At 50.6% G+C, this 55,511-nt stretch carries 51 protein-coding genes and 2 pseudogenes; 38 read left to right on the top strand and 15 right to left on the bottom strand.

Translation table 11 applies throughout. The features are described from left to right. Positions 1-1,135: hypothetical protein (locus tag H6B15_RS10600; protein ID WP_204647957.1), on the top strand; the 1,135-nt coding region annotated here is incomplete at its 5' end. A gap of 88 nt (positions 1,136-1,223) precedes the next feature. Continuing rightward, the gene (locus H6B15_RS10595) at positions 1,224-1,784 is read left to right on the top strand and encodes a flavin reductase family protein (protein ID WP_204647956.1); all 561 of its coding nucleotides are present in this window, start codon (positions 1,224-1,226) and stop codon (positions 1,782-1,784) included. A gap of 56 nt (positions 1,785-1,840) precedes the next feature. On the opposite strand, the gene H6B15_RS10590 is transcribed toward H6B15_RS10595, so the two are convergent. After that, positions 1,841-2,563, bottom strand: coding sequence for an alpha/beta fold hydrolase (locus tag H6B15_RS10590; protein WP_204647955.1), 723 nt, complete (start codon positions 2,561-2,563; stop codon positions 1,841-1,843). Between the two features lie 207 nt (positions 2,564-2,770). Between H6B15_RS10590 and H6B15_RS10585 the strand changes: the two genes are divergently transcribed. From H6B15_RS10585 to H6B15_RS10540, 11 genes and pseudogenes are all read left to right on the top strand, one after another. Continuing rightward, positions 2,771-3,856 (top strand): helix-turn-helix domain-containing protein, encoded by a 1,086-nt coding sequence (locus H6B15_RS10585; RefSeq protein WP_204647954.1) that lies wholly within the window; start codon positions 2,771-2,773, stop codon positions 3,854-3,856. Between the two features lie 306 nt (positions 3,857-4,162). After that, on the top strand, positions 4,163-6,433 hold the full coding sequence (locus H6B15_RS10580; protein ID WP_204647953.1) for an N-6 DNA methylase: 2,271 nt from the start codon (positions 4,163-4,165) through the stop codon (positions 6,431-6,433). Beyond that, positions 6,433-7,797 carry a restriction endonuclease subunit S gene (locus H6B15_RS10575; protein ID WP_243424379.1) on the top strand — a complete coding sequence of 455 codons (1,365 nt, stop codon included), beginning with the start codon at positions 6,433-6,435 and terminating at the stop codon, positions 7,795-7,797. Before H6B15_RS10580 ends, H6B15_RS10575 begins: the two co-directional genes overlap by 1 nt. Before the next feature lie 74 nt (positions 7,798-7,871). Then, on the top strand, positions 7,872-8,285 hold the full coding sequence (locus tag H6B15_RS10570) for a hypothetical protein (RefSeq protein ID WP_204647951.1): 414 nt from the start codon (positions 7,872-7,874) through the stop codon (positions 8,283-8,285). A 187-nt stretch (positions 8,286-8,472) separates the two neighbouring features. Next, positions 8,473-9,291 carry a hypothetical protein gene (locus H6B15_RS10565; protein ID WP_204647950.1) on the top strand — a complete coding sequence of 273 codons (819 nt, stop codon included), beginning with the start codon at positions 8,473-8,475 and terminating at the stop codon, positions 9,289-9,291. Positions 9,292-9,543: 252 nt separating this feature from the next. After that, positions 9,544-10,194: a class I SAM-dependent methyltransferase gene (locus H6B15_RS10560; RefSeq protein ID WP_204647949.1), complete on the top strand. Its 651-nt coding sequence runs from the start codon at positions 9,544-9,546 to the stop codon at positions 10,192-10,194. 57 nt (positions 10,195-10,251) lie between these two features. Beyond that, complete coding sequence (locus H6B15_RS10555; protein ID WP_204647948.1) at positions 10,252-10,743, top strand: prolyl-tRNA synthetase associated domain-containing protein; 492 nt, start codon at positions 10,252-10,254, stop codon at positions 10,741-10,743. A gap of 40 nt (positions 10,744-10,783) precedes the next feature. Continuing rightward, positions 10,784-12,172, top strand: coding sequence for an AmmeMemoRadiSam system protein A (amrA, locus tag H6B15_RS10550; RefSeq protein ID WP_204647947.1), 1,389 nt, complete (start codon positions 10,784-10,786; stop codon positions 12,170-12,172). Beyond that, positions 12,169-12,993, top strand: a complete 825-nt coding sequence (gene amrS, locus H6B15_RS10545; protein WP_204647946.1) for an AmmeMemoRadiSam system radical SAM enzyme — start codon at positions 12,169-12,171, stop codon at positions 12,991-12,993. Before amrA ends, amrS begins: the two co-directional genes overlap by 4 nt. Before the next feature lie 112 nt (positions 12,994-13,105). Next, positions 13,106-13,444: pseudogene (locus H6B15_RS15800) on the top strand (sigma factor); the annotation flags it as partial. A gap of 65 nt (positions 13,445-13,509) precedes the next feature. Further along, positions 13,510-14,067 carry a helix-turn-helix domain-containing protein gene (locus H6B15_RS10540; RefSeq protein WP_243424374.1) on the top strand — a complete coding sequence of 186 codons (558 nt, stop codon included), beginning with the start codon at positions 13,510-13,512 and terminating at the stop codon, positions 14,065-14,067. A 233-nt stretch (positions 14,068-14,300) separates the two neighbouring features. Here the strand turns inward: H6B15_RS10540 and H6B15_RS10535 are convergent, their stop codons facing one another. From H6B15_RS10535 to H6B15_RS10510, 6 genes are all read right to left on the bottom strand, one after another. Next, positions 14,301-14,690, bottom strand: coding sequence for a rhodanese-like domain-containing protein (locus H6B15_RS10535; RefSeq protein WP_204647944.1), 390 nt, complete (start codon positions 14,688-14,690; stop codon positions 14,301-14,303). Continuing rightward, positions 14,687-15,223, bottom strand: a complete 537-nt coding sequence (locus tag H6B15_RS10530; protein WP_204647943.1) for a GDSL-type esterase/lipase family protein — start codon at positions 15,221-15,223, stop codon at positions 14,687-14,689. Before H6B15_RS10530 ends, H6B15_RS10535 begins: the two co-directional genes overlap by 4 nt. A 382-nt stretch (positions 15,224-15,605) precedes the next feature. Continuing rightward, positions 15,606-15,860, bottom strand: a complete 255-nt coding sequence (locus H6B15_RS10525; RefSeq protein ID WP_204647942.1) for a hypothetical protein — start codon at positions 15,858-15,860, stop codon at positions 15,606-15,608. 93 nt (positions 15,861-15,953) lie between these two features. Next, complete coding sequence (mobV, locus tag H6B15_RS10520) at positions 15,954-16,898, bottom strand: MobV family relaxase (RefSeq protein ID WP_204647941.1); 945 nt, start codon at positions 16,896-16,898, stop codon at positions 15,954-15,956. Between the two features lie 12 nt (positions 16,899-16,910). After that, entirely contained in the window at positions 16,911-17,150 is a 240-nt protein-coding gene (locus H6B15_RS10515; RefSeq protein ID WP_204647940.1) for a hypothetical protein, read from the bottom strand. 89 nt (positions 17,151-17,239) lie between these two features. Then, complete coding sequence (locus H6B15_RS10510) at positions 17,240-18,565, bottom strand: DNA primase family protein (RefSeq protein ID WP_204647939.1); 1,326 nt, start codon at positions 18,563-18,565, stop codon at positions 17,240-17,242. A gap of 203 nt (positions 18,566-18,768) precedes the next feature. Here H6B15_RS10510 and H6B15_RS10505 point away from each other — a divergent pair, with 203 nt between their 5' ends. From H6B15_RS10505 to H6B15_RS10395, 23 genes and pseudogenes are all read left to right on the top strand, one after another. Then, positions 18,769-19,638 (top strand): helix-turn-helix domain-containing protein, encoded by an 870-nt coding sequence (locus H6B15_RS10505; RefSeq protein ID WP_204647938.1) that lies wholly within the window; start codon positions 18,769-18,771, stop codon positions 19,636-19,638. After that, the gene (locus H6B15_RS10500; protein ID WP_204647937.1) at positions 19,610-20,254 is read left to right on the top strand and encodes a sigma-70 family RNA polymerase sigma factor; all 645 of its coding nucleotides are present in this window, start codon (positions 19,610-19,612) and stop codon (positions 20,252-20,254) included. The genes H6B15_RS10505 and H6B15_RS10500 overlap by 29 nt, the downstream gene beginning before the upstream one ends. Positions 20,255-21,062: 808 nt before the next feature. Continuing rightward, a complete protein-coding gene (locus H6B15_RS10495) occupies positions 21,063-22,172 on the top strand; it encodes a glycosyltransferase family 4 protein (protein ID WP_204647959.1) in 1,110 nt (369 codons plus the stop codon). A 117-nt stretch (positions 22,173-22,289) separates the two neighbouring features. After that, positions 22,290-23,420, top strand: a complete 1,131-nt coding sequence (locus H6B15_RS10490; RefSeq protein WP_345941974.1) for a glycosyltransferase family 1 protein — start codon at positions 22,290-22,292, stop codon at positions 23,418-23,420. Positions 23,421-23,690: 270 nt separating this feature from the next. Further along, a complete protein-coding gene (locus H6B15_RS10485) occupies positions 23,691-24,869 on the top strand; it encodes a glycosyltransferase (protein WP_204647936.1) in 1,179 nt (392 codons plus the stop codon). Positions 24,870-25,162: 293 nt separating this feature from the next. Further along, positions 25,163-25,426, top strand: a pseudogene (locus H6B15_RS15865) (acyltransferase); the annotation flags it as partial. Beyond that, complete coding sequence (locus H6B15_RS10475) at positions 25,426-26,583, top strand: hypothetical protein (protein WP_204647934.1); 1,158 nt, start codon at positions 25,426-25,428, stop codon at positions 26,581-26,583. The pseudogene H6B15_RS15865 and the gene H6B15_RS10475, both read left to right, overlap by 1 nt. Next, entirely contained in the window at positions 26,576-27,601 is a 1,026-nt protein-coding gene (locus tag H6B15_RS10470) for a glycosyltransferase family 2 protein (protein WP_204647933.1), read from the top strand. The genes H6B15_RS10475 and H6B15_RS10470 overlap by 8 nt, the downstream gene beginning before the upstream one ends. Before the next feature lie 56 nt (positions 27,602-27,657). After that, positions 27,658-28,815, top strand: a complete 1,158-nt coding sequence (locus H6B15_RS10465; protein ID WP_204647932.1) for a polysaccharide pyruvyl transferase family protein — start codon at positions 27,658-27,660, stop codon at positions 28,813-28,815. Positions 28,816-28,941: 126 nt separating this feature from the next. Further along, complete coding sequence (locus tag H6B15_RS10460) at positions 28,942-30,444, top strand: polysaccharide biosynthesis C-terminal domain-containing protein (protein ID WP_204647931.1); 1,503 nt, start codon at positions 28,942-28,944, stop codon at positions 30,442-30,444. Further along, positions 30,441-32,189, top strand: a complete 1,749-nt coding sequence (locus H6B15_RS10455) for a thiamine pyrophosphate-binding protein (protein ID WP_204647930.1) — start codon at positions 30,441-30,443, stop codon at positions 32,187-32,189. Before H6B15_RS10460 ends, H6B15_RS10455 begins: the two co-directional genes overlap by 4 nt. A gap of 1 nt (position 32,190) precedes the next feature. Beyond that, complete coding sequence (locus tag H6B15_RS10450) at positions 32,191-33,036, top strand: SDR family NAD(P)-dependent oxidoreductase (RefSeq protein WP_204647929.1); 846 nt, start codon at positions 32,191-32,193, stop codon at positions 33,034-33,036. Between the two features lie 751 nt (positions 33,037-33,787). Then, positions 33,788-34,411: a VanZ family protein gene (locus H6B15_RS10445; protein WP_204647928.1), complete on the top strand. Its 624-nt coding sequence runs from the start codon at positions 33,788-33,790 to the stop codon at positions 34,409-34,411. A gap of 544 nt (positions 34,412-34,955) precedes the next feature. Further along, positions 34,956-36,494 (top strand): IS21 family transposase, encoded by a 1,539-nt coding sequence (gene istA, locus H6B15_RS10440; protein ID WP_204647927.1) that lies wholly within the window; start codon positions 34,956-34,958, stop codon positions 36,492-36,494. Positions 36,495-36,496: 2 nt separating this feature from the next. Further along, the gene (locus H6B15_RS10435) at positions 36,497-36,934 is read left to right on the top strand and encodes an ATP-binding protein (RefSeq protein ID WP_243424373.1); all 438 of its coding nucleotides are present in this window, start codon (positions 36,497-36,499) and stop codon (positions 36,932-36,934) included. Positions 36,935-37,041: 107 nt separating this feature from the next. Continuing rightward, positions 37,042-38,592: an IS21 family transposase gene (gene istA, locus H6B15_RS10430; protein ID WP_204647926.1), complete on the top strand. Its 1,551-nt coding sequence runs from the start codon at positions 37,042-37,044 to the stop codon at positions 38,590-38,592. After that, positions 38,592-39,374, top strand: a complete 783-nt coding sequence (locus H6B15_RS10425) for an ATP-binding protein (protein ID WP_087182772.1) — start codon at positions 38,592-38,594, stop codon at positions 39,372-39,374. Before istA (H6B15_RS10430) ends, H6B15_RS10425 begins: the two co-directional genes overlap by 1 nt. 31 nt (positions 39,375-39,405) lie before the next feature. Then, positions 39,406-39,567: a hypothetical protein gene (locus tag H6B15_RS10420; protein ID WP_204647925.1), complete on the top strand. Its 162-nt coding sequence runs from the start codon at positions 39,406-39,408 to the stop codon at positions 39,565-39,567. 138 nt (positions 39,568-39,705) lie between these two features. Then, on the top strand, positions 39,706-39,903 hold the full coding sequence (locus H6B15_RS10415) for a hypothetical protein (protein WP_243424372.1): 198 nt from the start codon (positions 39,706-39,708) through the stop codon (positions 39,901-39,903). Between the two features lie 577 nt (positions 39,904-40,480). Further along, complete coding sequence (locus tag H6B15_RS10410; protein ID WP_204647924.1) at positions 40,481-42,301, top strand: recombinase family protein; 1,821 nt, start codon at positions 40,481-40,483, stop codon at positions 42,299-42,301. Between the two features lie 7 nt (positions 42,302-42,308). Beyond that, complete coding sequence (locus H6B15_RS10405; protein ID WP_204647923.1) at positions 42,309-42,668, top strand: sigma-70 family RNA polymerase sigma factor; 360 nt, start codon at positions 42,309-42,311, stop codon at positions 42,666-42,668. A gap of 127 nt (positions 42,669-42,795) precedes the next feature. Continuing rightward, positions 42,796-44,139, top strand: coding sequence for an alanine/glycine:cation symporter family protein (locus H6B15_RS10400; protein WP_204647922.1), 1,344 nt, complete (start codon positions 42,796-42,798; stop codon positions 44,137-44,139). A gap of 404 nt (positions 44,140-44,543) precedes the next feature. After that, positions 44,544-44,774 (top strand): helix-turn-helix transcriptional regulator, encoded by a 231-nt coding sequence (locus tag H6B15_RS10395; RefSeq protein ID WP_204647921.1) that lies wholly within the window; start codon positions 44,544-44,546, stop codon positions 44,772-44,774. Positions 44,775-45,289: 515 nt separating this feature from the next. On the opposite strand, the gene H6B15_RS10390 is transcribed toward H6B15_RS10395, so the two are convergent. The 7 genes from H6B15_RS10390 to gap form a co-directional block, all read right to left on the bottom strand. Beyond that, positions 45,290-45,922, bottom strand: a complete 633-nt coding sequence (locus H6B15_RS10390) for a recombinase family protein (protein ID WP_204647920.1) — start codon at positions 45,920-45,922, stop codon at positions 45,290-45,292. Positions 45,923-46,128: 206 nt separating this feature from the next. Next, on the bottom strand, positions 46,129-46,971 hold the full coding sequence (locus H6B15_RS10385; protein ID WP_204647919.1) for an Ltp family lipoprotein: 843 nt from the start codon (positions 46,969-46,971) through the stop codon (positions 46,129-46,131). Positions 46,972-47,094: 123 nt separating this feature from the next. Beyond that, a complete protein-coding gene (locus tag H6B15_RS10380) occupies positions 47,095-47,754 on the bottom strand; it encodes a zinc ribbon domain-containing protein (protein ID WP_204647918.1) in 660 nt (219 codons plus the stop codon). Positions 47,755-48,335: 581 nt separating this feature from the next. Next, positions 48,336-49,520 carry a hypothetical protein gene (locus tag H6B15_RS10375; protein WP_204647917.1) on the bottom strand — a complete coding sequence of 395 codons (1,185 nt, stop codon included), beginning with the start codon at positions 49,518-49,520 and terminating at the stop codon, positions 48,336-48,338. Positions 49,521-49,523: 3 nt separating this feature from the next. Continuing rightward, on the bottom strand, positions 49,524-50,189 hold the full coding sequence (locus H6B15_RS10370) for an HNH endonuclease (RefSeq protein ID WP_204647916.1): 666 nt from the start codon (positions 50,187-50,189) through the stop codon (positions 49,524-49,526). 243 nt (positions 50,190-50,432) lie between these two features. Continuing rightward, complete coding sequence (locus tag H6B15_RS10365; protein ID WP_204647915.1) at positions 50,433-51,338, bottom strand: tyrosine-type recombinase/integrase; 906 nt, start codon at positions 51,336-51,338, stop codon at positions 50,433-50,435. Between the two features lie 148 nt (positions 51,339-51,486). Further along, a complete protein-coding gene (gap, locus tag H6B15_RS10360) occupies positions 51,487-52,515 on the bottom strand; it encodes a type I glyceraldehyde-3-phosphate dehydrogenase (RefSeq protein WP_204647914.1) in 1,029 nt (342 codons plus the stop codon). Positions 52,516-52,867: 352 nt separating this feature from the next. Between gap and H6B15_RS10355 the strand changes: the two genes are divergently transcribed. Beyond that, complete coding sequence (locus H6B15_RS10355; protein ID WP_204647913.1) at positions 52,868-53,491, top strand: hypothetical protein; 624 nt, start codon at positions 52,868-52,870, stop codon at positions 53,489-53,491. On the opposite strand, the gene H6B15_RS10350 is transcribed toward H6B15_RS10355, so the two are convergent. Further along, positions 53,492-55,252, bottom strand: a complete 1,761-nt coding sequence (locus tag H6B15_RS10350; RefSeq protein ID WP_204647912.1) for a tetratricopeptide repeat protein — start codon at positions 55,250-55,252, stop codon at positions 53,492-53,494. A 30-nt stretch (positions 55,253-55,282) separates the two neighbouring features. Between H6B15_RS10350 and H6B15_RS10345 the strand changes: the two genes are divergently transcribed. Then, positions 55,283-55,511: hypothetical protein (locus tag H6B15_RS10345; protein ID WP_204647911.1), on the top strand; the 229-nt coding region annotated here is incomplete at its 3' end.

The raw sequence follows: 55,511 nt of genomic DNA, 5'->3' as shown, positions 1-55,511 counted from the left end.
GGAACGGTTCGGGGGCGGCGTGGGGCTGTGGGGGTTGTGTCTTCTGGCCTTCGCCCTGTTTGCGGTGGCCAAAGGCCCCGAAGCCGCCCTGGCCCTGTGCGCCTGCGCCGCGGCTGTGGTGATGACCGTGCTGTTCAGCAAAGCACGGGTGCTCCGGGCGCTGGCCTTTCCGGTGCTGCTGGGCGGGCTGTTCGCCCTGGTCTATTCCCTGCTGTACGCCGCCGGGACCGGCACCAGCATGCAGTTTTCGGTCTTTTCTTTGCGGGATACCCTGACCTACGCCCGCCTGGAGCCCCTGGCCGACCGCCTTTGCCGGCTGCTGCCCGGCACCGGGTATCTGTGGCTGGTGGGCATCGGGGTGGCCAACGTCTTTTTCTTCTGCCCCTTCCAGTTCTGTCTGTGGGCCCGGGGACTGCCCCGCGCCCTGCGCCATCTGCCCCGGCTGGACGTGGCCCGGCTGGCGCTGCATGCCGGGACCATCGGGGGATTTCTGGCCTATCACCTTTTCCGGCACGAAAGTTCCAGCCAGGTGTATTTCGGGCTGTTCGGTATGCTGTGCATGAGTATTCTGGCCGCCGGACAGCTGCCCCGGCTGCGCCGGGCCAAACACCCGCCCCTGCTCACCCTGGGGGCCGGATGCGTGGGGCTGGTCACCGCCCTGTGCATGGTTTTGGCCCTGGGCAGCAAGGGACTGGCCGTGCTTTCCACCCTGCCGGAGGTCGGGGCTTTCACCCCCGCCGCCGTCACCGCCTGCGATGAACAGGCCGGGCAATGGCTGCGGGACAACCTGCCCGCGGGGGCGGTGTTTCTGACCAACCGCACCAGCGGCCTGCCCGATCCTGACAACCAGGACGGCATTTCCAACGTGTACACCGCCTTTTCCGGCGCCCAATGCTATATGGAAGGCTGGACCTACGCCATGAGCAACATGGGCGTGCCCGCCGATGAGGTGGAACACCGCCGGGCGGTGGTGGCCGCGGTGTTTGACCCCGCCACCCCTGCCGACGAGCGGGAAGTTCTCTGCCGCCGCGAGGGCGTGACCTGCCTGGTGTGGGCCAAGCGCTGGCCGGGCCGTCTGCCCCCGGGCAAACATCCGGTGTTTGAGAACGCCGAGGTAGCCATATACTGGGTGTAATTTCTCTGCCCCAGGCTTTCCCCCTGTGGTACAATGGAGAAAAGGGGCCTTTGTGCCCCTTGGAACCGCAGAACAGGAGGTATGCACAATGCGGAAGAATTTCGGAGCCAAACCCTGGACCTATCCCCAGCCGGTTTTTATCATTGCCACCTATGAGGAGGACGGCACCCCCGACGCCATGAACGCGGCCTGGGGCGGCATCAGTGACGACACCCAGCTGTCCATCTGCCTGGGCGCCGGGCACAAGACCACCGCCAACATCCTGGCCCGCAAGGCCTTTACGGTCAGCATGGCCACCGCCGACCAGCTGGTTCCCTGCGACTATGTGGGCATTGCTTCGGGCAACACCGAACCCAACAAGCTGGAAAAGACCGGCTGGCACACCACCAAATCGGAATTTGTGGACGCCCCCCTCATTGACGAGCTGCCCATGGCGGTGGAATGCCGCCTGGTGAGCTATGATCCCGAAACCTGCCGCCTGGTGGGCGAGATCGTCAACGTCAGCGCCGACGAGGCGGTGCTGGACGCAGCCGGCAAAATCGACCCGGACAAGCTGCAACCCATCACCTTTGATCCCATCCACAACGCCTACCGCAAGCTGGGCGAAAAGGTGGGCAACGCCTTCCGGGATGGCGCCGCCCTGAAGTAATTCCAACCGCAAAAAGCCCCGTATCTTTCCCTGGGAAAGATACGGGGCTTTCGGTTTCAGGCGGCTTGCCGCTGCCGGATAAAGCTTTCAATGGCGTCCACCGTCTGGGTCTGCTGCTCTTCGGCGGAGATGGCGGCCGGTGCGTCCCCTTTCTGGGGGCCGTAGTTGCCGAACTGGGCGTGGTTGCCGCCCTGAATTTCCACCACGTTTTCGGTGTAGTCCAGTTTGTCCTCCACACTCTGGTTCAGCGAACCGTACACCGTCAGAGTATCGGCGGGGGGATAGTCGCCGTAAATGTAGGCGCCCAGCAGAATCAGGCCGTCCACCGCCTCCGGGTGGTCGGCGGCAAACTGGGAAGCCATGGCCCCGCCCATGGAATGCCCGGCGATATACCAGTGGCTGTACTGCGGGAAATCGGCCATCACATCCGTGGCGGCATCCGCATCAAAAATGGCCATGTGAAAGGGCATGTTCACCAGAATGCAGGTCACCCCGGTCTGCCGGATTTTGTCCAGCAACGGCAGGTAGGCGTTTCCTTCCACCTTGGCCCCGGGGTAAAAGATCAGGGCCGTATCCCCCGGCACCGACGGCGCCAAGATGGTCAGATTGTCCTGCACCGTGATGCCGCTGCCGTCGTTCATCACCGCCAGGGCCACGTCCTCGGCCCGGTAGTAGTCGGACACATACCACAAAAAGGCCCCCGCCAGCAGGGCCAGCACCGCCAGCACCACACCCAGCACCCGCAGGGCTCTGCGCTTGCCTGTCTTCTTCTCTTGCATTCACCATTCACCTGTGCTTTCCCTTGTATTTCTATCTGTAAGTATAGGAATTCTTGTTTCCGCCGTCAACCGCCCCACCTGAACACCGGTTACAAAAACCTGCCCGGCGCTTAACAACGCCTCTCTTGTGAGGGGGACGGATTGTGGGGTACAATACAGATACAGCCCCCGGGACGCTGAATCCAGACAAAGAGAGGTATTATCCTGATGGAAGCCATTTCCCGCACTCTGGGCGGCAACATCGCCGCCCTGCGCAAAGCCAGAGGTATGACCCAGGAACAGCTGGCTGCCCGGGTGGGCGTTTCCGCCCCGGCGGTGAGCAAATGGGAGACCGGCAGTTCCTGCCCGGACATCGCCCTGCTCTGCCCCCTGGCCCGGGCGCTGGACACCAACGTGGACACCCTGCTGCAATTTGAACAGACCCTTTCCGATGAAGAAGTCACCGCCCGGATGAACGCCCTGCTGGACCAGGCCCTGCACGGCGGCCCCGACACCCTGGCCGCGGTCCACAGGCAGCTGACCGACCTTCTGCACCAGTATCCCAACTGCACCTGCTTACAGTATAATGCCGCCGCGGCTTATGATTCCTTCCGGCTGTTTTTCCCCACCGCGGAACCGTCCCTGCAACAGGAATGGAAGGACCGCAAGCGCACTTTGCTGCGCCAGGTGCGGGACACCGGCAACGCCGCCTACTGGCAAGGAGCCACCATCAGCCTGGCCGCCATGGAAATGGCCGACGGTGACCCGGAACAGGGCGCCGCCCTGCTGAAGGAACTGCCCGAGCGAACGGGGGACCCATCCGGTCTGTGGCCCCTTTATTACCTGAAAACCGACCGGCCGGAGAAGGCCCTGGAACTGACCCAACAGCAGCTGTACCGGTCGGTGTGCCAGGTCATTTCCGCCCTGGTGACCATGACCAATCCCAAACTGCTGCCCGAAACAGCCAAGCGCCACAAGGTGTGTGCCGCTTACCGGGCGGTGACCCAGGCCTTCGGCCTGTCAGACATGAGTGACGGGCTGCTGCTGGAACTGTATCTGGAGCAGGGTGACACCGAACGGGCCGCCGCCTGCTTTGTACGGTATGTGGACAGCATACTGGCTCCCGTTCATCTGCCGGACCCCGACCTGTTTGCCCCGGGTCTTCCCGCCCGGCCCGCCGAAGCGCCCCAGGGCTCGGTGCGGGAGATGTACCGCCTGGCGGCACGGGAGCTGGCCCAGGACGAACGCTGCCGGCCGCTGTGGGATTTTCCTGCCTGCAAGGAGGCCCTGGAACGGCTGAAGGCCGAAGGGTAAGCGGCGGCTTGACAAACGCTGCCCCTTCTTAAAAAACCATTTTTCCCCGCAGGTCTGGAGTTTGCCAGGCCTGCGGGGGATTTTTGAGGTCTTTTCGTTGATGGATGCGACATCAGCAAGTGCGTGCAATGTTTGCGTCCATCATTGATATTTTTTTTTGTTTCTGGCATAATTTTAAGTAATTCATCATGATTTTGACAGGGCTGTCCCTGTACTTGCCCTTTGTACCCAGGAGAAAACGCGGCATTCCATCGTTTTTTGCTTTTCCGGTCAGGGCCACCATTACTTTTTGCGGAGGATTTCTTCATGAACTCGCTGGAAATCAGAAGAGAAAACGGGAAAATATTTTGTCCCCTGACAAAATCCTGGAACCTGGAAACACCGGAGGAAAGGGTACGACAAAATTACATCCGGAAACTGGTCGAGGATTACGGTTACGCCCTGGACCAGATGGCGCAGGAAGTAACGGTGAACAACTCTCACCGCGGGCAGGGAAAGGCCCGCGCCGACATTGTCATCTGGAAAACCCCGCAGGACAAGGATGAAGGCAAATCCGCTTTTATCGTGGTGGAATGCAAGGCCGAAAGTGTGCGAATCCGGGAAGAGGACTATTACCAGGGGTATAATTATGCCTCCTGGGCCGGCGCCAGTTTTTTTGTCACCACCAACGAGAAGGAAACCCGCTATTTTACGGTGGACAAACAGATGCTGCCCAAAAAGCTGGTGGAGGTTGTGGCCCTTCCCACGGCAGAAGAGGCCCAGGATGACCAGAAGGTCCGCGAACTGCTTACCAAAACCAAGACATTTACCCGGGACGAATTCACCCGAGTCCTTCGCGCCTGCCACAACATCATCCGTAACAACGACAAGCTTTCTCCCGAAGCCGCTTTTGATGAGATCAGCAAGATTCTGTTTATGAAAATCCGCTATGAGCGGGACCAAAACGGCGGCGAAGTCTTTACCCTGACAAAGTATCAACAGCTGGAAAAGGACTACGAAAAGTATGTCCGGCCGACCTTGAAAAATCAGGGGGTAGACCTGCCCTATATGCAGATCATGTTCAATCAAACCAAGGAGATGTTCAAGGACGACCATCTGTTTGACAAGGATGAATCGATCAAGATCCGCCAGAACAGCTTTGAGCAGATTCTTACAAAGCTTCAATCCTACAACCTGTCCGATACCCAGGACGATGTGAAAGGCATTGCCTTTGAACAGTTTTTGGGAACCACCTTCCGGGGCGAGCTGGGACAATTTTTTACGCCGCGCACCATTGTCAATTTCATGACCAACATACTGGACCCCAAAGAGGGCGAAACCATCTGCGACCCCACCTGCGGCAGCGGCGGTTTTTTGATCAAGGCCTTTGAATATGTGCGGGAACAGATTGAGGAAGACATCCGGGATGCCAAGATCCGGCTGCGGGCCGAACTGGAGGGCAACGGGTACGACACCCTTTCCGAAAAGGAACAGCTGGCCATCAACGAGCGTATCGAGGCCATGCAGGCAAAGCTGAACGCGGAACTGGACCCGAAGACCGAAAACGGCCGCCTGCACAATCTGTCCTGTAACTGCATTTACGGTACTGACGCCAACCCACGCATGGCGCGGACTTCCAAAATGAACATGATCATGCACGGTGACGGACACAGCGGGGTTCACCACCATGACGGCCTGCTGAACATCGACGGCATATTTGAAGAACGGTTTGACGTCATTCTCACCAATCCGCCCTTCGGTTCCCGCATTGACAAAAGCCTGAAGATCACAGAGGCCGACCGTTTTACCGATGAAAAGCTGATTGAACGCTACAAAGCCAAATACGGCAAGGCTTACGAAGAAGCACTGAACCAGGTAAACAAGCATATTGGGAAACCCTTGTTGGAGCTGTATGATTTAGGCACCATATCCGGCCTGACTGAAGTCCTTTTTATGGAACGTTGCCTGAAGCTGCTGAAAAAGGGCGGCCGCATGGGCATGGTGTTGCCGGAAGGTGTCCTGAACACTTCCAACATGCAAAAGATCCGGGAATACTTTGAGGGAAAAGCCAAACTCATCCTGATTTGCTCCATTCCCCAGGATGTGTTCATCGCAGCGGGCGCCACCGTAAAACCTAGCCTTGTTTTCTTCAGGCGTTTTACCGAGGAGGAGGAACAGCAGTATGCCAGAGCCAAGCAACAGGCCCTGGACACGGTCCGCCAGAAATACGTGGGGGACATCCACGCTCTGGAAGAGCAGATCCAGCAGGAAAAAGCCAAAAAGGACCGGGACAAATCCATTATTGCCGCCGCCAACAAAGAACTGCGGCATATTGAAAAGGTCATTGCGGAAGAAGCCAAACCGCTGCTGAAAGAATACTTTGACTATGAGATCCCTGTCGCCATTGTGGAAGACGCCGGCATTACTTCCACCGGCAGCGCTTCGGAAGGCAACCAGCTGCCCCAGCTGCAGCAGGAGTACCGGGATTACCGTGAAAAGCATCCGCTGTGGCAGACCTCACCGGTCCATATCAAGTACTCCCTCAATGCCGATTTTCAGGTTGTGCGAACCTGGAACAACAAGGAGACCATACTGTGATGACATCCGACAAATTGCTGAAATTTGTCCCCTTTTCCAAAACCAGTCAATGGAACGTAAAATACTTTTTTTCCACACAGCTCCATTCGGTATTTCCGCTAAGCGCCATCGGGGACAATACCATCCATATCACCGAAAAGACCAAGCTTTTCAATGAACCGGAACGGAAATTTTCCTTTCTGGGAATTTCCAACGAAACGGGTATGTTCGACGCCTACACCGAATACGGCAAAAACATCAACCAGCCCTACATCCGCGTGCAGGACGGGTGTCTGGCATATAACCCATACCGAATCAACGTAGGTTCCGTAGGTCTGAAGACCCCCGCGTTGAAGAATGAGTACATCAGCCCCGCCTATGTTGTCTTCCGCTGCCGACAGACCCTGTTGCCGGAATACCTGCTTCTGGTGCTCAAAAGTTCCTTCTTTCATTTCCTGATCAAGGAAAACACCACCGGATCGGTACGGCAGACCCTCTCCTATAAAAACCTGTCCAAAATCGAGATTCCCCTGCCGCCTTTGTCCGTGCAGGAGGAATTGGTCCGCCGCCATCAGGAAGCTTCGGCGCAGGCCCAGGAATGCGAATCCCGGGCCGCCGTCTTGGAAAAAGGCATCGAATCCCGACTTTTTGAAATACTGGCCATCCCTCCCACGGAAGAAAAAACACCGTCCGCCGCTCTTTTGGGAACGACCCGATTCCGAAATCTGATTGGCTGGGGCGCAAAGCTGAACAGCACCGCCGTAAAGCCCCAGGAACTATTCCGGTCCGCCCGGTATCCCAATGTTGCCATAGAATACTACTGCAAAATCAATCCCAGAACCACCATTCCCGACAAGATCCAGGAAGTTTCCTTTATCCCCATGGAATGTGTTTCGGACCGGTATGGAGAAATTTCCGAGCAGCGCCTGGGCCCGGCTTCCCAAAGCAAAGGGTATACCTTGTTCCAGGAGAACGACATTCTCTGGGCAAAAATCACCCCTTGCATGCAGAATGGCAAATGCGCCATCGCCAGGAACCTGCGCAACGGGTACGGATATGGATCAACGGAGTTTCACGTTTTCCGCACCAATGAAAAGGTGCTGCCGGAATATCTTTACTGCTTCCTGCGCTCCCACAAGCTGCGGCACACCGCCGTGGCCTACTTTACCGGTTCGGCCGGACAGCAGCGGGTGGGCACAGACTTTCTGTCCTTGCTGACCATTCCGTGGCTCCCCATATCCTCCGCCGATCCTTCAGAGCTGACCCAGCAATCCATCATGGAGGAAGTTTTCCGGACAAAGAAAAAAATCAAGGATCTGTATACCCGCGCCGAAGAACTGCGCAGGCAGGCAAAGGAAGAATTTGAAGAAGCGATTTCAGGGTGAAAACATATACGTTTCAGGGTATCTACGGCCGCAACTGCGGCAACGTGACACCCTACAATGGTCCCTCCAAGCGTTTGCAGGAGAAGGGCTTTGAGGTCAAAAACGGAATTGCCACACTGCGCGGATATGCAAAAATATCCGACCTTGCGGCCGCATCCCGCCCGAAATACGAAGAATACCAGCGTGCATTGAATCCCGAACACGTGGCCGACATCGCCCATTTTCTGGCCGATTGCAAAGCCGAAGCCAAGTTTTTGCCAGAAGTGATACTGTCCGTCAATACAAGTACCAACATAACCCTGAAGCCCTACACACACAAATCCTTTCAGCAGCTCTCCAAAACCGGCCAGGGCGCCATCCTGAATATGGAATACTATGAGCTGGAAGTGGAGGAAGGTGCCTTGACCCGAATCCGACGGCAACCACCGCCTGGAAGCCGGAAAGGAACTGGATTTTTATGTTCCCTTTTCCATCATCCTGTGGACTGAGCAAACCGCCGACGGAGAGGATACCCCGCCCGCCTTTTCCGCAGACAACACCGAAAGCGAAGCGTTCCTGTTCTATGTCCTGAACAACACCGCCAAAAAGCTGGAGGCGGAAGAGAACTTCAAGGGTCTGGTAAAGTCCAAAAAGTGGAGCGAGAAGGAACTGGCCCTGATCAACCGGCATCTGCCTTTGCTGAAACATTACAGCGAACAGTATGCCGCCCATTCCCTTGCACGCACGGAATATCTGTATGCGCCGCTTTCTCAGATCTGTGATGTGCTGCAGGAAATTACCTGTGATTATCCGGATCGGGAAACCTTTGACGCGCTGGTTGTCGATTCCATCACAATCGTAAAACAGGTGGACAAGTATCTATACATAAAATCTGAATTCGGACGTATCTTTTTCCAGCTTGCCTTCTATACAAGATACAAAAGCGACAACCTGGAAAGCGCCTGCCACACCTTGGAGGACCTGGACCGCTGGCTGAAACGTTACCAGTATACCGGTTCGGCCTTTACCAAAGTATCGGAACTGTTTGACGTGGGGTACAAGCATATCCACCTGGCACCCAAAACCATCTTTATGGCAATGCAATATAAAAGTGATCAGGCCGTACGCGATTATAACAATGCCCTCTCCCGCGCGGTAACCAGGCTCAATCAGTTATGCCCGGATGTCCCGCTGGAAGCCTATCCCATCATGACCGGCGAGGGGAGAAGCATCAACATCACACGAGATATCTACGAAAAGATTGATCGTTGTGCCGTGTTTCTTGCCGACACCACCGAAGCAAACCCCAATGTAATGTATGAGCTGGGAATCGCTTACAGCAAGAAAAAGCCCATTATTATGGTTCGGGAAAAAGAAAAAGCGAAAAAAGTTCCCTCCGATATCATCTCGGACTATTACTACACCTTCACCGGTGTGACCGAACTGGAAGAACTTTTCTTCAAACATATCAAAAAAATCATGGAGACAGATTACGGGGTTGTTTATAAAGAATAATTTTTGCCCTGTGTTCCGCTGATTCTTGATGTGCAAGCCCGCAGATCCGGCTGTAAGGACCGGCTCTGCGGGCTTTTGCCATGCGAAGAGATTCTCTTTCCCCTGCCCACCGGCACATCCGAAGGGTACGCTCTTTCTTTCCCGCTTGTGCCCCCTTGGCGGATGCGGTACAATAAAAACACAGGGCTTGTTCCTTCATCGGTCGGGCCCCGCCGCATTTGTCTTACGCCAAGCCCATTGGGAGGGATCTCCATGCTGGAAAAAATGAGTGACTTTTTCAACCGCCGTCTGGACGGGTACGAAGAACACCAGCTGCACGCCATCGAGCAGGCCGAAACCTTCTATCCCCTCACGGCGCAGTATCTGCCCGCAGGCCCCCACGCCCGGGTGCTGGACCTGGGCTGCGGCACCGGACTGGAACTGGGCTACTATTTTGCCCGGAATCCCACGGCGGAGGTTACCGGCATCGACCTGGCCGGAGAGATGCTGCAGGCACTGGAGCGCAAGTTTCCGGACAAAAACCTGACCCTTGTGCAGGGGTCCTATTTCACCCTTCCCTTCGGGGAAAACCGCTATGATGCGGCGGTCTCGGTGGAATCCCTGCACCACTTCACCCAGGCCGAAAAGATCCCGCTGTACCAAAAGGTATTCCGGGCGCTGGTTCCGGGCGGGTTTCTGATTCTGACCGACTACTTTGCCGATTCCGACGAGCAGGAAGCCTTCTTCCGCCGTGAGCTGCGGCGGCTGAAAGAGGAACAGGGCATCCGGGACGAGGAATTCTACCACTTCGACACCCCGCTGACCGTCCCCCACGAAACGGAAGCCCTGCAAAAAGCGGGATTTGCCAAGGTGGAGGATCTGGGGCAGTGGGCTGCCACCCACCTGCTGCGGGCGACAAAATGACCCCGGGCCCGTACCTCCGGGCACACCCTGACAGAAGATACCATCGGGAGGCGTTGTATGAACAAACAGGAAGTATACGATTTTCTGGAGAAAAATCACATTGAACACGAGATCACCGAGCACGCCGCCGTCTACAACATGGAGGAACTGGCCCAGGTACAGCTGCCCTACCCCGACCGGGATGCCAAGAACCTCTTTGTGCGGGACGACAAGCGGCGCAATTATTACCTGATCACCGTGCGGGGGGACAAGCGGGTGAATCTGAAGGATTTTCGCCGCAAACAGGGCACCAAGCCCCTGACTTTTGCTTCGCCGGAGGAGCTGGAGGAGATGCTGGGCCTGATTCCCGGGGCCGTGACCCCCTTCGGTCTGCTGAACGACGCCAGGTGCCGGGTGCATTTTTACATCGACCGAGATTTCTGGCAGGGTTCCGGCCTGATCGGGGTACATCCCAACGACAACACCGCCACCGTCTGGCTGAAAGCCGAAGACCTGGTCCGGCTGCTGCGGGACCACGGTACCGCCGTGGACATCGTGGCGCTGGACTGATTGCAAAACCTTGTTGCATCGCCGGAAAGGAGTGATCTGTATGCCGATGCTGGGTGCCGTCATCACCCCTCACCCGCCCGTTCTGCTGCCCGAGGTGGGCGGCGGACGGGAACGGGAAATATCCGCCACGGGGAAAGCCATGGCTGAAGCCGCCGCCGAGGTGGCCCGCTGGAACCCCGACGTGCTGATCGTCTCTTCCCCCCACACCATCCTGTACGGGGATTACTTCCACATCGCGCCAGGGGACGGCGCGGCGGGGTCCATGGCGGCCTTCGGGGCACCTCAGGTCCGCCTGGAGGTGCAGTATGACGCGCCCTTGCGGGAGGAGATCATCCGCCGGGCGGGGCAGGCCGGTCTGCAGGCCGGCACCCTGGGCCAGCGGGACCCCAGCCTGGACCACGGCGTGCTGATCCCGCTGTACTTTCTGCGCAAGGCCGGGGTGAACTGTCCCATCGTCCGCATGGGCCTGTCCGGCTTTTCAGCCCTGGAGCACTACCGGCTGGGCCGATGCGTGGCCGAAGGGGTGGCCGCCCTGGGCCGTCGGGCGGTCTTTGTGGCCAGCGGGGATCTTTCCCACAAGCTCCGGGCTGACGGCCCCTACGTTTTTGCCCCCGAAGGCCCCCGGTTTGACGAGGCCGTGACCAGAACCATGGCGTCGGGAAATTTCCTTGATTTTCTCACCATGGACCCGTCCTTCTGTGAGCGGGCTGCGGAATGTGGGCTGCGCTCCTTCCAGATGATGGCGGGGGCACTGGACGGGCTGGCGGTGCAGCCCCGGCTGCTGAGCCATGAAGGCACCTTCGGGGTGGGCTACGGCGTGGCCCTCTTCCCGGTCACCGGGCGGGACGACTCCCGCCGGTATGAAGCCGCCTGCGCGCAGATTCTTCGCGAACGCCTGGCCGCCCGCCGGGCCGGGGAGGACCCTTTTGTGCGGCTGGCCCGCCTGTCCCTGGAAACCTATATCCGGCAAGGGCATCCCTTGACAAAGCTGCCCGATAACCTGCCCGTCGGGTTGACCGGACAGGCTGCCGGGGCCTTTGTCTCGCTGCACAAGGACGGACGGCTGCGGGGGTGCATCGGGACCATTGCCCCCACCGAGAAAACCGTGGCCGAGGAGATCATACAAAACGCGGTGTCGGCCGGAACCCGGGATCCCCGTTTTCCGCCGGTGCGCGCCGACGAGCTGGACGACCTGACCTACAGCGTGGATGTGCTGGGCCGCCCCGAACCGGTGGACTCCCCCGCCCAACTGGATCCGAAGCAATACGGCGTTATTGTCAGTTACGGGCGCAAACGAGGGCTGCTGCTGCCCGATCTGGACGGGGTGGACACGGTGGCGGAACAGATCGACATTGCCCGGCGCAAGGGCGGCATCCGGGAGGATGACCCCTATACCTTGCAGCGGTTCAAGGTGGTGCGGCATCTATGAGTGTGACCTGTACCCTGTGTTTTCATCATTGCGTCCTGGAAGAAGGCCGGACCGGCCTGTGCCGGGCCCGGGCCAACCGGGACGGCGCCATTGTACCGCTGAACTACGGGCGGCTTACTGCCCTGGCCCTGGACCCCATCGAGAAAAAGCCGCTGCGCCGGTTCCATCCCGGCAGCGTGATTCTGTCGGCGGGCAGTTTCGGCTGCAACCTGCGCTGTTCTTTTTGCCAGAACGCCGAGATTGCCGCTGCCGGCACGGAAGCCTATACCCGGACCTGCACCCCCGAACAGCTGGTGCAGCAGGCCCTGGCGCTGCGGGAGAAGGGCAACATCGGGGTGGCCTACACCTACAACGAACCGTTGGTGGGGTACGAATATGTGCGGGACTGCGCCGCGCTGGTCCGCCGGGCGGGCATGGTCAACGTGCTGGTGACCAACGGCACCATCGAGGAAGCCCCCTGGCGGGCGCTGCTGCCCCTGCTGGACGGGGTGAACATCGACCTGAAAGGCTTTACCGAAGCCTGGTATCGGCGGCTGGGCGGCGACCTGGAGACGGTCAAGCGGTCCATCGCCCTGGCGGCGGAGCAATGCCATCTGGAGGTCACCACCCTGGTGGTCCCCGGGGAGAACGACAGCGACGAGGAGATGCGGGCTTTATCGGGCTGGCTGGCTTCGGTCAGCCCGGAAATTCCGCTGCATGTCTCCCGATTTTTTCCCCGGCACCGGATGCAGGACCGCCCGCCCACGCCGGTACAAACCGTATACCGCCTGGCCGGGATAGCCCGGGAACAGCTGCGGTACGTGTACACAGGCAACTGCTGACAACAACAGGGGCTTCCCCCTTACGGGAAGCCCCTGTTGTTTTTTGCTCAAGTCCCGATGGTCTTTTCTCCCCCTTTTTCGCATACACCTGCCTTGAAGGGGAGGTGGCACCATGTTTTCGGTTTTGTGGGTCTTTTTGCAGCAGGCCGCTGCGCATATCTGGTACGCGGCGCTTCATCTGGAAAGCGGCAGCTTTCCCCGGCCGCTCTCCCCTGCCCAGGAGCAGGCGGCCTTCGCCGCCATGGCAGTGGGCGACAAAGCTGCCCGGGACAGACTCATCAGCCACAATCTGCGGCTGGTGGCCCATGTGGTCAAGAAATACTACAGTACCCCGAGCGGCCAGGACGATCTGATCAGCATCGGCACCATCGGGCTGATCAAGGCGGTGGACACGTTTCGCCCCGAACGCAAGGTCCGGTTTGCCAGCTATGCCAGCCAGTGCATTGAAAATGCTATCCTCTCAAAAACGCCTGTTTGGGAATTCCGGCTGGAAAAGCAGAACGGATTTTCGGGACTTTGCCAAAATGGAAGGTCTTCGCCAAGCTCTCACCAGATTTCTACATACTCTGCCGCACCGACCACGGCAAGCCCCGCTTCGCGCCCCTGGCTGTGCACCGGTTCCGCCTCATCGCGCCACCCAACCTGCCCAAGGCCCAGCGTTTTACCCGGCAGTACCAAAGCTATGAGGAGATTGGCAGCGTCCCCGACCGGCTGCGGTGGTGCCGCCTGCATCTGGGCCTGCTGCAGCGGGAGGTGGCCGAGCGGGTGGGCGTTACCACGCCCTTTTACATCGACCTAGAGACCGGCGCCTGCGAGTATACCCCCGCCGCCGTTATGGACAGGCTGGCAGAGCTGTACGGCGTGCCGGTGACCGACCTGCTGGACGGGTACAACCGCTTTCTGTACGAGGGACAGGCCCGGCAGATTCTGGCCCTCCGCCAGCGGGCAGGTCTGAGCCGTGCCGCCTTTGCCCGCAAAACCGGCATCAGCGAAAGCTCCCTCCGCGCCTGGGAGACAGGGACAAAAAACATCAGCAAGAAGTGCTGGGAGCGGTACTTCCGGGAGCAGACGTAGCACAACAGAAAAAGCACCCCGGAGGGGACGGCCATTATAGCCAATCTCTCCGGGGTATTTTGTATGGTGGAAATCGCACGAAATTCCAGTTTGGGAAACGAATGGTATCAGGCGGAAGGTAGGGTGACAGGTTGGGGTGAGGAACGTAAATTCATCGGACTGCACGGTTGGCGCATTTTAGACTTTTTCCTTAAATGCAACCGAGGCTTCCCATGCGGAAAGCCCCGGTTGTTTTATTGTTCCACCTCATATGGCCAGGTGGTAATCCCGCCGAACTCGTAGATATTGGTATACCCCAACCCGGCCAGCGTCTTGGCTGCGGTTTTGCTGCGGTTTCCGCTGCGGCAGTAGACCAGAATGGTCGTGTCCTTGTCCGGGATGACCTCGGCGGCGGATTCCTCGGTGATGGTCCCCACCGGCAGCAACAGCGCGTCAGGAATGTGCCCGCTGTCGTATTCCTCCTGCTCACGCACATCCAGAATCAGTACATCCTGGGTGTCCATCATCTCCTTGGCTTCCTCCTGACTGATCTGCTGGTAGCTGCTTTCCCCGGAAGTCGCAGATGTGCCGCAGCCGGTCAACAGGGCAACAAGGACAAAAAACAAAGAGACAAGTCGTTTCATCGGCAAACCTCCTGTGCAAGGTTTTCGGCAAAGGCCCGGTGGCCCTGCCCGGTAAAATGTACGCCGTCATAGGCGAGCGTTACATGCCAGTTCCCCGCGTCGGCAAACTGAATGCCCAACTTCCCGGCCAGCTCATGGTAGTATTTAGCAAGCAGATGGGAAGATTCTATCAGAGATGAGTCGGTCACCCATTCACCTGGAGCCATAGGCGGTGGGGCAATCAGCAGGATGTGCTCTGGTGCCAGTGGCAGACTTTGCAGAAAGCGCTTCATCCGGTCCGCGGTCTTTTCCGGCGTGCAGCCCTGCAGCAGATCATTGGTGCCCAGCATGACGATCACAAGATCGGCATCCGCTGGCAAAGTGATCGGCCGCAGTGGAATACACCGGCCGTTTTCCCCAAGATTGACAACGTTCCAGCCAGTCTTTTGGGCCAGCAGGTCCACCCAGCGGCTGTCCGCCGGATACCGCCCGCCCAGCCAGGAACGTGGGTCGTATCCGTAGGTGTTGGAATCCCCAAAACAAACTACCTTCATGGCGGCGCTCCTTTCCTGTTGGGCCTATTATATCAGTTCCGGCGGACTTCCTCAATCGGAAGTCTGCGCAGCACAACAAAACCGCCCGCCCATTTTTCAGCAGGGCACTTTGTCTTCAGGGGCTTATACCCCTGCTGAAACAACGGATGTGCAGCCCGCAGGAAAGAACCTTCCCGCAGTGGTCCCACGCCACCCAAGGAAGATATGGTCTGCGACCAGTATCATGTGCATTTTTCTCTTATTATCGACATAACATCCCCTTTATGGGACCAACCGGCGCGTATAATGAAACTATAGAAACCAGCGTATGCGCCTTTCCGTCCCTTTCCCACAAACGCAAAAAGGGGCCCCGGAGAGCAACGCTCTCCGGGGCCCTGCTGTTTTACAGGCTCATCTCCTGGTGCTTTTTCCTGGGCTTCTGCCCCTGTTCGGCTTCGGGGGCTTTATACGTCCCCTTGGTAGTGTCGATGACCGCCTGCAGCAGCTCCAGCTTCTGCTTGATGGGGCAGTCCAGTTTGTTGATGGAACTGATGACAAAATCGGCGTGGACGTCCGCGACCCGCCGGGCCAGTTCCTGCCTGCCTTCCTCGGTCTTGGGGTAATGTACAATTACCTTGATGGGTGCGCTGGTTCTCATCTGGTCCACCTCCCGTTTTTTGTCATCTGGTGCATTCTATGGTGCAGTGCCTGTCTCATATGCGCCACGGCTTTGTTCCGGTTCGCTATGCTGTTACCTCTCTTTCTGTTGGCGGGATGTGTCAAACTGTCTGCGCAGTTCGGGCGGAATGCGCTCCAACTTGCGCAGCAGATTGGCGTAGTCGGCTTCCAGTCGGTATTCGTTCATTTTCTGTTTCCTCTGCGTTTCTTTGCTTTGGTCCAGTTCCTGTTTCAGCCGCTCCTTCTCGGCGGACAGACCCTGGATGGCCTTTTCGTACTTCTTGGTCTGGGTGAGAAAGTCCTCCATTTCGGGGAAAAATTTCCGCAGCGCCGTTTCCAGCTGGGCGGCCCGCTTTTTGGCGTTCCAGACGTTGGTATCGGCCAGCAGCTGCAAAATCTTATCCAGCTGGCGGTTCAGGTGGGTGGCCTGCTTGAAGATGCGGGGCGGAATGTGGGTGCGCCCGGTCTTGCTGGCACTCTCGCCGCGTTCCAGGTCCGGGTACTTTTTGACCATGTGCTCCCAGAAGGCGTCCTGCCATTGGGTCAGCTTCTGGCGGTTGCCCACGATCTCCTTGGCCGACAGCCGCCCGTCCGCCGTCAGCGGGACAAAAGAAAGGTGCATATGGGGCGTTTTCTCGTCCATATGCACCACGGCGGAAAGATAGGTGGCAGGGGCCTGGCGCTGGGCCAGAAAGGCCATGCACTCCTCAAAAAAGGCCCGTATTTCCCCCTTACTTTTGCCTTTGAAGAAGTCATGACTGGCGGTGAACAGCACCTCCACCACCCGGACGCTGTCGCTGCGGGTCCGGCAGCCCGCCTGGGTGATCTGCCGTTCGGCCTCGGCCCGGTACCTGCGTTCCGGCGTGACAAGGTGAAAGTTCTGCTTGCTGCGGGCGGTGTCCACATCCGGGTTGCTGGCGTAGGTTTCTTTGGTGCGCTCGTTGTGGGCTTCGATGCGGCTGATCTCCGGACCCTTGTACTTGGCAAAACGCAAAATGGCGTGTTGGGTCTTGTCCATTTACAGCCTCCTTCAGCCGTCCAGCCTGTACCCGGACTCATAGTCGAGAACACCCTTGGCCATCAGGCTGTCCACCAATTCTTCCAGCCGTTCAGCGGAGATGCTGCACAGCAGCGTCACATCTTCCTCGGTGGAATCGTCCGGCATACTGTAGAAAAAGCTCAGCAGGCCTTTCTCCTCCAATGTGAGAAGCGGGCTCCAGAGAATTTCGCGGGGCATGGCAAAATAGTGGGTAGGACGTTTGATCATCATGGTTTTCTCCTCCTTCTGAATGGTAAAGATGTGTACCAAGCGTACCGGGGGCCGTACACATGGTACGTTTGGTACGGATGCGGGAACACTCAATCCGGCGGCGTCACCAGCCCTTCAACGCCTGTGAATCCCCACACCCGTTTTCCGGCGGCGTTGCGCACGGTGTTGGTGTGGCTCAGGCTGTATACCCGCTCATGCTGGGACAGGTAATTGCTGAAACTTTTGGCCGATAACGGCTGGTAGGCATTGTCGGTACACCACAGCCGGTAGATGGCATAGAGCACCCGGGAGGTGATCTCGGCATCCGCCCGGCGCCGGATATAGCCGGTGGAAGCCATGAACTCCACCACGTTGTTGCTGTCCCGGACGGCGGACTCCCGGTTGGCCTGGGTGCGGGCGCTGACGGTGAAGCGGTAGCGGTTGGCCAGCAGCCGCCGCAGTCCTTCCACACACCAGAGGAAGATGCCTTCCGCCTCGGTGCAGAGGGCTTCGGCCAGATACGGGTCGTCCACCCGGTCGTCGGGGCGTTCCCGCACCGAGAGGATCAGCTGCCGCCGGAAGAAACCCTCGCTGCGGTCGTTGGCGGCCTTCATCACCCCGTTGCCGAAAGCCATGAACCGCACGAACATATTGCCCTGGTAGCTTTGCTTTCCTTTGCGCTCCAGGTCCATGGGCAGTTCAGCGGTGACGATGGCCTTGATGATGTGGGTCTGGGGCAGTGCTTCCAGTTTGATGTCATCGTCCACCATGACCAGCTTGTTTTCCAGGTCAGCCCGGGCAAAGGGGCTTGTCTCCACCTTGCTCAGACTGCCGGTGTTCATGGCCGTGCCGAACAGCGCCCGCATCACGGGGCCGATGCGGCTTTTGCCCTCGCCTCCACGTCCGATCAGAAACAGCATCCGCTGGGCTTTGGTAGTGGGGAGCAGGCAGTAGCCCATGTACTCCTGCAGGGTGGGAATATCCTCGTCGTAGAGCAGCTCCTCTACAAACCGCAGCCAGGCCTTGGGTTCCGGGGCATCGGGGTGATATTCTACCGGCAGCCGGTTCAGGCAGAATTCCTTGGCAGGCTCCAACCGCCCGTCCAAAAACAGCGTGCCGTTGGCCACATGGATGCGGTCGGTCTGCAGCGGCAGCCCGGGCGAATAACACTCCATCCGCAGCACATCCAGCAAAGTGGCCACCGCCTTGCCCACCCCGCTCACTGCATGTGCTTTCAATTCCTCATAGATCAGCCTGCGCACCACATCGTCCGGAATGGGCCCGTCCGCCGTGAAGAAGCGGCCGTGAATGCAGCACATGGGGTGCCGGGTCAGAAATTCCTCACAGAAGGCGATTTCGATCACCTTTTTGCCGTCAAACCATTTGGGCGAGTCGGAGTCTTCCGGCAGAGCCCGGGGCTCCGTGTCCTTGCACATGGAGGACACCTCCTTTTTCCGTTGTCTATACAAAGATACGGAAAAATCGGTGCGGACCGCCCAAATCCGGCATAAATGCAAAAAACAAGGTTCAGCAAAACAAAAAATTGCAAAAATGCAAAGGGAAGTGGCCAAAAATCGACATTTTTTGTCACGATATATAGAGGACTCTTTTTTATAATGAACGCAAGGAGGCGGTACATATGGAACAGACCTATCTGCCCGGTGATGCGCGGGAACGAATCATCGACCTGATGAAAGAGAAATCCATGACCCAACAGGAGCTGGCAGCCCGGACCGGGATGACGGTAGGGACTCTCAGCCGGTTCCTGTGCGGCAAAATCGATAAGCTCAGTGCGGACAATGTGATCTCCATTGCCCGAATCTTTCAGGTGTCCACCGATTTTCTGCTGGGGGAAAGCGATGACCGGGGCCGCATCAACTACGACATCGGGGAACTGGGACTCTCGGTGCAGGCAGCACGGAATCTGTACACGGGTCGGGTGGATTCCCGGGTGGTCAATCTGCTGCTGGAAAATTCCCGGTTCGGCCTTGTGACAGAACTGGCAGCGGAATACTTTTCCGGTGCCATCGCCGCAGGCTATGCAGCCCGCAACCAGGTGCTGTCCTCCGCCGTCAAAGAAATGGCGAAAGTACAAAAGTGGAGCAAACAGCGAAAGGCAGCCGCTTACCAGGCGGCACGCCGGGCCGAAATTTTGAAAATTCCTGTGAGTCAGCCAAACCTCAATGCCCTCCAGGAGCAGTTTTTGCTCAGCATCAAGGAAATCAAGCGGAACATGGTGGCCGAGACTGCTTCCCTCAAAATTGATCGGGCTGCGCTGCTGACCAAACAGACGGCAGAGGAGCTGTATGCCAAGCTGCGCAAGGGGCAGGACGCTGTGCAGACGCCCCTGCAGCCGGAAGAAGTGGCGGATGCCCTGGTGGATGTGCTGAAAGATCTTCCGCTCAAGGACCGGGCCGTGCTGGAACAGCTGCGGGCCGCCTTTATCGCCTTATTTGAAAATCTTGCGGTGGATACAGAACATGCAGAAACAACTGACCATGACGAATGAAGAACTGTGTGCTCTGGCCCGGGACGGACAGCGGTGGGCACGGGAGCAGCTGGTGGAAAACAACCTGCCTTTTGTGCGCAAGCTGGCCCATTCCATCTGGGGCAAAAATCCCGACTGGAGCAGGGCGTTGGGAATCGAGGAAGAGGACCTTTGTCAGGAGGGCTGCCTTGCACTGGACGGATGTGTGGACCGGTTTGAGGCGTCTTACGGCAATAAATTCCTGTCTTATGCAGCTCCCGCCATCCGCAACGCCATGCTGGATGTTGTCGCTGCGGCTCAAAGCCGTTTTGAGGGCCGCCATGCCAATGACTTGGTGTGGCTGGACAGTCTGCGGCAAGAAGATCAGCGACCGCTTTCCTACTTTGTTGCAGACCCCTACCAGCAGGACCCGGAACGGATTTATCTGCGGAAAGAAACCATCCGGGAGGTGCGCACCGCCCTGCAAAAATCCGGTGCCCGGCTGCGCACTTGGCTGTTTTTCCGGTTTGGTTTTACCGACGATAAGGAGCACTCCGTGGCGGAAACGGCACGGCATTTTCACCTGTCGGTCTCCCGCGGAAAAGCCACGGACAAGACGGCGTTGCAGACGGTGCGGCGGTACTATCTGAAGAAATGACGGAACGGAACCGCAGGGCATTCCCGAGGTATCGCTGCGGCGGAAACGAGGATTTTATATACCTTTGCCAGACAGCAGAAATGCCGGGAGGTGCGTCGCATAACGCGACGCACCTCCCGGCACCTTTTGTTGGTACATACAATTATGGTTGCGTGTCATGGATGGCATGAATGACTTGGAAGGCAGCAGCTGTCCGGCAAAGGTATAACACACTAGACTTTGCAAGCAAAGTCGTGTGCCAACAGGGCTGCTGCTCGCCCCTATTGGAAACCCAGAGCCGAAGGGACTTCCACTTGGGAAGCCCCTTCGGCCTGCCTGGTGGCTATCCATTTGAGAAAAATAGATGGGAAAGCCATGCCAGGCAGAGGGAGCGGTGGAAAGGCGGTGATGGGGTGGAACTGGGCGTACCCTCCCCAAAAGACAGCTTGCTACCCTGTTTGGAATCCCTTTAAGTAAAGCTTTTAGCGGTGTTGTACGGTGTATTTTTTCATCAACCCGATCTTCTATTTTTTGCGAGAGAAGGTCGCAAAACAACTGAAAAGAAGTGGGAAATAGCGTCGATTTTTTGAAAATCCGTACCTTGCATAGGTCCGCCGTAAATAATATAATTATAGTGATTTTTTGTAGGATTTTGGGGAATTGATTGTTCACATTATCTTGGACATAGATATGTAATAATTTCTTTTCCATTAAGGAATATAAAGGGAAGGAAGCTTGGTAAAAACAACGGAGTGTTTTTACGCAACCTTGATGTGGGAAGGAGAAGATTTTCTTTTTGAAAAAGGATAAAGAAAAATTACAGATAGCAATGCTTGGCCACAAGCGGATTCCATCCCGCGAGGGCGGCATTGAGATTGTGGTGGAGGAGTTGTCCACCAGAATGGCGGCTTTGGGCTATTCCGTTACTTGCTTTAATCGTGGAGGACACCATGTAAGTGGTAAGGAGTTCGATACTAGGAAGATAAGTCAGTATAAAGGGGTGCGCCTTATAACCGTTCCCACTTTGGACAAAAAGGGTCTTGCAGCTATGACCTCTAGTTTCTTTGCGGCATTGCAAGCCGCTTTTGGAAAGTACGATGTGGTACACTTCCATGCTGAGGGTCCTTGTGCGATGATTTGGCTTCCTAAGCTTTTTGGAAAGCGGTGTGTGGTAACCATTCATGGTTTGGACTGGCAGCGAGAAAAATGGCAGAATGGATTTGGCTCCAAGTATATCCATCTAGGTGAAAAGATGGCTGTCAAGTATGCGGATGAGATTATTGTGCTGAGCAAAGGCGTGCAGGAATACTTCCGGAAAACGTATGGCAGAGAGACTCTTTTTATCCCGAATGGCGTGAATCGGCCAGTGTTGCGCAAGGCAAATTTGATCAAAAATAAATTCGGGATTGATAAGGATGGATATCTTCTATTTTTGGGCCGCATTGTTCCAGAAAAAGGTCTTCGTTATTTGATTCAAGCCTATAAGGAATTACATACTGATAAAAAGTTAGTAATTGCTGGAGGCTCCTCGGATACTGACGATTTTATGCGGGAGATTCAAGCCCTTGCTGCCGGGAATGACAGGATTATCTTCACGGGATTTGTGGCCGGGCAGATGTTGGAAGAACTATACAGCAACGCCTATCTTTATTTGCTGCCTTCTGATTTGGAAGGAATGCCCCTCAGTTTGCTAGAGGCTATGAGTTACGGAAATTGCTGCGTGGTATCTGACATAGCGGAATGCGCAGAGGTGGTGGAGGATAAGGCTGTCACCTTCCAAAAGAGTAACGTGGAAGACCTGAAAGAAAAATTACAAAGGCTTTGCGACGACCCAGCAATGGTCCAAAAATATAAAGATGCAGCGGCAGATTTTATTTGCCATAAATATGAATGGGACGATATTACTCAAAGAATATTATCTCTTTACGAAAAATCCTAAAAAGTCTTTCATGTACTAAAATTTACATAGCTGGCGATTGGCGAAAGCAATAGAAGAAAAATTGGTCTCGCATAAGAAAATACAAATGATAAAAAGCGTATGCACGAAAAATAAGTAGTGTCTAGAGCATTGAAAATGGGGGAGGAACTCTTGATTAGGGTATTACAATGTGTTAATGATATGCATCGCGCAGGGCTGGAAACGATGCTTATGAATTATTATCGACATATTGATAGAAATAAAATCCAATTCGACTTCCTTACACATCGTCCATATCGAAGTGATTACGATGATGAAATCGAAGCACTGGGTGGAAGAATTTACTATGCACCGAGGCTGTATCCTCAGAATTTTCCTAAATATTTTAGATATATGAGGGATTTTTTTAAAGAACATCCAGAATACAAAATTGTACATTCTCACATTGATTCCATGAGTTTTTTGCCGTTACTTGCAGCAAAAAAGGCTGGTGTTCCCGTACGTATTGCCCATAGCCATAATACCTCCATCGATAGAGATATGAAGTACTTTCTTAAACAGTATTTTCGATTTCAAATACCAAAAGTGGCTAATTATTTTTGCGCTTGCGGAAAAGAAGCGGGAGAGTTTCTTTTTGGAAGTAAAAAATTTCAATATATACCAAATGCTATCGAAGTGGACAGATTCCTATATGATCCCAATGTGAGAGAAAAAAAGCGGAGGAATTTAGGATGGGATGGACACTATATTATCGGGCATGTTGGAAGATTATCGTATCAAAAAAATCACGATTATCTAGTCAAAATATTTAAGGAAATTAGTATGCAGGATGACAGTGCGTTGCTTGTACTTATTGGTGTCGGAGAAAAAGAAGAAGAAATTAGAAAATTGATAGAAAAATTAGGATTAACTAAAAGGGTTGTGATGTTGGGCAACCGAAGTGATGTGAATGAATTGTACCAGGCAATGGATGTTTTTGTTATGCCGTCTTTTTTTGAGGGAATACCGGTTGTTGGTATAGAGGCTCAGTTCGCTGGATTGCCATGTGTTTTCTCTGATAAAGTTCCTAAGCAAGTAAAATTTGCAGAGAATGTAAAATTCATTTCTCTCAAGGAATCAGAAAAAGAATGGGCTAGGAATATCATGGAGTACAAGGGATTTCATCGAAAGGCAGACCCAGAACTTGCGCTAAATAGCGAGTATAATATAAAAAATGCCTGTTTGTTGTTAGAAAATTATTATATGAGTTTTTATGGAGAAAAAACTTGAATAATATTGCTATTATCACATGACATGCAAGAGAAATCATGACTTTTTATTGTGTATAAAGCATTTCAGACTGATTGTGTTAAAAAAGTAAGTAAATGATTAGATGATTTTGGGCTCAATAATGAATTGATTAACAAGAAAAAATGGGCAAATTGTAATTCGGGTTATATAGTTTATCTAGTTAATACAGAACATGATTAGAAACCGTTTAATGGATTGAAGAATGAGTAAGCAATTCAGAGATAAGATTCGTAAAGCTTATCAGGTAGGGTGGCCACAGTAATTAGAATGTTTCGCTTTAGAAGGCGTTTCATACGGGTCAAATCATTAGAAAAACTAATAAGAGAGGACAAATCAATGGGGAGCGTTTTACACATTTTATCTGGCGGAACTGTTGGCGGTATAGAAGTTTTGTGCGAAGGGTATGCAAAGTACTCAAAAAATAAAAATGTCTTTGTTTTTTTATGGAATGATGGTGTAATCCGTCAAGAAATGGAAAACGAAGGGGCTGTTGCCATCTCGTTAAATGCATCAAAACGAGATTTCATAAGACCATTTTTGCGTTTGTGTTCTATATGCAAAGATTATCAAGTAAAGACTGTGGTTGTGCATCACTCGGCACCGATTGCACATCTATATTTAATGATGTTGAAGATCAAATATCCATATTTAAAAACTGTAGGATATGCGCACTCGCATGCCCATGATATGTGCCCGGCTGAAAAACGATTCCTTTGGATCAGAAAAAAAATTATATCATGCTCATTGAAATCCGCAACAAAAGTAATTGCAATTTCGAATTGTGTTAAAGACAGCTGCGAGGCTTACTTTGGGACACCAAAAAATAAAATTGAAGTTGTTTATAATGGTGTAGATGTGGCTCAGTTTGTGCCAACTATTGCACATCAGCAAACAGAAAAGTGTGCGGAGCTAATTTATGTCGGAAGGCTTATAGAACCTAAAGGCGTGCAGAACACATTAAAAGCACTGGCATTGCTTCCGAAAAATATAGAATATGAGTTTAAAATAGTAGGAGATGGCCCGTATCGAAATCAGTTGGAATCGTTAGTAAAGGAAAAAAATCTATCGAACGTTCATTTTTTGGGCGAACGTAGAGACGTTATTGAACTTCTACATTCTGCAGAATATTTTATCCATATCCCTGAATGGGAAGAAGGATTCGGTATAACAATCGTTGAAGCTATGGCCGCAGGGATGGTTTGTATTTGTGGAATGCATGGAGCGATACCTGAAATTATAACAACAGAGGAAAATGGATTCCTTGTACCCAATGATACTCAACAAATTGCGGACAGCTTAATAACAATATTTAACAAAAGCGATGAAGAAAAAAATATGATAAAAGAAAACGCAAGAAAACGGGCCCTAGACTTTTCAATTCAAACGTTTTCGGAGCGGTTAGATGCAATTTTACGGCCAGAGGAGTAGTTAAGATGAAAAGATTTCTTTTGATTTTAAGACTGTTATTGTTGGGAGATGGCGAAAAACGTGCAAAATATTTAAAAAAACATAATATTTTACATGCTATCGGGAACGATGTGCTTTATCAGCCGTTTAAAATTCCTAGTGAGCCATATCTTCTTTCCATTGGAAATAATGTAAATGTTAGTGCTAATGTCAATTTTATTACACATGATGTCATTCAAACAATGTTAAAAAGAAGCGGAAAGTATCAAGTTCGCGAAGAAAATCTTTTCTACATGGGCAAGATTGTGGTCCATGATAATGTGGTAATTGGATCCGATTCTACGATTCTTTATGATGTTGAGATCGGACCAGATGCAATCGTTGCAGCAGGTAGTGTAGTTACAAAAGATGTCCCGCCGGGAAGTATCGTTGGGGGGGTACCGGCAAAGGTGATTGGGACAGTAGATAATTTGGCGAAAAAGAGATATAAATCTATGGTAGGAAGACCACATAATCATATGCCCATGGAAATCATTAACCAATTTTTTTGGGGTGATACTAATAACAAAAGTAGGTAATGCAAGGTATGAGAATAGATAGTCTGCAACTTCGAAAGCCTACAACAGTTTTTGATTTTGCAATAATACTAATGATATGCAAAGTTACATTTTCGCTTTCCTCGATTGTCCCATATAGTGAGTCTGTAGATTTGCTTCTTTCAATTTTATCGGCGGGGTTATTTGCCTTGTGTATCTTAAGAGAGCGATATAGTAACAAAATATTGCTTGTTTATGCAATAATAAGCATTGTGGTTTTATTTAGTGTAATAAAAACAGGAAACTACGGATTTTTGATTACTGTTATTGCCTGTTTTGCAGCGAGAACCAGAAATTTTGATCGAATGATTAAAACAATCTATCAATATGAACTATTATTAATGGTTCTGCATACCATAGCGGCACTCATCCTTGCTTTAGTGGGCGAAATTGATTTGTTTATATTTGATAGAGGGCAGCTTCGAGCAACATTTGGCTTTGGTAACCCGAATACGTTCTCGGTATATATATTTAATTTGATTTTGATGTGGCTTTGGTTGAATTTTAAAAAAATAAATACCTCTCAATTACTTTTAACAGGATGTTTTGGACTAGTCATAGTTCTCATGACAAAAACAAGAACTATGTTGATTGATATCATAGTTTTGCTCTTTTTATGCTATTTATTTCGTTTTTCGTGGTTTGATAAGATCTCGAGTTTTATTGCCAAAATTTGCATACCGATTTTATTCGCGTTTATATGGGGAACAGTACTTTTATATCAAAGAGGATCAATGATAGCCTATGTAATTGATAGTTTATTAAACGCACGAATTAAATTGGGCGCATTCGCGCTGGATCATTTTGGAATATCTATTTTAGGGCAATATTTATTAGACTTTCAGATTGTATGGGATGAGACTTGGGGGCTCAATAACTTTACATTTGACTGTATATACACTTATCTTATGGTTAACCAGGGTGTAATATGGTTGATTTTGCTTGCTTTTATTTTTTACAAGCTGGCAAAGCTGAATTCGGGAAAAGTCAATATATTTCTTATTGTTTGGGCCCTGTATGGAGTTACAGAAGTGCATGGCTTAAATGGATTTTTGTGCATGCCGATATTTTTAAGTGCGTTTGTTTTTAAATCTATGGGCAGTAAAATAATCAAAGGAACGGAGGTTCCGAATGATTAGTATAATCGTTCCTATTTATAATGCTGAAAAATGGCTAAAGCAATGTATAAATAGCGTTTTGAAGCAAACCGATGTGGAGTTTGAATTGCTTCTTATTGATGATGGTTCTACAGATAAAAGTGCGGAAATATGTTATTCCTTTTCTCAGAATGACGCAAGGATACGTTATTTCAAGAAACAAAACGGAGGCGTTTCCCAAACTAGAAATTTTGGAATAGAGCATGCTGCCGGAGATTGGATTACTTTTTTGGATTCCGATGATTATTTGGAAGAAGGAATTCTATCAAAAGCGGAAAAATTGGCGACTAGCAATCTTAAATCAATGGTTATTTGGAATGCTGCATATATTGCTAATGGGAAGAAAACAAGCAGCCCTGATTTATATGGAGAGAAAATTCGTAGGGAGGAAATTGTTGCTGCGACAATCTATGAGTGTTATGGGCGAATTTTTTTGGGATATTTTTTCCGGGCTGTTTGGGGAAAACTCTTCAATAAAAATATAATTTTAGAGAACAATATACGATTTGACGAATCATTGTATTTGGGAGAAGATGCAAAGTTTCTTTTACAATATATTCATTATATAGATAGCATTTGTATATTGAATGAATGCGGATATAATTATCGTTTGCAACCTCAATCTGCAGTGCATAGATATAAAAATGATTTATTGGAGCAATCTCGCCGACAACTTAAGATGATTAAAGGGGAGGCAATGTTGTACCCTCAGGATGAGTGTATTAATACTGCAATCATATCATTTCTGTGGGGGACCTTTAATGCATTGGTTGCGAATGAATGGTTACAGCGAGAAGACCGGTTGTCATTTCACGAGGCAATTCTTTGGTATCAAGAGAATAAGCAGGATTTTACAATGGAAAAAATTAAACCAAAACAAATGAGTAAATTTTTGCGCTTAGAAATGTATGCTAGTCGGATGCTTCCAATTCATATTATATCTAAAATGTCTTTTGCATATAATAAAAACCGATATAGAAAAAATGTGAAACAAGGCTAAAATTATATCACGGGTACTATTACTTCAATAAGGTTGAACGAAGGAAAAACTATGATGTGTATTATGTGGATGTGAAAGGGATGAAAGTAAGAATGAGAGTGGGTTTATTAACATTTCATCGTGCATATAATTATGGGGCAGTTCTTCAATGCTATGCATTAAATTATACATTAAATAAACTTGGCTATGAATGTAAAGTTATTGACTACTGGCCAGATTATTTTAAAAATAATTATTATATTACGAAGAAATTCTCTTTTAGACATCCGCCGGTCAAAACGTGGTTACGACATATTCGAGTATCGCGTATATTGAAAAGAAGAAATAAGAATTTTGAGAAATTTATACAGAATTATATTTTAATTACTGAAAAAACCTTCGAGACACATGAACAATTGCTAAATGGGAAAATACCCTTTGATATATTTGTTACTGGTAGTGATCAGGTATGGCACAACCGTTGTGCTGAATTTGATCCGGTATATTTTTTGGCGTTGGAATGTTTTAAAAGTAAGCCAAGATTCTCTTACGCGGCAAGTTTTGGAATGCAGCAAGTTCCCACTGATTTAAGAGATGAGTACATTAAAAGATTACAAGGCTATAGAAAATATTCTGTACGTGAAAAAAGTGGGCAGGTTATACTCAAAGATCTTTTAAACGTCAATGCAAATGTTAATTGTGATCCAACATTGTTATTAAGCAGAGAAGAATGGAAAAAAATTGAAGATCAGAATATGCCAATTAGTAATCCCTATGTTTTAGTTTATTATGTCAAAAAAACAAAAAGGCTACAAGATAAAGCATATGAGTTCGCCAAAAAACACAATTGTGATGTTATTTGTGTTGCCTGCAATATGGAGGTCTCTGCTTTACGTGGACAAGCAGAAAAGAAACGTGGATTTATAATCAAGAATGATGTGGCTCCATCTGATTTTATACAACTTGTAGATAATGCTAAAATGGTGTTTACTAATTCTTTTCATGGGACAATTTTTAGTTTGATCTTTAAAAAAGACTGTTTCCTTGAACTTAAACATTTAGACGGGAGTTTTAATAACCGAGTAATAGAATTATTAGAAAGTCTTTCGTTCCAAAACATTAAAGGCGAAGATGAGCTGGAGCTACAGTCCGAAAAAGTCGACTGGAATACAGTTGAAAAAGCTTGGGCAGATTTAAGAGATCACGCATTAGATTATTTAAAAAGCATGGCTTAATATTTGGTTTGGATATAGTTTTGTTGCTCTTATCCTTATTGAGAAAAACATAAGGCATCTCTAAAAATGTTGACCGATAGATAAACTGAGTTAAATTTATAAAATATTCTATGTGAGAGGATATAAGTGAAAGAATCAAAACTGTTAAAAAATGTAATATTTGGCTTTGGTGGGCAATTTTTGGTCCTTGCTTTGGGGATTATAGTTCCAAGAATTGTAATCTCAAGCTATGGATCTGATGTAAATGGCCTAATGAGCACCGTAACACAGGTCTTTACATATATGGCTCTTCTTGAAGCAGGAATTGGGCAAGCAGCGCGAAACGCTTTGTTTAAACCACTTTCAGAAGGCGATACAGAGGGAATCAATTGTGTCTGTTCCGTATCCAGAAGATACTTTCGAAAAATAACACTATATTATGGCGCTATTGTAGTTGTACTCTCGCTGGGGCTCCCATTTGTTTTGAAATCCAATGTTGGCTTTTTTACAATTTTTCTTGTAGTACTATTAGAAGGATTGTCTGGTGTTATTTCGTTTTATTATATTGAAACACAAACCATTATTCTCAATGCAGATGGTAGAGGTTACATTAATAATGGAGTCAATGTTGCCAATAAGATCTCAGTATATTTAGCAAAAATTTTTATGGCAGCTGCTGGGTTAAACATTGCTTTTCTTCAGTTTGCCTGTTTTTTAATTACAGTTGCCAAGGTGATTTTTTATCGAATATATTTTGAAAAGAATTATTCGTGGATAGATTATAATGCAGCATCTCCCAATGTAAAACTGAAAGATAGGAATTCTTATATAATAACGGAAATCACATGGACAATTTTTTCTTCAACAGACTTGGTTGTCCTATCGATTTTTGTGAGTACACAGCTGGCCAGTGTATATTCTGTATATAATATGGTATTCAGTAGTCTCAGCGTGCTGTTGAATGCAGTGTATACTGGGGTTGGATATATATTAGGACAAACCTATCATGAAGATATTCGAAAGTATTGTAAAATTCATGATTGCTTTAATTCTGTATTTGTTGGTGGAATGACAATGCTTATGTGCGTTGCCTATGTTTTAATTATTCCATTTATTAAGTTATATACAAAGGGTATTTTTGATGTTAATTATATATACCCCCTTTTGCCTGTTTTGTTTGCTTTAGTAAATATTCTATCTTGGAGTAGGTATGTTGCAGGGAACTTAATTGGTGTGGCTGGACATATTCGTGAAGCTCAAGTAATGAATATTTTGGAAGCGGCCATAAATATCGTTTTTTCTATTATCCTTGTTAGACGATTCTCAATTACTGGTGTTCTGATAGCAACAGTGGTAGCACTACCATTAAAGGTTGTATACTGCAACTATATGGCAGATAGAGTGATTCTCCAGCGGTCTAGTAGAAAAACCATTCTAATTCTGGGACTAAATTATTTACTATTCACGGCGACAGTGCTCATTGAAAAGAAAATTGAAATTCAAGTCGATAACTATATGGATCTTATAATATGGGGATGTCTTCTGTCGATGGTAGTTGGAATTGTTGGAATAGCTGTAAATATTATGGTTAATCCAGAGTGCATGAGACTGGTAACAGAAAAGATAAAAGAGAGGAAATACCAAAAATGACACACTTCTACACAGCCGAAAAGAATTTCCAGATGTTAATTTCATTATTAAAACAGCACGATATTAATACAGTAATTGCGAGTCCGGGTACTACAAATGTTGCATTTGTTGCAAGCATTCAGTTTGATCCTTATTTTAAAGTATATTCTGCACCTGATGAACGTTCGGCGGCTTATATGGCATGTGGGTATGCTGCCGAGTCAGGCAAGCCTGTAGTTCTAACCTGTACAGGTGCTACGGCATCTCGCAACTATATTCCTGGATTGACAGAAGCATATTATCGTAAATTGCCGGTTATTGCAGTCACTAGTACGAGACATGCAGGATACATTGGACAATTAACACCACAAGCTATTGACAGAACTGCTGTTTTAAAGGATGTAGTAAGACTCAGTGTACAAGTGCCATCGGTCCTGTCAGAAGAAGATGCATGGAACTGTAACCTCCGAATAAATGAAGCTCTTTTGGCAGTAAAAGAGAATCTTGGACCGGTTCATATCAACATTGTGGCGGAGATCAATAATTCTTTTGATGTGAGTGAAATTCCAGAAGCCAGAGTGATTAAACGTTTCTTTGCGCAGGATAATCTTCCAGCTATTCATGCGCCAAAAGTGGGAATTTTTATTGGAAATCATGCTCCATTTGAACATGAGACAATAGAAGCGATTCAAAAGTTTTGTGAGAAATACAACGGTTGTGTGTTATGTGATCATACAAGTAACTATAATGGAAAATATTCTGTGGAATATAATCTGATCTCAGATCAAAAAGCATTTCATGCAGACACAAGTCATATGGAACTTTTGATTGATCTGGGAGAGGTTTCGGGTTCCTATATGCAGCTCTTTCCCTTAGAAGTATGGAGAGTCAGTGAAGATGGTGCAATCCAGGATAGATTTAAGAAACTAAGCAATGTGTTCCAAATGGACGAGAAAACATTTTTTAAATCTTATTGTGAAATGTCTGAAAATGACTCTAGCAATACGCAGTATTATCAGAGCTGTAAATTACTCTATGATAATATCTTAAATCAAATCCCAGAGTTGCCGTTCTCGAATATTTGGATAGCTAAAACGCTTAGCAAACAACTTCCTCAAGGAGCGATACTTCATCTTGGAATTTTGAATAGTCTTCGCAGCTGGAACTTCTTTGAAGTTGATCAATCTATTAGGTGTTACTCTAATACCGGCGGATTTGGAATTGATGGCATATTGTCTACGTTACTCGGAGTTTCACTCGCAGATCCAGAAAAACTCAACTTCTGTGTTTTGGGCGACCTTGCATTTTTTTATGATATGAATTCTTTAGGTAATCATAATATTGGCAACAATATTCGGATACTGTTAATTAATAATGGCGTTGGCACAGAGTTTAAAAATTATAGCCATTTAGCGTATCAATTTGGGGAAGCGGCTGATGATTATATTGCAGCAGCTGGACATTATGGAAATAAATCGAAAAAACTAGTTAAACATTATGCGGAAGATTTGGGGTTTGAATATCTTTGCGCTTCTTCTAAAGAGGAATTTTTGGAATCAGCAGACAAGTTCCTTCACGAAACAAAAGATAAACCAATTGTTTTCGAGGTATTTACATCGTCCGATGAAGAAAGTGACGCATTGAAAGAGATGAATTATATTTTGAGGAGTCCTTTGACTGCTGCAGATTTGACAAAATATGCTGCAAAAACGGTTCTTGGTGAGAAAAGGTTGAAAAAGATAAAAAACATTATAAGGGGTAAATAAAATGTCTCTTAGATTGTATTTAAAGAGAGTTTTTAAATGGGTTTTTTCAGGTATTCCAATTCAAAAAACAACAGTAGTTGTTAAACAAATTGTCCCTAATGAATTACTGAAGGGAAGAAATATTGTTGTCACAGGCGGAAGCAAAGGATTGGGAAAAGAAATTGCCAAGAAATGCGCTGCAGAAGGCGCAAAAGTTATTATTTGTGGACGAAATGAAGAAAGTTTGAAACAAGTAGCAGATATGCTAGGCCGCAATGTTTCTTACCTTGTATTGGATGTAAATTGCATAACGAAGTTTGATGCTTTTTTTGATCAAGCAGAGAGTATATTTGGCGGAAAGGTCGATTCACTTGTAAGCAATGCCGGAATTTCTTTGCATGAGGGAAATTTTCGTAATGTTAAGGAGTCAGATTGGGACAAGCAATTTAATACCAATTTAAAAGGAAACTATTTCTTAGTACAATCCTTTATTAGGTATCTTGAAAAGCATGATGATAGAACTGGAAATATTATTGTTATTACTTCTGAACGTGCAAAAAGGCCGGATGATATTCCCTATGGTTTAACCAAGATTGCGTCTAGTAGTTTTATTCAGTGCATTGCACGAAAGGTAATCTCAGAGGGAATTAGAATTAATGGCGTGGGGCCTGGAGTTACGGCAACTGATATGACAGGCATTTCTAAAGAAAACAATATGTATTCAGACATGCAGGCAGGAAATCGATACTTTATACCAGAAGAAGTGGCTGAAGTAGTTAACTTTTTGTTATGCGATGCATCTGCGTGTATTTCGGGAGAAATCATCACTTGTGATCAGGGAAGCTATATTGTCCCTTGGCAGGCGTAAGTGCGGTAATTGAACCTTTTTGACATGGAATAAAGGTTTTCGATCTATGATTTTGCCTTTAGATAAAAGTAAAGGCTATGGAAAGGTAATGAGGCCGTCTGAAGCATATTCTTCCAATAGTTGTGCGAAGGTAGCTTTAGCGGTGCGAAAATCATTGATGATGAGAATGGACTTCGCATGACAAAATTGTGGCCAAAGTGTTTTTCGGTGGCAAATATCAACTGGGAACGACCTACTTCGTGTTTCGTAATACTTTCGCTTTAGAGCAAAACTGTCTAGACAAGATTTCTAAAGTAATTTCTGCTTAGAATGGCAAGAATGTCGTTCAGGAGAAAGCTAGCAACATAATCGAGGGAACGTTAAGGCTGTTGGAAAAGCATTAGAGGATGGTTGTAAGGAGATCCTTGTCTACTATAATTTTCTAAGTAGACGTTTGTAATATTATTGAGAGATTAAATAGGGAAATCTATCGCCATATCCTTGTGGCGGTAAGTCTCAAGGAGGATTTTGCTCTTTTGCTGGTTTGCACTTGCACTATGTGGTGATGCCCAGTGGGGTAACATGAATCATCTGGAAACAACTCTTGAAAATGATACCGTTACTGACCGATGTCATTCAATACTAGGGGTACAAACCAACTTACGAAAAAAACTCAATTCTATCTTGGACTGACTAGAGAATTATAGAACGGTTGCGATAAATTTTATCCTAGCCCAAAAACTCGCGAAAAGATATTACAGAATAATAAAATATGGAAGCATTATTGGAGATTCTAAAGAAAGTCATAACCAATGTCTTAACAGCGATTTACGAGCCTTTTGGATTTGCGTTGCTGTTGGCGTTTTTGGCGCAGTTTGTTTACCTGTATGCCTATCATCCTTTAAACACGGGAAAGGGCTGGAAAGAGGCGTTAAGAACATGGGTTATTGAGTTTAGAACCAATTGCTTTTTCAGAAAGTTATTTCTTTTGGCTTTCTTTTCAGCTATGATCCTGTTCCGGACACTCTTGAACCGGAATCTCTGGCTTAATCCGTTATCGGATGTTATGGGAGGCTGGGGCATATGGAAAGTTTCGTCGGATGGAACTAAGGAACTGACAACAGAGTGCTTCGAGAATATAATCCTGATGTTTCCTTTTACGGCCTTGCTCATGTGGACCACGAAGGAAAAGCTGGTAAAAGTTGTTTCTCTGAAAAGTCTTGCGATTAAAAGTGCAGAGGCCGCCTTTTTCTTTTCCTTGACCATCGAATTTTTGCAGCTTTTCCTGCGAGTGGGTACATTCCAGTTATCAGACTTGTTCTACAATACCCTAGGCGGTCTTTTGGGCGGCGTAGCTTATTGGGTCGCGTGGAAGGTCCGCCATTCTATTCGTTGAAAAACAGAGACTTATCCGATATCAAACAACATAGTCACTCAATTCCCAAAACTCAAATTTTAATTGCTAAGATTTTCTACCTATCTTGGCAATTTTTTGTTGTATAAGTCGTTACTATTCGGGTCGGGAGAAACTAACCTTCAAGTGTCGGGCGTTCGAGACCAAATTTAGTCGGAAAAGATAAAGCCACTACCGATGCTCTTTTAAATCCTGTACACTGGAAAGTGCCAACAACCCAGTGGAAAGGAATAGCGATGAAAGAGCAAAATGGTAATGGCTTTGCACCAAGTATAGCACAAGCCATAGAAGAAATGAAGGCGTTCCAGGGAGACTCCTTTTCCCTGGAACGTATCAACTTGGCCGAATTAGAACGACGAACCGGCGTATCTCGTAGCAGATGAATACGCCGCCCCAAGATGGACAGCTTAACCGGCCACGTCAGACACCCTAACCGCTCAAATCAGACACCCACACCGCCGGTCAGACACCCCTGTATAATGGAAGTGCATCGCAAGATGTAATCTAAATTACAGGAGGAAATTTCATGACCAACTATAAGGAGATTCTCCGTCTTCACAGTCTGGGAATCAACAACACTCGCATCGCAGAAAGCTGCGGCTGTGCGCGGAGCACTGTCATAGCAGCTCTGCAACGTGCCAGAGAGCAGGATCTTTCCTGGAGCAAGATCAAGAACTACAGCACAGAAGAAGTTGCTCGGAAATTGTATCCTTCCACTGCGCTGGGCCAACAATACAAGATGCCAGACTACGAGTGGGCGCACCGAGAGATGCAGAAGAGCGGCGTCACCCTGAGCCTTCTGTGGGTGGAATACTGCGAGCAGTGTCGTCAAAGCGGCGAGCTGCCCTACAAATCCACCCAGTTCAACAAGTATTATGCGGACTATATCCACAAAACCAAAGCTACCATGCATCTGGAACACAAGCCTGGTGAAACCATGCAGGTGGACTGGGCTGGCCAGACGGCAGCTCTGGTGGACACAGACACCGGGGAGCGGCTGGAAGCATATCTGTTTGTAGCGGTGCTGCCATACAGCGGCTATGCATACACAGAGGCCTTTCTGGATATGAAGCAGGAGGCCTGGATCACCGGCCATGTCAACGCCTACCGGTATTTTGGCGGAGTCACCCGCATCCTCACACCGGACAACCTCAAGACCGGTGTGGTCAAGAATTCCCGGACAGAGACTGTGCTCAACAAGTCCTACCAGGAGATGGCGGAGCACTATGGCATCGCTATTCTTCCAGCCCGTCCCCGCAGCCCCAAAGACAAAGCCTTTGTAGAGGGATCCGTTGGCGTGGTCTCTACCTGGATCTTGGCTGCTCTGCGCAACCGCAAGTTTCTGTCCCTCACGGAACTGAATCAGGCAATCCGTGAGAAGCTGGAAGCCTTTAACCATAAGCCTTTCCAAAAACGTGAGGGTAGCCGGGCGTCCTGCTTTGAGGACGAGAAGCTGTTTCTGCTGCCTCTTCCTGCTACGCCGTTTGAGCTGGCTGTTTGGAAGGTCGCCACTGTCCAGTACAATTACCATATCAGTGTGGAGCGCATGAACTACTCCGTGCCGTATGAGTATATCAAGCAGCAAGTGAATGTGCGCCTTACCCGGACCACAGTAGAAATCTTCTTCTCTGGTACCCGAATTGCCTCTCACCTGCGTCTCCATGGCCGTCCCAATCAGTACAGCACGGTGGAGGACCACATGCCGCCGGACCACCAGACCTACCTGCAATGGAACGGCGAGCGTTTCATCCGCTGGGCGGAACAGATTGGCCAGCACACCGCTGCTGTGGTGCGGGTTTTCCTCTCCGCCCACAAGGTGGAGCAGCAGGGCTACAAGTCCTGCATGGCCCTGCTGAAACTGGCGGATCGCTATTCCCCTCAGCGGCTGGAGAGCGCCTGCCGGAAAGCTCTCTCTTACACCACTTCCCCCAGCCTGAAAAGCGTCCAGTCCATTCTGAAATCCGGGCAGGACAAGCTGCTGGATAAGAATGCTCCGGCCAAGCCGGAAGAGCCCAAAGCCCATAAGTTTACCAGGGGCGCCGGCTATTACAAGAGGGGGGAATGACCATGCTGAGCAATGAAACGGTACGAAAATTGCATGAAATGCGCCTGGGCGCCATGGCGGAGGCCTTCTCCGCCCAACTGGAGGATGCGCAGTTCCAAGCGGTGTCCTTTGAGGATCGCTTTGCCATGCTGGTAGACGCAGAGTGGAGTGCCCGAAAAAGCAACCGTCTAACCCGGCTCATCCGCAACGCTGGCTACGCGGATCCCGCCGCCTGTGTCGAGAATATTGAGTACCACCCGGAACGAAGGCTGGACCGGGAGCAGATCCTGCGCCTGGCTTCCTGCACCTACCTCCAGGAAGCACACAATGTCATCATTTTGGGAGCCACTGGAGCCGGAAAGACTTATTTAGCCTGCGCCCTTGGCATGGCTGCCAGCCGCAGCTTTTATTCCGTCCGGTGCAAAAATCGCCATCCCAGCCCCATCTGCACGCAGTTTTAGCACCACCTTGCCGGAGTTTTAGCCCCACTTTCACGCACTGAAGCCCCAAAACCTTATAATTGGTTTAGCACAGCCAAGCTGTGACTAAATCAATTGGAGGTTTCGTAATGACAAATTATCGGGAGATCTTGCGGTTAAGCAGTCTTCAGTACAGCCAGCGAACCATTGAATCAATGGCACACTGTTCCAGACATACGGTGCGAGATGTACTGCAGGCAGCAAAGGAACAAGGCATATCCTGGCCCCTCTCCGACGATGTCGCCAATGCCGATCTGGAACAGCTTCTCTTTCCGAACAGGCACAAAGCATCCAGTCAATATGCTGAGCCCGACTATCCGTACATCCACCGCGAACAGGCACGGTCGGGCGTGACCCTGACGCTGCTGTGGGAAGAATACTGCGCGAAGTGTCAGGAGGCGGGCAAAAGGCCGTACATGAGTACTCAGTTTGGCGAGCGGTACCGCCGCTGGGCACGCATTACAAAAGCGACCATGCGCATCCAGCACAAGTCGGGAGATGCCATGCAGGTAGATTGGGCCGGAGATACCATTCCCATCCAGGACCCGGTTACCGGGGAACAAAGTGCCGCTTATTTGTTTGTTGCCGTTTTGCCCTGCAGCTACTACACCTATGCGGAAGCCTGCGACGACATGAAAACCGAGAACTGGCTGAACTGCCATGTCCACGCTTTTGACTTCTTCGGCGGTGTTGCACGGCTGCTGATCCCTGACAACTGCAAAACGGCCACGCTGTCCAACACCCGGTACGATGTGATTCTGAACCGCAGTTACCAGGAACTGGCTGAGCATTACGGTACCGCAATCGTACCGGCACGTGTCCGCAAGCCGAAGGACAAGAGTCCGGCAGAGGCATCCGTCCGCTTTGCCGAAACATGGATCGTGGCCGCTCTACGCGACCGCAAATTCTTTTCTTTGCGGGAATTGAATGAGGCAGTTGCTGAAAAGCTGGATGAGTTGAACAGCCGCCCGTTCAAGCAGATGGCTGGCTGCCGCCGAAGTGCCTATCTGGAAGAAGAGAAGCCCTATATGCTGCCGCTGCCGGTCAGTGCGTTTGAACCGGCCGTCTGGTCGGTTGCCAAGGTCGCCAACGACTATCTTGTTACGGATGGCAGGAACAAGTATTCTGTTCCCTATAACTTGATTGGCGAGCGCGTGGACATCCGCGTGACTAAAACAACGGTAGAGGTATTCTACCACGGCAGCCGTGTAGCCAGCCACCGCCGGCTGCAGACCCGGCAGCGTGATCCGCTGGTGAAGCGCGAGCATATGCCGCCGGAGCACCAGAAATATCTCACCTACAACGCTGACGAGTTCAGCCGCTGGGCGATGTCGGTCGGTCCTATGACCGAGAAGGTAGCCGAACACTTCCTGAAGTCCGGTAAGGCCGCCGAGCAGGGCTACAAGGCCTGCGCTGGTCTGACCAAACTGGAACAGCGGTACGGCAAACAGCGGCTGGAGGCAGCCTGCGGCAAAACTCTGGCGTACAGCACCACGCCCTCGCTGCGCACCATTGCCAGCATTCTGAAAAATGACCTGGACAAGCCGGACAAGGCCGAGAGCCAACTGTCGCAGCCCAAAGCCAATAGCTACGGCATTACCCGCGGCGCGGCCTACTTCCGGAAGGGAGGTGACCGCTGATGCTGAACCAGGCAACGATGGATATGCTCACGGCAATGAAGATGACCGCTATGGCAGCGGAGTTCGCCAACCAGTTGAAAGACCCCACGTTCAATGAACTGGGCTTCGAGGAGCGCCTGGGCTTGCTGGTAAATGCGGAATGGAACCGACGCCAGAGCAACAAACTGAACAGATTTATCCGCAACGCGCGCTTCGCCGTGCCGTCTGCCACTGTAGAAGGCATTGAATACCACGAGGACCGAAAGCTGGACAAGGCACAGATGCTGCGGTTTGCCACCTGCCAGTACATTGACGAAGGCCACCACATTATCCTCAAGGGAGCCTCTGGCAACGGCAAGACTTACATCGCCTGTGCCCTGGGCAATGCCGCCTGCCGCCGTTTCAAGAAGGTGCAGTACATCCGTATGCCAGAGCTGCTGGACGAACTGAGCATTGCCCGCAGTGGTGGAACACTGAAAAAGGTGCTTGAATCGTACAAGAAGAAAGACCTGCTGATTCTGGACGAATGGCTGATTCGTCCGCTGTCCCCGCAAGAATCCTATGATATGCTGGAAATTGTGGAGGCGCGGTGCCACAAGTCTACGATCTTTTGCACGCAGTACGAATCTGAGGGTTGGTACACCAGGATTGATCCCAACCCGGAATCTGACAGCCCCGTTTCAGAAGCCATTATGGACCGCATTATCCACAACGCTTATGAGGTTCTGGTGGATGGCCGAGTCTCGATGCGGGAACGCAAGGGCTTGAAGGCCACTCGGGAAGGCGGTGGCCAGGATGTGTGACCGCCCATATCTTTGCGATGAGGAAAAATGTATGGTTTTAGAACTGGAACGGGCCTGCTACAACGAGATGGAGCGTGAGTCGATGGAATACTTTTACGCAGATGAGAAAGAACTCCAACGACAGCGCGAGCGGATTCGACAGTTGGAGAACATCTTGACAGAGAACGGCATTCCTGTTCCTGAAGAAAGTTGACCTGAGCTCTGCTGGCTGGCTTAGCTGGCAGAGCTTTTGCATGTGCCACAGGGGGTGTCGTTTTAGAGCGATGAGGTGTCGCTGGTTCTCCGGCAGGGTGTCGCTAAAACTCCGGCGATGCAGGTGGGGCTTTAGTGCGTGAAAGTGGTGCTCAAATCGCGTGCAGATGGGGCTGGGGTGGCGATTTTTGCAGTCCGGTATATTCGCCTGCCGGATCTGCTGGTGGAGATCTCTGTGGCCCGCGCCAACGGAACCTACCGGGATTACATGAAAAAGCTCAGGAAAGAGAAACTACTCATCCTGGATGAGTGGCTATTGCTGAATGCGTACGCCTAGGCTTTTTAACTCCATTTCATGTTTGTTTTTCATTTGTAGCACCTCAAGAATAAGGTAACAAAAATAGTGTGTGAAGTACCATAGATTTTGACTCAACATTGACTATATAAACGTGTTCTTTGAAAAAATCGTCAACATTGACAAAATGACAGGCTTATGGAAGAAATACAAAGATCGTTATAAAACCTAAAGCAAACAATGGAGGATTTTGAGTGATTTTCAACACTTTTATGATGCCGAAATGCGCAAAAAGATTGTATTCCTTAGGATACATACAGGAAAAAACAACTTGTGATGACCAGCATTATTGTGCGAAGAAAGGGAAGCGACTGTTTGCGCTATAGGCTATAAGCGGGTTCAATAAAAAGAAGCAGCCCACAAAACTGGGAAAGAACACGATGCTGTTTTAAATCCATTCATTGAAAAAACAGAAACTTTTCCGGAATCGAAACAACACGGTTACACAAATTTAATTGCCAAGATTTTTTACATATCTTGGCATTTTTTTGTTGTGTAAAACGTTACTTTCTGTTATACTACAATAAAGACTATCACTTAATACAGAAAGGAGCCCACCATGCCAAAGAACCAGGATGTTATTGCCATCTATTCCCGCAAATCCCGCTTTACCGGCAAGGGGGAGAGCATCGGCAACCAGGTGGAGCTGTGCCGGGCGTACATCCGCACCGCCTTCGGGGATGCCTATGCAGACGGGGCCAAGGTGTATGAGGACGAGGGCTTTTCCGGCGGCAACCTGAACCGCCCCGACTTCAAACGGATGATGAAAGCCGCCCGGGACCACCAGTTCAAGGCTGTGGTGGTCTACCGTCTGGACCGGATCAGCCGCAACATCAGCGACTTCTCCGCCCTCATCGAGGAACTGGGGCGGCTGGAAATCGACTTTGTCTCCATCCGGGAGAGCTTCGACACCTCCAACCCCATGGGCCGGGCGATGATGTACATTGCCTCGGTGTTCAGCCAGCTGGAGCGGGAGACCATCGCTGAGCGCATCCGGGACAACATGCACGAGCTGGCCAAGACCGGCCGCTGGTTGGGCGGCACCACCCCCACCGGCTACACCTCGGAGGCGGTCAAGACCATCACGGTGGACGGCAAGAGCAAGCGGGCCTGCAAGCTGAAGGTCATCCCCGAGGAGGCCGACATCGTCCGCAAGATCTACGACCTGTACATCGAGACCGACTCCCTCACTATGACCGAGGCGGAGCTGCTGCGCCAGCACATCAAGACCAAGACCGGGCGCAACTTCACCCGGTTTTCCATACGGGGGATTTTGCAGAACCCGGTCTACCTGATCGCCGACCAGGACGCCTACCAATACTTTGTGGAGAAGCAGGCCGACCTCTTTTCGGCGCCGGAGGAGTTCGACGGCGTCCGGGGCATTCTGGCCTACAACCGCACCGACCAGGAGAAAGGCCGGGCCACCGTCTATCTGCCCACCAGCGAGTGGATCGTCTCGGTGGGGCAACATCCGGGCCTCATCCCGGCCAAAACCTGGATCAAAGTGCAGGAATCCCTGGAGCGGAATAAATCCAAGGGCTACCGCAAGCCCCGCAGCAACGAGGCCCTGCTCACCGGGCTACTCTGGTGCCGCTGCGGCAACCGGATGTACCCCAAACTCTCCAAGCGATTTACGGCGGAGGGCAAGCCCATCTACACCTACGTCTGCAAGATGAAGGAGCGCAGCAAGCGCAGTCTATGCAACCGGCGCAACGCCCACGGTAATCTGCTGGACGCCGCCATCGTGGAGCAGGTCAAGAGCCTGGCCAGCAACGACAGCACCTTCCTGACCCAGCTGGAAAAGAGCAAGCGGTTTTACACCGGCAACCGGGAGGAATACGACAAGCGGCTGGAGGACCTGCGGCAGCAGCAGGCGGAGACCCAGCGCAAGATCAACGCCCTGGTGGATTCGCTGGCGGACTTCGGGGACAGCACGGTGGCCATCCATGTACGAAAGCGGCTGGAGGAGCTCCACGCCCAGGACACCGAGCTGCAGGCCCGCATCACTGAGCTGGAAGGGCTGACCGCCCAGCACGCTCTCAGCGGCATTGAGTTCGACCTCATGCGGCAGCTGCTCACGGTGTTCCGGGACGGCATCGACGAGATGACGGTGGAGCAGAAGCGGGCGGCCATCCGCACGGTGGTACGCAAGGTCATCTGGGATGGCCAGTACGCCCATGTGGTGTTGTTCGGCGCGGTGGACGAGGATGTGGACTGGCGGGATGCCGCCGACGTGCTGCCCGCCCTGGACATCCGCAATCCGGAGGGCGCCGAGGAGGACACCGAAGATCTGGAGCCCTTCGGGGACGTGGATTACGAGGAGGAAGAAACCTCGCACGATATTCCAGCCGAGACCCCTTGGGGTGAGGATAGCAAATGAGATCCGCATGCATCTGCGGCACATCCGGCGGGAAGGCACCGTGGTATCCTTGCAGGAGCCGCTGGAAGCCAGCAGCCGGGAAGGGGGCGCTTTGACCCTGGGGGATGTGCTGCCCGACGACGGGGTGATGGAGGACGACTGCGAACAACGGGACCTGGCCAGACGGCTGCGGGGGTTGGTGGCTTCCCTGCCCCAACGGGAACGGCGGATTCTGACCCTGCGCTACGGTCTGGACCGTCAGCCGCCCCTGACCCAGCAGCAGGTGGCCCAGCAATTCCACATCAGCCGGTCGTATATTTCCCGCCTGGAAAAGCGGGCCCTGCAGATGCTGAGCAGCCGTTGGCATGCCGGCGACCCGCCGCGATAAGCCGCAACCTGTATGTCATACAAATACACTTGACCTTTCTTCGCAATCATGGTATGCTAGGTATCGACGTTCTGTTTCGGGCAGGCGTTTTGGTGTAACAAATCGGATGAGAGGAATGGAAAGTATCATGCAGCAATTTACTGCCATCGTGACCCAGGCCAGCAACTTTCTGTGGGATTACATCCTTGTATTTCTGCTGATGGGAACCGGCCTGTTTTTTACCCTGCGTCTGGGCTTTATCCAGATCCGCCGCTTTGGGGAGGGCATGCGCCGTCTGTTCGGCGGATTCAGCCTGCACGGCAAGGCCGCCGGCAAGGACGGCATGAGTTCCTTCCAGGCATTGTCCACCGCGGTGGCGGCTCAGGTGGGCACCGGCAACATCACCGGCTGCGCCACCGCCCTGGTCAGCGGCGGCCCGGGTGCCCTGTTCTGGGTCTGGGTTTCGGCCTTTTTCGGCATGGCCACCATCTACGCCGAAGCGGTTCTGGCCCAGACATACAAGACCACCGTGGACGGCCATGTGACCGGCGGTCCCGCCTATTACATCCGCGCCGCCTTCAAGGGTAAGTTCGGCAAGTTCCTGGCCGGGTTCTTCTCGGTGGCCATTGTGCTGGCCCTGGGCTTTATGGGCAACATGGTGCAGTCCAACTCCATCAGCGATGCCTTCCACAATGCTTTCGGAATCAACCAGCTGGTGGTGGGCATTGTGGTGGCTGCCATCGCCGCCTTCATCTTTTTGGGCGGTGTGCAGCGCATTGCCGCCGTCACCGAAAAGCTGGTGCCCATCATGGCCATCTTCTACATTCTGGGCTGTCTGGTCATCCTGATCATGAACATCACTGCTCTGCCCGACGCCTTTGCCCAGATCTTTGTGCTGGCGTTTCGCCCCCAGGCCATGGCCGGCGGTGTGGCTGGTGTGACCGTCCAGCAGGCCATGCGCTTCGGCGTGGCCCGCGGGCTTTTCTCCAACGAGGCCGGCCTGGGTTCCACCCCCCACGCCCACGCCATGGCCAAGGTCAAGCGGCCCCAGGACCAGGGCGCCGTGGCCATCGTCAGCGTCTTCATCGACACCTTTGTGATCCTGACCCTCACCGGTCTGGTGCTCATCACCTCCGGCCTGGTGCCCACCGGCCTCAACGGCACCGCCCTCACCCAGGCGGCCTTCGCCCAGTCCTTCGGGGTGTTCGGGCAGGTGTTCATTGCGGTGTGCATGCTCTTCTTCGCCTTCTCCACCATCCTGGGCTGGTATTTCTTCGGCCAGATCAACTTCAAGGCCCTGTTCGGCTCCAAAGCGGTACCGGTGTACAGCGCCATCGTGGTGGCCTTTGTGCTCATCGGTTCCACGCTGAAGGTGGACCTGGTCTGGAAGCTGGCCGACTTCTTCAACGGCGTCATGGCCATTCCCAACCTGATCGCCCTGCTGGCCCTGTCCGGCGTGGTGGCGTCCATCGCCCGCCAGAAGGATGAGTAACCATACAGCCAAACAGCCCGTTTCCCTTGCCAGGGAAGCAGGCTGTTTTTATTGCCAGACAGCAGGGCCAGCACCGGCAGGAGCACTCCCGCCAGATACAGCCCCACCCCTGCCCAGCTCCACCGCGCCACTGAGGCCGCCCGCCGGGGACTTTTCCGCCGGTGATACAGATACAGGCCCAGCCCCAGGGGCGGCAGCAGAAAAGCCAGGGTGTTCAGCCCCTGGTGGGGCAGGTCCGGTTCCGGAGACACGGCCCCGGACCGGGTTGCATTCGGTTCGTCCTTCGTGGCCGGTTCCCCCTTTCGGAAATGATTTTCCTTCATTTTAGATAACATTTATCTAAAAGTCAATAGACAGAATCTATCTAGCCTATTCTTTTATGTAGAGAAAGGCAGGTGGATCCGATGACCAACCGCGTGAAGGAGCTGCGGGAAGACCACGACTACACCCAACAGCAGCTGGCCGAAAAAATCGGCATCACCCAGCGCAAATACAGTTATCTGGAAACCGGCACCCAGCCGCTGACGGCAGATTTTCTGGTGGCGCTGGCGGACATTTATGATGTGAGCATCGACTATATTCTGCTGTGCACCGACACCCCGCGGCGGTACCCGCCCCGCGGCGGGCGCAAGTGATCTTGCCACACGCAAAAAGCCCCCTTCGGTTGCATACAACCGAAGGGGGCTTCATTTCGTGTTTGAGGTTACTCGTAGCGCAGCTACGATTTTTTCCAACAATTGTCGTAGTTCACACCCCGCCGGAGCCTTGCAGCCGGGGCAAAGGGAAGGAAATTACGCAGCGGAATCACCAAAAATACACGATATATCGTTTGGGAGGAAGCGATTACAGCTCAGCGAAGTACTTAATGGTGCGGACCATCTGGCTGGTGTAGCTGTTCTCGTTGTCGTACCAGGACACGACCTGAACAATCGTAGATACGTTATTTTTAGCCCATTTTCTTCTGTTTTTCGCGTATTTTTCAGTTATCGTTACAGTAGCAGAAATGTTCGTTGTCGTACCAGTTTTCTGCAATTTTTATGGACAAATCGAACACGATTTCTAATCGATATTTTTGTTTCTGCAAATGAATCTGTATCAGCTATATGTGGCTCTATTAAAAATTCTAAGTTGAAATTTGTATATGTTATTCTTAAAGCATTCTATCAGCTTCATACTTTTTCACCAATCTGTAGAACGTTGGCTTAGTCAGTCCGGTTTCCTGCATAGCCGAGACTGCTGTAATATCCCCGTTCTTCCACTTGCCATATACCTTTCCCCAATTCTCAGGGAAGCCCTTTGCAGGCCGCCCAAACTTAACCCCTTTGTTCTTTGCAATTTCAATTCCTTGCTCTTGACGCTTATGGATGTTGGCCCTTTCTTTCTCTGCCGTATAGCTTAGAATCTGCAAGACCAAATCGGCAATGAATCGATTATCTAAGTTCTGACTACTCTGACTGGTGTCTAGCAACGGCATATCAAGCACCTTGATATCGGCGCCGATTTCGCTTGTTATATAACGCCATTGCTGATGAATTTCCGAATAGTTTCGCCCCAATCTATCAAGGGATAGAACAACTAGCAAATCCCCTCTGCGAAGCAATGGAGCTGTTTCCTTGGTGCCAACCAGCAAATTCCAATTCTTCCTATCGAAGTTCTTTCCGCTAGCCTTGTCGCACAGAATATTACGTTGCGGAATACCCGCTTGCTGCATCGCTACTATCTGTCGGTCAAGGTTTTGTTCTGTACTGCTTACCCGGCAATATCCCCACATGGTTTTTTCCATCTTATCGCCTCGCTTTCGATGGTCTCATTATAGCATATTCGTATCAAAATATCAACTTATATTTTGATACGTTTCATTTCTAAATATAGCATGTTTTGAAACTAAAATACACCCGCTTTTACTGCAAAAGCGGGTGTTTCTTTAAGTATACCTTTTGATACTCAAAATCAAATTGTCTGTACTATTTTTCGCTTCTTTACTGCATCTTAATATCCGTTTGCTTCTACACCATACAAAGCCTGCGAATATGTGAACCCTTCAAATTCTAACTGGTCAATTAACTCACTTCTCGAAAAAGATGAATACTCTAGATATTGTTGTGCTTTCAATGCCGCTTGTTCATTCCAGTCTGCCCCACAGTTATCTACTGCGTATGTTGCTTCACTTGTGCTAAAACCTTCGAATTCCAACTGGTCAATCAAGCCTGTATAAGAAAATGCCATGTATTCTAAGTAGTCGTGCGCCTTTTCCAGTGCCTGCTTCTCGCCAATAGTCGCCGACTCGGGGTCTTCCTCGCTTTCATCCAGTGCTGATTGAACTCTGTCTGCTAAAGACTGAGCTTTTTCGACAATAGAAGTTACCTCTGTTGGTTCTTCACTTGTTTTTATAAAAACTAGCATAGCACCTGCTGCGTCTTCATCATTTTCTAAGCAAAGACATCCCGCCAAATCTTTATTTTCCTTTGTCGATGAGTCAGATACTATTTCAGCATCAATTACAGTATCATTTTCGTCTTTTCTGCAAAACTGGTAATATGCTCCCTCTTTATCCTGTTTTATGTATTGCCAATTCAAATCAACTATTATAACTTCTTCGAAAGACAGCTTTGCAGTTCCATCTTCATATACACTTAAAATCGTATTTGATAAATCATCTTGCACTTCATTGCCTGTTTCATCAAAAGCCTTATTATATGCCCAAGTGCCAACAAGAACCTTTTCTCCATCAATTTTCTGAAATTTATTACTATCAAAATATAACCATACAGCAGCCAATATCAACACACACAACAATACTAGCGTTAGAATCTTTCTTTTTTTGTTTTCCATAATTTAATTCACGCCTTTTTAAACTTTATGACCTTATGTCGTCTATAAATGGCTTTTACTCTGGCCGGATAAGCAGCAAATCAATTCCATATATTCTATACAAAACCATTTTTTCCTTATTTCTTACGCTTGCTTTGTATAAAAGACTATGCCAGCATCCGTTCCGATACCTAAGCAGCCCCGCACTTCCTGAATATCATAATTATCTGACATCAGCTGGGCTTTCATAGTTGGTCCTATTCCATCAACGAAATTATAATATATTCCGTCCTCATCTTCGCTTACATAGCTCCACATAATATCTACACTTACGCTCTTATCTTGAAGCTTATAAATACTTCCCGTACCATCAGTATTAATACACACTCCGGTGGCCGAATCTGAAGCAGTATCTACAATATTTAATGTTTTACTTGTTTCATCGAAAGCATAACTAGCTTCCCATGTACCTACTATCATGTCATCAGGCGTATTAGTATTTTCTGCGACAGAATCCGATTCCTTGCTATTTTCCACTACTGTTGGTGTTTGTTCAGTATTACTACCACCCATCCGTCCGGAAATCCAAAAGGCAAGTAATATGACTATAATCCAGAACCACCACCGTCTGTAAATCGGCTTTTTGTTCTTTGCACCGCATTTGGGGCATCTTTTAGCACTTTTGGCCATTTGTCCACCACAAACTGGACAAATTTTCAATCCATTTTTTGTCCCACAGGAAGGACATTTTTTCTCTTTGCTATCAAATTCTATTCCACAGTTGGGGCAGGTGACATTTGCCATTTTCATCTACTCCTTATTCTTTTGTGCTCTATTATAAGTATATCATTTATACGCTTATTTTCCAATAACATTTTAGCTATATTACATTTTAAACCCATATAAATAAAAAGCAAAAAATAAAGACATTATTCATTTCTGTATTCTAAACAAAATAGAATAACGCCTTTTTATATTATATAAGCGAAATAAGTTGATTTCACTTTTTATTGTCTTCTTTTTCTCTATTATAAAATTCTGTCCTATCTTTTCCAGTTTATTCCAAGCCATTGTAGCCCCAAAGCGAAAATGGCAAAGGAATAAACAATAAGTTCTAATAAAGGCATTCTCCTGTTACTTTCCTATGATTCTTTTTTCTCCATGTATTCGCCCTTTGTTCGCTTACCTTTTGTAGGCCGCTTACAAAGGGCTTGAACCCTCAATAATACTTTCCCCGTTTTCTATTCTATTTTAGAATTTAACTATATAAATATTTTTATTCTTTTCTATAAATATATTTCTTTCTATAAGGAAAGCAATATAAATCTTAGATTTTATATAGAACGATTTTCTGTGTTTAGCAGGTCCAATTTGCTAACTAAAAATCAGCTATTTAGCCAATAGCGAAGAAGATTTCGCATCCTTTCAGATGGAATATAAATGTTGATTTCGTGTCCATCTCGAATTCTAGAGCGCCACATCCACTGTAAAAGTGAAGACAACGCATAATTGTCATCAGTCGTATTCACACCATGCGTATTCATATATTGTTTAATCACTGGGTTTAAAAACACATTTGGCGTATACGCCAGCACTTTTTTACTACGAAATTCATTGGTTCCTCTTGCATTGCAAGGCACAAATCCTAATGCGTACCCGTTTCCAGAAAGACTCCTCCTCTTTTCTTTAAAACAGGTCCACATATTATATATCGAACGAGAATGTTCTATATTCCTGAAAAAGTTATATAAGTTGTTTTTTAGAATGGATAGTTTTCCCCTATTCCTGCCAGCTCTAAACCACGTAGAGGACAGACTATCTCTTTGTTCACCAATATCATTCAAGTTTCCCTGATAAATCCGAACCAGTTCGGCCAGTGCAGTTCTAGTATCTGACTTATACCCTTGCAAAAGTCTCTGACTATCAACATGCCAGAATTCATACTCCAGACCTTCCATTTGGCAATAAGCATCCATCAAAGACCCTTGGAACATATGCGTCATGACAAATACATCATCGAACATTCTAAAAGCATCCGCCGGGAATTTCCATATAGTCTCCCGGTCTGAAATTCTTTCCAATGTTTTAGCCTGCATTAGTCTCTTGACATCTGAAAATAAGCCATTTTCATATTCTTCTCCAGACCACTGCCAATATCCATTAGAATCAACTTGAATCAAATTTTCTTCCGTTAATATGCGCCAATCATCCCTAGATAACTGATAAATCTTAATCAAATCTATAGCTTCATCTAGAAAAAGCGTATAGCCTTGCCGTTTTATTATGTCGTAGCTGTCACTTCCAATTTTCTTAAAAAGTTCGTGCGAAATACAAATATTGAATCCTTGGTTCATTAATACTTTAAAATGAGTGTATTTGCTGGGATATTTTCGTGCCTCAGGCATGCGGAATTCTAATTCAGGGCACTCATTAACAATTCTTTGGTTTTCCCCCAAATAGGGCGCCACATAAATGAATTTCTTATCCGGATTAGAATTCATATAATTGATAGCCGCACTAGTTTTTCCTGTTCCCATTAAGGAGTCAACAATTTTTAACAATATTTCCACCTCTCATCCTGTCAAACCGTGTGTTATATATTCTACATATCGCCATTTGCGTCCACCTGTACTTTTTCGCAGTCCACGGCAACACTTACTGATATTTGATTGATTACAACCTAAACTATTGGCCGCCTGAGCCATACAAGTCCACCGCCTTATGATGTTTCCTTTCATATCACATTCATAAATTGCTCGCCCTCGATTTGCTTTTGAAATTCTCATTCTTGTTCTAAGGCTTACAGCATGACCTCTATGACTTCTACTTTGCCTCTTTCGATGCATTCGTTGATTGCAGTTATACCTTGGTGTACCCCACTCAAGGTTTTCCAAACGATTGTTATCTCTTGTTTCATCCTTATGACATGCTTGATATCTCTGTGCATTTTCTATAGGTCTAAAGCTTAACAGTACCAATCTTTGAATCGGAAAACCTGAGCAACGTCCGTTATTACATAAATAATAATAAAGATATCCGCTCGTTTGTTCTTGCTCCGCTAGCAAAATATGCCTGTTTTTGCTCCAGCATCGTGCATGAGAACTTATCACATAGTTGGGGAATCCTTTGATTAAAGCCCACTTTTCGCCTTCCTCTAATTCAATATTTCCTTTTGCAATAGAATCAAATTCATATAAATCAACGATGTGTTCTTTATGAGTATATTGAATGTTATCCATTTTTTCCTTTCTGTATAAATAGTTCTTTTTTCTAAATATTTTTGTACAATTAGTATTATTTCATAAAAGAAAAATGGCCTGCTGCAAAGCAACCGCTTCGCAGAAGGCCTAAGTAAATCAGCTTTACATCTGTTTGGGCTGTGATATGATTATAGCACAGCCGTCCCCGTTTGTCAATGGCTTCTTAATTTTTTATTATACCACATTTAAATATTAATGTCAATATAAATTTAAAAAATATTTTTATAAATTCATAAGCGGGCTATACATCTCACCACGCTGTACAATGTCCATATCCTTTAGACCCTGTAAATATCGCTGTGTGATAGATATATTTGTGTGCCCCATGATACGGCTGAGACTATACAAGTCCAGGCCGTTTTTTAGTTGTATCTGTGCGAAAGTGTGACGGCAAGTATGCGGGCTAACTCTTATTGTATTAGAAACTCCCACCGCCTGTGCCGCTTGTTTTAGCATTCTAGCAACGGCTTCATCCGTCAACTGCTTTCCCGTCTTGCTTAGAAACAAATTATCATAGCGCTTCGGATGCTGTGCAAAATACCCCTGCCGTACGCGAAGATATTTCATCAACTGTTTACTTAGATAGGGGGATTTAGGGACCACCCGTTCTTTGTTCCCTTTTCCGTGTTTGACTATGATATATTTTTCTGCTACATCTTCTTGCTTCATTAGAATCATTTCATTGCATCGCATACCAGTATCGAACAAAAGCGCAATCATCGTTTTGTTCCGCACGCTCAGAAAATCATTTCCTTTGTAGAACCCTAAAAGGGCTTTGATTTCTTCTTCGCTGAATGTTTCAATCACCGTTTTGGGTTGATGGACATTTTTAACTTTATTTGTCACATTGGTAGAGATATAGCTTTCTTCTTCTAAATACGAAAACAGAACTTTGTACGCTTTCAACAAGTCGTTAACGTAGGCAGGCTTGCACCCGGCGGTCTGTTTCTCTCTCAGAAAGTTGCGTATATCTTTTGCCGTTACTTCCTCAACAGTTAATTTGTCTTTAGTTCCAAGATACAAATTTAGAAAAGACAGTGCAGCTCTATAGTTTCTAATTGTACCTTTCGTTAAGTGTCTACACTCACAGTCATACAAGAATTCTTCCATCGCATTTACAAACAACATAAAAAAGCCCCTCCTTCTGTTGCACAGAAGAAGGGGCGAAGCTGACGTATCGTTGTCGTAGCTGGTTCAGTATGTTCGTACCAGACGAGCGTTGAACCGTTACAGGAACAGCAGCTTTTTCTACGTTATATCGTTTGGGAGGAAGCGATTACAGCTCAGCGAAGTACTTAATGGTGCGGACCATCTGGCTGGTGTAGCTGTTCTCGTTGTCGTACCAGGACACGACCTGAACCTGATAGGTGTCGTCGTCGATCTTGGTGACCATGGTCTGGGTGGCGTCGAACAGGCTGCCGTAACGCATGCCGATGACGTCAGAAGAGACGATCTGGTCTTCGTTGTAGCCGAAGCTCTCGGAAGCAGCAGCCTTCATAGCGGCGTTGATGCTCTCCTTGGTGACGTCCTTGCCCTTGACAACGGCAACCAGGATGGTGGTGGAGCCGGTGGGGACGGGAACGCGCTGAGCGGAGCCGATCAGCTTGCCGTTCAGTTCGGGGATGACCAGGCCGATGGCCTTGGCAGCGCCGGTGGAGTTGGGAACGATGTTCTGAGCACCAGCACGAGCGCGGCGCAGGTCGCCCTTACGCTGCGGGCCGTCCAGGATCATCTGGTCGCCGGTGTAAGCATGAACGGTGGTCATGATGCCGGAGACGATGGGATAGGTCTTGTTCAGGGTGTCGGCCATGGGAGCCAGGCAGTTGGTGGTGCAGGAAGCAGCGGAGATGACCTGATCTTCAGCGGTCAGGGTCTTCTCGTTGACGGAGTAGACGATGGTCTTCAGGTCATTGCCGGCAGGAGCGGAGATGACGACCTTCTTGGCGCCAGCTTCGATATGAGCCATGCTCTTGGCCTTGGAGGTGTAGAAACCGGTGCACTCCAGGACAACGTCGATGCCCAGTTCGCCCCAGGGGCAATCCTTGGCGTCCTTGATGGCGTAGATGGTGATCTTCTTGCCGTCGACGACGATGTAGTCTTCGCCGGCTTCGACGGTGTGCTTGTGCTCACCGATCTTGCCCAGGAAAGAGCCCTGAGCGGTGTCGTACTTCAGCAGGTGAGCCAGCATAGCGGGGCTGGTCAGGTCGTTGATGGCGACGACTTCGTAGCCCTCAGCTTCGAACATCTGACGGAAGGCCAGGCGGCCGATGCGGCCAAAACCATTGATAGCAACTTTAACAGCCATAGTAAAATCCTCCCAAGATTTTGTTGTTTCGGGGCAGCTTGTCCGCCCCATCCTTGATGCGGTGACAGCACCGCATTTCGGTATGTTTCTATTGTACTCGATTTGCACAAAAACTGCAAGTGTGTTGTTATTATTTTAACACTAAATTTGAAAAATCATGCTATTTGGTCAAAAACAGGAGCCATTGCTCCCCCATTTTTCGGCGTTGTGTCCATGGCGGGCGGCCGGACACCCCGTCACCGCCGGGATTCCGGTGTCAAAAACCGGCGTGGCAGCATTTTCCGGGCGCAAGGGGGCCTCTTTCTGCATACAATAGCGCTGTTACCGTTTGTATTGGAAAGGAGGCGTACCCATGGACCAGCCGAACAGCGAAGCCCGGGCCCGTCTGGCGGAGCAGGCGGCCCGCCGGGCGCGCAGCGGGCTGGAGCCGGGCCCGGTGTTGAGCGGACTGCGGCTGCTGACCACGGCGGAGCTGCTCTGCCCGGCGCCGCCGCCCCGGCGTCCCGCCGACGCCGCCGCGGTGCTGGACGCCCTGTGCGGGGCGGTACAGGCGGGGGTGCGCCGCCGGGCTGGCTGGCTGTACGCCATGGTCTTTGCCCAGGAAGCCCTGCCGGTGGCGGTACACGGCCGGCTTTTGCAGGCTGCGGTGCTCTGTGTGCTGCGGGGGGCGCTGTACACCGGGGGCAGCCGGGCTGTGGTTCGCTGCCTGCCCCGGGAAGGCCAGATCCTGCTCTGCGCCCGGGGCGGGGCGGCGGCCCTGACCCCCGCCGACACCGTTCCTTTATGGAAAAGGCTGGCCGCCGAGGGCGGAGGTGCCGCGGTGTTCGGGGCGGGGCCGGTGTTTACGGCGGCGGCCCGGCTGCCCCTGTGTTCCGGCACCCCGGCCCCCTGCGCCACGGTGCAGGATCTTCTGCGGGACCGGTACGCCCTGCCCTATCTCTATCTGGGGGACTGGTTTGCCCAGCCCTGGGTGTGATCAACCGTTGCCCTCCAGCCGCTCCAGGGCCTGGCGAGCCTTCTCGCTGCCCCGGGCGGCGGCTTCCCGGTAGAGGCGGCGGGCCTGTTCCCGCTGTCCCAGGCGCTCACAGCAGCGGCCCCAGGCATACCGGGCTTCGATGACCCCTTGTCCGGCGGCCTTTTCGTACCAGCGGGCGGCCTCGGCGATATCCCGGGGCACTCCCTTGCCGGCCTCGTAGTTCATGCCCAGATACCACTGGGCCCGGCCATACCCCTGCTCCGCCGCCCGGCGATACCACCGGGTAGCCTCCGCGGCATCCGGTTCCAGGCCGATGCCGTTCTCGTAGCAGACGCCCAGGTTGCACTGGCCCCGGGGGCTGTCCTGCTCGGCGGCCGCCCGATACCAGGTCACCGCCCGGGCGGGGTCCTTGGCCACGCCGGACCCGCTTTCGTAGCACCAGCCCAGGTTGCACTGGGCCGGGGCGTATCCCAGCTCCGCCGCCCGGCGGTACCAGTCCACCGCCCGTTCCACGTCCCGGGGTACCCCGGTACCGGTTTCGTAGAGAAAGCCCAGCCGGTTCATGGCGGCTTCGCTGCCCTTTTCCGCCGCCCGCAGGTACAAGGCGGCGGCCTGTGCCGGGTCCCGGGGCAGGGCCCGGCCTTCCTCATAGCACTGGGCCAGGCAGTACAACGCCCGGCGATGGCCGTGTTCGGCGGCGGCCGCGTACCAGCGCACCGCCTCGGCGTCGTTGGACGCCACCCCAATGCCCTGCTGGTAACAGAAGCCCAGGTTGCATTCTCCGTCCGCTTCTCCCTGGTGGGCCGCCCGGCGATACCATTCCACCGCCGCGGGCTTGTTCTGTTCCACCCCGTCGCCGAACTCACAGCACAGCCCGAAGGCCACCTGGGCCGCCGCGTGGCCACGCCGGGCGGCGGCGCCATACCAGCAGGCGGCATCCGCGGCACTCTTTTCCACCCCGATGCCCTTCTCGTAACACCGGCCCAGGGCGTACTGGGCCCGGTCCAGGCCGGTTTCGGCGGCGCGGCGGTAGAGCCGGACCGCCCGCGCCGGGTCCTTGGGTACACCCCGGCCTTCCTCATACAATCCGCCCAGGCTCCACTGGGCGGGCGGATACCCCGCCGCCGCCGAAAGCCCGTACAGCTGCACCGCCCGGCTCTGGTCCGGCGTCACCCCGATGCCGTTGAGGTAACACACCGCCAGGCAGCACTGGGCCCGGGGCTCCTTTTGCAGCGCCGCCATACCGTACCAGTAGGCGGCGGCTTTTTTGTCCATGGGCACCCCTTTGCCGAACTCGTAGCACCAGCCCAGGTTGCACTGGGCCGGGGCAAAACCGTTTTCCGCCGCCTGCTTGTACAGAAAGACGGCGTTCTCCCAGCTCTGGGGACGGCCCTCTCCCTTTTCAAAGCAGAGTCCCAGCAGGCAGCGGCCGTCGTCGCTGCCCCGGGCGGCGGCCCGCTCAAAGCAGTCGGCGGCCTGGCGGAAGCTGCGCAGCGTTCCGCTGCCCCGGTGCAGGCGGCGGCCCTTCTCACACAGGCAGGCGGGGTCGTCCCCCTCGGCACCCCGGCAGCAAAAGCCGTAGGCCTGGCGCTGGTTGCCCGCCCGGGCGGCTTCCCGGCAAAGGCAGAGCCAGCCCTTGGGGGTGATCTCCTCCGGGTCGGCGGGCACAAAGGAGACGCCCCCGCACAGCGGGCAGACCGCCAGGTCCTCCCGCTGGGTCACAAATTCGCAATCCGGCGATTCGCACCGATACACTTCCATCGTTTTCCCTCCCCGGCCGACGGTTGCGGCATGGATTTTTCTTTTCAGTATATTCTTTTTTTCGGTGTTGCACAAGCGCGGCTCCGCCCCGTTTCGGCGCTCTTTTGGGCGCGGGGGGCGGGTTTTTGTTTGGTTTTGGGCTTTCGCTGTCCTGCGGCAAAAAGTGCGGGCGGCAGCGGCTATACTTCGGTCACAACCGCATATGAGGGAGGGAATCATACCATGCCGATTTTTACCAAAGACAAAACCCGCATACCCC

It is taken from the genome of Gemmiger formicilis (assembly GCF_016900095.1).
Classification (GTDB): Bacteria; Bacillota; Clostridia; order Oscillospirales; family Ruminococcaceae; genus Gemmiger; species Gemmiger formicilis_A.
Note: the sequence above shows the minus strand (reverse complement) of the source record. Positions and strands in the feature narration are given on the sequence as shown.

Excerpts from the sequence above, each read along its gene's own strand:
- H6B15_RS10455 (WP_204647930.1), top strand. The coding sequence starts at position 30,441 with ATGACACACTTCTACACAGCCGAAAAGAATTTCCAGATGTTAATTTCA.
- H6B15_RS10505 (WP_204647938.1), top strand. The coding sequence starts at position 18,769 with ATGGAACAGACCTATCTGCCCGGTGATGCGCGGGAACGAATCATCGAC.
- H6B15_RS10585 (WP_204647954.1), top strand. The coding sequence starts at position 2,771 with ATGGAAGCCATTTCCCGCACTCTGGGCGGCAACATCGCCGCCCTGCGC.
- H6B15_RS10495 (WP_204647959.1), top strand. The coding sequence starts at position 21,063 with ATGCTTGGCCACAAGCGGATTCCATCCCGCGAGGGCGGCATTGAGATT.
- H6B15_RS10555 (WP_204647948.1), top strand. The coding sequence starts at position 10,252 with ATGAACAAACAGGAAGTATACGATTTTCTGGAGAAAAATCACATTGAA.
- H6B15_RS10515 (WP_204647940.1), bottom strand. The coding sequence starts at position 17,150 with ATGATGATCAAACGTCCTACCCACTATTTTGCCATGCCCCGCGAAATT.
- H6B15_RS10510 (WP_204647939.1), bottom strand. The coding sequence starts at position 18,565 with ATGTGCAAGGACACGGAGCCCCGGGCTCTGCCGGAAGACTCCGACTCG.
- H6B15_RS10475 (WP_204647934.1), top strand. The coding sequence starts at position 25,426 with ATGCAAGGTATGAGAATAGATAGTCTGCAACTTCGAAAGCCTACAACA.
- H6B15_RS10425 (WP_087182772.1), top strand. The coding sequence starts at position 38,592 with ATGCTGAACCAGGCAACGATGGATATGCTCACGGCAATGAAGATGACC.
- H6B15_RS10365 (WP_204647915.1), bottom strand. The coding sequence starts at position 51,338 with ATGTTGTTTGTAAATGCGATGGAAGAATTCTTGTATGACTGTGAGTGT.
- H6B15_RS10595 (WP_204647956.1), top strand. The coding sequence starts at position 1,224 with ATGCGGAAGAATTTCGGAGCCAAACCCTGGACCTATCCCCAGCCGGTT.
- H6B15_RS10380 (WP_204647918.1), bottom strand. The coding sequence starts at position 47,754 with ATGGCAAATGTCACCTGCCCCAACTGTGGAATAGAATTTGATAGCAAA.
- H6B15_RS10575 (WP_243424379.1), top strand. The coding sequence starts at position 6,433 with ATGACATCCGACAAATTGCTGAAATTTGTCCCCTTTTCCAAAACCAGT.
- istA (WP_204647926.1), top strand. The coding sequence starts at position 37,042 with ATGACAAATTATCGGGAGATCTTGCGGTTAAGCAGTCTTCAGTACAGC.
- H6B15_RS10350 (WP_204647912.1), bottom strand. The coding sequence starts at position 55,252 with ATGGAAGTGTATCGGTGCGAATCGCCGGATTGCGAATTTGTGACCCAG.
- H6B15_RS10470 (WP_204647933.1), top strand. The coding sequence starts at position 26,576 with ATGATTAGTATAATCGTTCCTATTTATAATGCTGAAAAATGGCTAAAG.
- H6B15_RS10390 (WP_204647920.1), bottom strand. The coding sequence starts at position 45,922 with ATGGAAAAAACCATGTGGGGATATTGCCGGGTAAGCAGTACAGAACAA.
- gap (WP_204647914.1), bottom strand. The coding sequence starts at position 52,515 with ATGGCTGTTAAAGTTGCTATCAATGGTTTTGGCCGCATCGGCCGCCTG.
- H6B15_RS10590 (WP_204647955.1), bottom strand. The coding sequence starts at position 2,563 with ATGCAAGAGAAGAAGACAGGCAAGCGCAGAGCCCTGCGGGTGCTGGGT.
- H6B15_RS10355 (WP_204647913.1), top strand. The coding sequence starts at position 52,868 with ATGGACCAGCCGAACAGCGAAGCCCGGGCCCGTCTGGCGGAGCAGGCG.
- H6B15_RS10500 (WP_204647937.1), top strand. The coding sequence starts at position 19,610 with ATGCAGAAACAACTGACCATGACGAATGAAGAACTGTGTGCTCTGGCC.
- H6B15_RS10405 (WP_204647923.1), top strand. The coding sequence starts at position 42,309 with ATGCATCTGCGGCACATCCGGCGGGAAGGCACCGTGGTATCCTTGCAG.
- H6B15_RS10525 (WP_204647942.1), bottom strand. The coding sequence starts at position 15,860 with ATGAGAACCAGCGCACCCATCAAGGTAATTGTACATTACCCCAAGACC.
- H6B15_RS10560 (WP_204647949.1), top strand. The coding sequence starts at position 9,544 with ATGCTGGAAAAAATGAGTGACTTTTTCAACCGCCGTCTGGACGGGTAC.
- H6B15_RS10410 (WP_204647924.1), top strand. The coding sequence starts at position 40,481 with ATGCCAAAGAACCAGGATGTTATTGCCATCTATTCCCGCAAATCCCGC.
- istA (WP_204647927.1), top strand. The coding sequence starts at position 34,956 with ATGACCAACTATAAGGAGATTCTCCGTCTTCACAGTCTGGGAATCAAC.
- H6B15_RS10435 (WP_243424373.1), top strand. The coding sequence starts at position 36,497 with ATGCTGAGCAATGAAACGGTACGAAAATTGCATGAAATGCGCCTGGGC.
- H6B15_RS10370 (WP_204647916.1), bottom strand. The coding sequence starts at position 50,189 with ATGGATAACATTCAATATACTCATAAAGAACACATCGTTGATTTATAT.
- H6B15_RS10450 (WP_204647929.1), top strand. The coding sequence starts at position 32,191 with ATGTCTCTTAGATTGTATTTAAAGAGAGTTTTTAAATGGGTTTTTTCA.
- H6B15_RS10445 (WP_204647928.1), top strand. The coding sequence starts at position 33,788 with ATGGAAGCATTATTGGAGATTCTAAAGAAAGTCATAACCAATGTCTTA.
- amrA (WP_204647947.1), top strand. The coding sequence starts at position 10,784 with ATGCCGATGCTGGGTGCCGTCATCACCCCTCACCCGCCCGTTCTGCTG.
- H6B15_RS10580 (WP_204647953.1), top strand. The coding sequence starts at position 4,163 with ATGAACTCGCTGGAAATCAGAAGAGAAAACGGGAAAATATTTTGTCCC.
- H6B15_RS10400 (WP_204647922.1), top strand. The coding sequence starts at position 42,796 with ATGCAGCAATTTACTGCCATCGTGACCCAGGCCAGCAACTTTCTGTGG.
- H6B15_RS10395 (WP_204647921.1), top strand. The coding sequence starts at position 44,544 with ATGACCAACCGCGTGAAGGAGCTGCGGGAAGACCACGACTACACCCAA.
- H6B15_RS10385 (WP_204647919.1), bottom strand. The coding sequence starts at position 46,971 with ATGGAAAACAAAAAAAGAAAGATTCTAACGCTAGTATTGTTGTGTGTG.
- H6B15_RS10420 (WP_204647925.1), top strand. The coding sequence starts at position 39,406 with ATGGTTTTAGAACTGGAACGGGCCTGCTACAACGAGATGGAGCGTGAG.
- H6B15_RS10530 (WP_204647943.1), bottom strand. The coding sequence starts at position 15,223 with ATGAAGGTAGTTTGTTTTGGGGATTCCAACACCTACGGATACGACCCA.
- amrS (WP_204647946.1), top strand. The coding sequence starts at position 12,169 with ATGAGTGTGACCTGTACCCTGTGTTTTCATCATTGCGTCCTGGAAGAA.
- mobV (WP_204647941.1), bottom strand. The coding sequence starts at position 16,898 with ATGGACAAGACCCAACACGCCATTTTGCGTTTTGCCAAGTACAAGGGT.
- H6B15_RS10535 (WP_204647944.1), bottom strand. The coding sequence starts at position 14,690 with ATGAAACGACTTGTCTCTTTGTTTTTTGTCCTTGTTGCCCTGTTGACC.